This is a genomic window from Streptomyces sp. NPDC023838 (assembly GCF_040639555.1).
In the GTDB taxonomy this organism is placed as follows: Bacteria; Actinomycetota; Actinomycetes; order Streptomycetales; family Streptomycetaceae; genus Streptomyces.
In genome coordinates this window covers 339,625-397,295 of record NZ_JBFAAD010000001.1, presented here as the reverse complement: position 1 = coordinate 397,295, position 57,671 = coordinate 339,625, and the positions used below count along the sequence as shown (strand labels likewise).

Here is a 57,671-nt window from a genome sequence, read left to right as displayed (position 1 = left end):
CGACGGCGCTGTGCACCGAGGGGTGGGTGTGCAGCGCGCTCTCGATCTCGCCGAGCTCGACGCGGAAGCCGCGCACCTTCACCTGGTCGTCGATCCGGCCGACGAACTCCAGAGCGCCGTCCGGGAGTCGGCGCACCAGGTCGCCGGTGCGGTACAGCCGCGCCCCCGGGGCGTCGGAGAAGGGGTCGGCGGCGAACTTCTCCGCGGTCAGGTCGGGGTTGCCGAGGTAGCCGCGTGCCACGCCGGCGCCTCCCACGCACAGCTCGCCGACAACCCCGCACGGCACGAGGCGCAGTCCGGGGCCGGTGACGTGGGCGGTGGCCTGGCCGATGGGGCGGCCGATCGGGATCGGCGCGTCCTCGGCGAGGTCGCGCGGGATCTCGTGGCAGGTGGAGGCGATGCTGTTCTCGGTGGGGCCGTAGGCGTTGACGACGGTCAGGCGCGGGTGCGCCGCGTACAGCGTGCGCACGTCCCGGGCGGAGAACGCCTCGCCGCCCACGCCCAGATAAGCCAGCGGCAGCGTGCGGTGGCGGGAGGCCTCGGCGAACGCGGGCAGGAACGCGGCCGACAGCGCCATCATGGTGACCCCGGAGCGCTCCACCCGGTCCAGGAGCTGCCCGACGTCCTTGGAGTCGCCGTCGTGCAGCACCAGTCGGCCGCCGCCCAGCAGCGGGCCGAGCACCTCCTGCGAGCCGACGTCGAACGAGATCGACGAGTGGTGCAGCACCACGGTGCGCTCGTCGGTCGGGAAGTACTCCCGGTTGCGCACAAGGCGCACCACACCGCGCTGCTCGACGAGCACGCCCTTGGGCACGCCCGTGGAGCCCGAGGTGAAGATCACGTACGCCAAGTGGTCCGGGGTGAGGCCGAGTTCGGCGCGGGTGAGGTTGTGGTCGGGGCGGTCCGCGAGGACCTGGACACCGTCCGCCGCCCGCTCCCCCGTGTCCAGGTGCAGCACGTCCGTCCCGTCGAGCACCGCGGCCGGCAGATGGGACTGGCTGAGCACCAGGGTGACGCCGGAGCTCTCGATGAGGGTGCGGATGCGGGCCTCGGGGTAGCCGGGGTCGATCGGCACATAGGCGCCGCCCGCCTTCAGGATGCCGAGCAGACCGGCGACGAGCTCGGGCGAGCGCTCGGCGCACAGCCCCACCAGCGTGTCCGGGCCGACCCCCCGCTCGCGCAGCTCGTGGGCGACGCGGTTGGCGCGGGCGTTGAGCTCGGCATAGGTGAGCTCGGTGGCGCCGTGCTGGACGGCGACGGCGTCGGGCCGCAGCTCCACCTGCTCCTCGAACAGCTCGAAGAGACAGCTGTCCTGCGGATACGGGTGCGCGGTGTCGTTCCAGTCGGTGAGCAGCCGGCGGCGCTCGGGCGCGGGCAGGATGTCGACGGCGAGCGCCTCGGTGCTCGCGCCGCCGTCGGTGGCGAGCGCGGTGACGATGCCGGTCAGCGCCGCTTCGAGGTAGCCGATCAGCGCGTCGGGCGACAGCGAGGCGTCGACCTGGGCGTTGAGGGAGAGCTCGGTGCCGGTGTCGTCGATGGACAGGCCCACGGGATAGTTGGTGCGGTCGACCGAGCCGAGCCAGCGCACGCCCTGCGCGTCGGTGCCGGTGGGGCCGTCGTCGTCGCGGCCGGGCTCGAAGTGGCGGAAGTTGACCATCGAGCTGAAGAGCGGCACGTCGCCCTCGACCCCGCTGCACCGCTGGGCCGCGATCAGCGAGCTCTGCTCGTACGTGATGAGCTCCTTGAGCGCGGAGTCGACCTCGGCGACCAGCTCGCCCACGGTGCGCCCGGCCAGGCGCACCCGCAGCGGCAGGGTGTTGATGAAGTTGCCGAGCATCCGCTCCACGCCGGGCACGCCCTGGAGGCGGCCCGACAGGACGGTGCCGAAGACCACGTCGTCGCGGCCGCTGCACGCCGCCACCACCACGGACCAGGCCGCGTGGCAGAGGGCTGCCGGGCTGGTGCGCAGCCGCTGGGCCTCCGCGCGCAGGTCGCGGGTCAGGCCCGGTGCCAGCGAGCGGCGCAGATCGCGCACCCCGCGCCCGTCGCCGCGCACATCGGTCAGGCCGAAGGGCGCGGTCGACTCGGTGACGTCGCCGAGCCGGTCCCGGAAGAACGCCTCGGCGTCGTCCGAGGCCAGCCGGTGCAGGGTGTGGGCGACGAAGTCGCGGTAGGGCGCGGGCGGCGCGAGGCGGTCGACCCGTCCGGACATGTGGGTGACGAGCTCGTCGAGGATGAGGCGCAGCGAGGTCGCGTCCTCGATGAGGTGGTGTGCGCTCAGCAGAAGGAACCGCCGTGCGGAGTGCGGGTCCTGGGCGATCGCCAGCTTCAGCAGCGGGGCCCGGCCGAGCGTCATCCGCCCGGGCTGCTCCAGCAGGGCGCGCGCCTGCTCCTCGGCGTCGCGGTCCGGGTCGAGCGTGACGTGCTCGACGGGCAGCTGGGCGGTGCGGTGGACGACCTGGACGGGTTCGGGCAGCCCGGCCGTCAGTACGGCGGTGCGCATCACGTCGTGCCGGTCGATGAGCGACTGGAGCGCCGCGGCGAACGCGTCCCCGGCGGCCGCGTCCTCGGCGGCCAGCAGGATCGGGATGACATACGGGTCGTTGTCGGGATCCATCAGGTGATGGAAGAGGATGCCCTCCTGCGAGGGGACGAGCGGGTACACGTCCTGCACGTTGGGCGCCCCGCCGGGCACCGTCGCCACCACCGCGTCGAGCTGCGCCTGGGTGAGGTCCACCAGCGGCAGCATCGCGGGGGTGATCCGCTCGCAGGCCTCCGGTATGAGGTTGGGCGGGACGGTGAAGTCGGCGCGCGCCTCGGCGCCGTCGATCGCGGCCGCGAGCAGGGCCAGCGTGGGGGCGTTGAACACCGCCCGTACCGTGACGGCGAGGCCGTGCTCCTTGAGGCGGGCGATCAGGACGGTGATGAGCAGCGAGTGGCCGCCCAGCGCGAAGAAGTTGTCCTCGGCGCTGATCTTCTCCCCGTCGAAGCCGAGCAGCTCGGCCCAGACGTCCGCGAGCAGCCGCTCGGTGCCGGGGCGCGGGGCGACGTAGGCGCGCTGGGCGTAGGCGTCGATGCCGGGGGCGGGCAGGGTCTTGCGGTCGAGCTTGCCGTTGGCGGTGACGGGCAGCGCGTCCAGGACCACGAAGGCGCTGGGCACCATGTAGTCGGGCAGGGCGCGCTCCAGGTGCGCGGCGAACTCGGTCCGGTGGTCGGCCGGTTCGCCCTCCAGAACCGTGTACGCCACCAGTTGCGGGCTGCCGGGCTTGTCCTCGCGGACGACCACGACACAGGCGCGCACCGCGGGGTGCTGGGCGAGGCGGTGCTCGATCTCGCCGAGCTCGATGCGGTAGCCGCGCAGCTTGACCTGGTCGTCGATGCGCCCGAGGAACTCCAGGGTGCCGTCGGCGAGCCGCCGCACCAGGTCGCCCGTCTGGTACATCCGGGCGCCCGGGGCGTCGTCGAACGGGTTGGGCACGAACCGCTCGCGGGTCAGGTCCGGGTTGTTGAGGTAGCCGCGCGCGAGCCCGGCCCCGGCGATGTACAGCTGGCCCACGCATCCGATGCCCTGCGGCTCCAACGCGTCGTTCAGGACGTGCAGTTGGATGTTGTGGATGGGGCTGCCGATGGGGACCGTGCGCAGCGGCCGGTCGGCCGGGCAGGTCCAGTGGCTGACGTCGACGGCCGCCTCGGTGGGGCCGTAGAGATTGTGCAGCGGGGCGGGGTGCAGGGCGTAGTGCCGGGTGCAGAGATCGCCGGGCAGGGCCTCGCCGCTGCAGAACACCTGACGCACCGAGGCGCAGTCGGCCCAGCCCGCCTCCTCCACGACCGAGCGCAGCATCGACGGCACGAAGTGCAGGGTGGTGACGCCGGTGCGACGGATGAGGGAGACGAGGTAGGCGGGGTCCTTGTGGCCCTCGGGCTCGGCCACGACCAGTCGCGCGCCCGCCATCAGTGGCCAGAAGAACTCCCACACCGACACGTCGAAGCCGAACGGCGTCTTCTGCAGGACGACGTCGTCCTCGCCCAGGTCGTAGGTGTGCTGCATCCACTCGATGCGGTTCACCGCCGCGCGGTGCTCGATCATCACGCCCTTGGGGCGGCCGGTGGAGCCGGAGGTGTAGATGACGTACGCCAAGTGGCCCGCGTTGAGCCCGAGTTCGGCTGGGTCGAGGTTGTCCTCGCCGAGGGCGGTGAGCTCCTCGCCCGCGTGCGCGACCCGTCCCTCGGCGTCGACGGTGAGCAGATGCCTCACCCTGGACACCGTCTCGGTGTCCAGGTGCGGCTGGGTGAGGACGACCTCGACGCCGGAGCTCTCGACCACGTACGCGGTGCGCTCGGCGGGGTGGGTGGGCTCGATGGGCAGATAGGCGCCGCCCGCCTTCTGGATGCCGAGGATCGCGGCCACCATCTCCGCCGAGCGCTCCATGCGCAGGCCGACCACGGTGTCCGGGCCGACGCCGTGGCGCCGCAGGGCGTGCGCGATGCGGTTGGCGCGGGTGTTGAGCTCCGCGTAGCTGAGCTCGTCCGCGCCGAAGACGACGGCGGTGCGCTCGGGGTGGCGCGCCACCGCCGCCTCGAACAGCTCGTGCAGACAGCTCTCGTCGGAGAAGGGGTGGCGGGTGTCGTTCCACCCGGTGAGGACCTGGTGGCGCTCGGTCTCGTCGAGCGCGGAGAGCTGGGATATCCGTGCGCCGGGCTCCTCGGCGACGGCCGCGAGCAGCCGGGTGTAGTGGGCGATGAAACGCCGCACGGTCGCGCTCTCGTAGAGGGCGGTGGTGTACTCGACCGCGCCGACCAGCCCGTCCGGCGTCTCGCGCAGATCCAGGGTCAGGTCGAACTTGGTGATGTCGAAGTCGAACTCGATCAGCGAGACGTCGAGCGCGCCGAGCCGGACCTCGCGCTCGGACTGCGCCTCCTGGAGCACGAACATGGTCTGGAAGACCGGCGAGTGACTGAGGCTGCGCTCCAGGTTCAGCGCGTCCACGACCGCCTCGAACGGCACGTCCTGGTGGTCGTAGGCCTGCAGCGCGCTCTCTTTGACCCGCGCGAGCAGCTCGGGGAAGGACGGGTCGCCGGACAGGTCGGTGCGCATGACCAGGGTGTTGGCGAAGAACCCGATGAGGCCCTCGGCCTCCAGCCTGTTGCGATTCGCCACCGGGGTGCCGACCGCGATGTCGCTCTGGCCGGTGTACTGGTGCAGGGTCAGCGCGTAGACCGCGAGCAGCGTCATGTAGAGCGTGACGTCGTGCCGCTCGCTCACCTCGCGCAGCCGCCGCAGCAGCTCGGGCGGGCAGGTGAACCGCTCGTGCCTGCCCTGGTACGTCTTGATCTCGGGGCGGGGCAGGTCGGCGGGGAGGGTGAGCCGGGCGTCGACCCCGGCGAGCCGCTCCTTCCAGTAGCCGACCTGGCGCTCCTGCACCTCGTCGACCAGCCACTGGCGCTGCCAGTGCGCGTAGTCCGCGTACTGGATCGGCAGCTCCTCCAGCGGCGACTCGGCGCCCGCACAGTACGCCTCGTACAGCGCGACCAGGTCGCGGAAGAAGACGCCGAGCGACCAGCCGTCGGAGACGCTGTGGTGCATGGTGACCAGCAGGACGTGCGCCCGCTCGGACTCGCGCAGCAGGCGGACCCGGATCAGGGACTCGTGCGCCAGGTCGAAGGGCGCGACCGCCTCGCGCTCGCACACGCCGGCGAGCGCGTCCGGGTCGGCGAGTTCCTCGTAGGCGACGGCGAAGTCACTGCCGTCGCCGATTTCCTGGTACGGGACGCCGTCGCGCTCCACGAACCGGGTGCGCAGCACCTCGTGGCGGCGGACGATCTCGGCCAGCGCCCGCTGGAGCGCGGGGCGGTCGAGGGGGCCGCTGAGCCGCAGCGCCATCGGGATGTTGTAGTACGCGCTGGTCCCGTCCAGCTGGGCCAGGAACCACAGCCGCTGCTGGGCGAAGGAGAGCCGCACCGGCTCGGTCGCGGAGCGGGGGTGCCTGGGGATGGTGTCGAGCGCGGAGAGGTCCACGCCCTGCTTGCGCAGGAGCGCGATCAGGGCGCGCTGCCGCTTGGCGGGCAGCGACCTGATCTTCTTGATCAGGTCGGCGCTGTCTTCGTTCACAGTGGTCATCGTCCGGCCCCGGGTTCCTGGTTCTGGCTTTCCAGAGCGTCCAGCTCTTCGTCGCTCATGCTCTCGATCAGACCGAGGCTCTCGCGGATCCTATCCACGTCGAGCAGGCCCTCCTCCCCGCCCGCGGGCGCATGTCGCTCCAGCTCAGCGGCCATGCCGGCGAGCGTCGGGGCGTCGAAGACGACCTGGATGGGCAGGTCCGCGCCGCTCTGCTGCTTGAGCCGGTTCACCAGTCGGGTCACGAGCAGCGAGTTGCCGCCGAGGGCGAAGAAGTTGCTGTCCACGCCCAGCTGGTCCACGTCGGTGCGCAGCAGTTCGGCCCAGACCGCCGCGACGGCGCGCTCGGTCTCGGTGCGGGGTGCGACGAGACGCTCGCCCCGGCCGCGGGTGCTCTCGGGGTCGGGCAGCGCCCGGTGGTCGAGCTTGCCGTTCTGGGTGAGCGGCAGCGCTTCGAGCAGGACCTGGGCGGCCGGGACCATGTACTCGGGCAGGGCCTCGGCCAGGGCGGTGCGGATGTCGTCGAGCAGTGGGGTGCGCGCCGCCCAGCGCGGCGCGGTCTCCTGCTCGCCGGAGTCGGGCGCGCGGGCGCCCTCCTCGCGGATCGCGTACACGTTGTAGAGCGGGGTGCCCTGGAGCAGCCGGTTGTCCTGCTCGCTGACCACCCGGTAGCCGAGCGCCCGCAGCAGGGTCTCCACCTTCTCCAACTGGCCGTCCACGTCGTGGAGTTCCACCACCAGCTGGCGGATCTTGGGCCAGTCGCGCCAGTGGATGCCCTTGAGCACCTCGTACTCGGCGTTCTCCACGTCGATCTTCAGCAGGTCGACGCGGTCCAGGCCGTGCTCGGCGACGATCTCGGAGAAGGTGCGCAGCTGACAGGTGAACCGCTCGCTGTCCAGGCGCGCGTCGACCAGCTCGGCCACCAGCTCGTCACCGGCGACCGTGCCGTCCTCGGTCAGCTCCTCCTGGTTGCGCAGGTAGGAGCGGACCATCTCGTGCGCCTGCTCGGCGGTGGTGACGCTGCTGGAGATGACGGTGTTGTGGCGGTAGAAGGTGAACGTCTCCTCCTTGGCCTCGGCCGCCAGGCCGCACGCGAACACCTGGGCGTTCAGCCCGTGCAGCTCCACGTTGCGGCGCAGCGAGTCGAAGACCGGCGGGATCGGCTCGAAGGCGAGGATCCGCGCGCCGGGGCAGCGCACGCCCGCGAACAGGGTGAACATGCCGATGTTGGCGCCGACGTCGACGATGGTGTCGCCGTCGCGGATGGTGATGCCGTTGCGCAGGTATTCGAGGTTGGTGAAGATCTCCTCGTAGACGAAGTCCGTCTCGCTGCGGTTCTGCTGGAACACCGTCATGCCGTTGGGCAGTTGGTACGTACGCTCCAGCGCCTCGGGTTCGGTGCGCTCGATCCGCAGCAGCTCACGCACCGCGTGCGCGCGCTCGGCCGAGGGCACCACGTAGGACACCAGGCGCTGGTCGTGCTCGCCGTACTCGCGCACGACCACGCGCGCGTCCTCGACGCCCGGGTGGGCCAGCAGCTTCGCCTCGATCTCGCCGAGCTCGATGCGGAAGCCGCGCACCTTCACCTGGTCGTCGTTGCGGCCCAGGTACTCCAGGGTGCCGTCGGGCAGCACCCGGGCCAGGTCGCCGGTGCGGTACATCCGGGCACCGGGCTCGGGGCAGAACGGGTCGTCGAGGAAGCGTTCGGCGGTCAGTTCGGGCCGGTTGAGGTAGCCGCGGGCCACCCCGTCGCCGCCGACGTACAGCTCGCCGACCGCACCGACGGGGGCGGGCCGCCCGTGCCGGTCCAGGACATAGGTGCGCAGGTCGGGGATCCGCTCGCCGATCGGGCTGACGGCGAGCTCGGCGTCGGCCTCGGTGAGCGGCCGGTAGGTGACGTGCACGGTGGTCTCGGTGATCCCGTACATGTTGACCAGCCGGGTGCCCTTGTTGGCCGCGCGGCGCAGCCACGGCTTGAGGGCGGCCACGTCCAGCGCCTCCCCGCCGAAGACGACCGTGCGGAGCCGGTGCGCGGCCGGGCTGTCGCCCTGGGCCGCGATCAGCTGCCGGAAGGCGCTGGGCGTCTGGTTGAGGACGGTCACCCCCTCCGCGCACAGCAGGGCGTAGAAGTCCTTCGGGTTGCGGGTGGTGGTCTGCGGCACGATCACCAGACGGCCGCCGTGCAGCAGCGCGCCCCAGATCTCCCACACGGAGAAGTCGAAGGCGAACGAGTGGAACAGCGTCCACACGTCGTCACGGCCGAAGCCGAACCACGGCTCGGTGGCGGTGAACAGCCGGGTCGCGTTGCGGTGTTCGACCATCACGCCCTTGGGTGTGCCGGTCGAGCCCGAGGTGTAGATCACGTACGCCAGGTGAGAGGGCGTCAGGCCCGTGGTGGCGGCGGGTAGATCGGTGTCGGGGCGGTCGGCCCAGAGCGCCGCGTCGGCCCGTACGTCCACCACCGGCACCTCGGGGGCGCGCAGGCCCTCCGGCAGCGGGCCGTCGACCAGCAGGGCGCGCGGCGCGCTGTCGGTGAGCAGATGGCCGAGCCGGTCCACCGGCGATGCCGGGTCGAGCGGCACATAGGCGCCGCCCGCCTTGAGGACCGCGAGCAGGCTGATCACGATGTGCTCGCTGCGCGGCAGGCAGAGGGCGACCAGCACGTCCGGGCCGACACCCAGCTCGCGCAGATGGCGGGCGAGCCGGTTGGCGCGGGCGTTCAGCTCGCGGTAGGTGAGGCTCTCGGCGCCGTAGGAGAGGGCGACGGCGTCGGGGGTCGCGGCGGCGGCCGCCTCGAACCGCTCGTGCAGAGCGCGGTCCTCCGCGTACGAACGCGGGCGCCGGTTGTCGTCGACGAGCAGCCGCCGGCGCATCGCCTCGGGCAGGACGGAGATGTCGAGGGCGGCCACCGGCTCCTCGGCGTCCAGCGCGCCGAGCAGCCCGGTCATGGCGGTCTCCAGGTACGCGATGACCAGGGCGGCGTCCTGCGCCTGGTCGATCTGCGCGTCCACGGAGAACGAGTGCCCCAGGTCGTCGACCGAGAGCGCGACCGGGTAGTTGCTGCGCTCGATCACCCCGGCCAGCGACGTGACGCCCGCGCGCTCCAGCTCGTCCTCGTCGATGCGGTCGTCGGACTCCAGATGACGGAAGTTGAAGATCGCGTTGAAGAGCGGGGTGTCGCGGGGCACGTCGCTGTGGCGGTGGGCGACGGCGAGCGGGGTCTGCTCGTGGCGCACCAGCTCGCGCAGCGCACGGTCGGTCTCGGCCACCAGCTCGCGCACGTCGCGCCCGGTGAGGTCGAGCCGGACCGGCAGGGTGTTGATGAAGTTGCCGAGCATCCGCTCGATGCCCCGGGGGCCCTGGAGGCGCCCGGACATCACGGTTCCGAAGACCACGTCGTCGCGCCCGGCGCAGGCCGCGACGACCAGCGCCCAGCCCGCGTGGAAGAGCGTCGCCGGGCTGACGCGCAGCTCCTTGGCCCGGGTGCGGACCCGCTCGCCGAGCTCCGGATCGAGCGGCTTGCGCAGATCGGCGACCCGTCGCCCGTCGCCGTGCACGTCCTGCATGCCGAAGAGCACGGTCGGCTCGGTGACGTCGCCGAGCCGCTCGCCGAAGTACGCCGCCGGGTCCAGGGTCTTGGCCCGGTGGGAGGCGTGCGCGATGAAGTTGCGGTACGGCTCGGGGGCGGCCAGCTCGGCGGCGCGGCCCGTCATGTGCGCCACGAGCTCCTTGAACAGGAAGCCGAGCGAGGTGGCGTCGTCGATGACGTGGTGCAGGTTGAGCACCGCGGACCACTGCCCGCTGTGCGGGTCCCGGGCCGCGCGCAGCCGGATCAGCGGCGCCCGGTCCAGGCGCATCGCCTGCGAACCGGCCAGCAGCCGCTGGATCTCGTCCGCCGCGGAGCTGCCGGAGGGCACCGCGAACTCGTCCACGGTGAGCTCGGCGTGCCGGACGACGACCTGGACGGGCTGCGGGAGTCCGTCGGTGAGGATCGCGGTGCGCAGCGCGTCGTGGCGGGCGATCACCGCGCGCAGGGCGTCGGCGAAGCGGTCCAGGTGGTCGCGGCTGTCGAAGGAGAACACGCCGGACAGCACGTACGGGTCGCGGCCGCTCTCCTTGAGGTGGTGGAAGAGCATGCCCTCCTGGAGGGCGGCCAGCGGGTAGACGTCCTGGAGGTTGGCGGCGCCGCCGGGCACGGCCGCGACGACCGCCGCCAGCTCCTCCTCGGTCAGCTCCACCAGCGGCAGCATGTCGGGCGTGATCCGGGTGCTGCCCTCGGGGACGCGCGCGGCCGGGACCTCGAAGGTGTCCGTCGCGCCGCTGCCGTCGACGGACGCGGCGAGCTCCGCCAGGGTGGCCGCCGCGAAGACCGCGGGCAGGTCGCAGTGGAGCCCGGCGGCGGTCAGCCGCGCGGTGAGCTTGGGGATGAGCAGCGAATGCCCGCCCAGCGCGAAGAAGTTGTCCTCGACGCTGATCCGGTCCGCCGCGAACCCGAGCAGTTCGGCGCAGACCCCGACCAGGACCTCTTCGGCCGGGGTGCGCGGGGCGACGTAGGCGCGCACCGCGTACGCGCCGGCGTCGGGCGCGGGCAGCGCCTTGCGGTCGAGCTTGCCGTTGGCGGTGACGGGCAGCGCGTCCAGGACCACGAAGGCGCTGGGCACCATGTAGTCGGGCAGCGCGTCCTTGAGGTGGGCGAGCAGCTCGGCGTGGTGGTCGCGGCCGGGCGTCTCGTCGAAGCCCGGGTCGAGCACCACGTAGCCGACCAGGCGGGGGTCGCCGGGGCTGTCCTCGCGGGCCAGCACCGCGCAGGCGCGCACCTCGGGGTGGGCGCCGAGCCGGGCCTCGATCTCGTCGAGCTCGATGCGGAAGCCGCGCACCTTGACCTGGTTGTCGATGCGGCCGAGGAACTCCAGGGTGCCGTCCGCGAGGCGCCGTACGGAGTCGCCGGTGCGGTACATCCGGGCGCCGGCCGCCGTGGCGAACGGGTTCGGCACGAACCGGTCCCGGGTCAGGTCCGGGTTGTTGAGGTAGCCCCGGGCCAGACCGTCCCCGGCGATGTGCAGCTCTCCGGCGCAGCCGACCGCCGCCAACTGGCCGAAGCCGTCGAGCACATGGAGCTGGATGTTCTGGATCGGACGGCCGATCGGGACCGGGCGCGCCTCCTCGCCGGGCGGGCAGGTCCAGTGGCTGACGTCGATGGCGGCCTCGGTCGGGCCGTAGAGGTTGTGCAGCGGCGCGCGGTGCACCGCGTAGTGGCGGGGCGGCAGCTCGGGCGGCAGGGCCTCGCCGCTGCAGAACACCCGGCGCACCGACGCGCACCTCGCCCAGCCGTCGTTCTCCACCATCAGGCGCAGCATGGACGGCACGAAGTGCAGGGTCGTCACACCGGTGCGGCGGATCAGCGACACCAGGTAGTCGGGGTCCTTGTGGCCCTCGGGCTCGGCGACGACCAGCCGGGCGCCGTTGAGCAGCGGCCAGACGAACTCCCACACCGACACGTCGAAGCTGAACGGCGTCTTCTGCAGCACGACGTCGTCCACGTCGAGGCGGTACGCGTTCTGCATCCACTCGATGCGGTTCACGGCCGCCCGGTGCTCGACCATGACGCCCTTGGGGCGGCCGGTGGAGCCGGAGGTGTAGATGACGTACGCCAGGCTGCGCGCGGTGGCGGCACAGCGTCCCGCGACGGCTCGCCCGGAGCCGGCGCCCTCGACGCGGCCCTCGCGGTCCAGGTACAGCACCTCGCGGGCGGCGGACAGGCCGTCGCCCCTCACGTGCCGCTGCCCGAGCACCAGGTGTGTGCCCGAGTCCTCGATCATGTACGCGAGACGGTCGGCCGGGTAGCCCGGCTCCAGCGGCAGATAGGCGCCGCCCGCCTTCATGACCGCCCACAGGGCGACCACCATCTCGACGGACCGCTCCATGCAGACGCCGACCACGGTGTCCGCGGTGACGCCGCGCCCGCGCAGCTCGGCGGCGACCTCGTCGATGCGCGCGGCCAGCTCGGCATAGGTCAGGGAGCGCTCGCCGAACACCACGGCGGTGCGGTCGCCGTGGCGCGCCACGGCGGCGTCGAACAGCTCGGGCAGCGAGCTGTCGTCCGAGTAGGGGCGCCGGGTGTCGTTCCACTCCACGAGCAGCCGGTGCCGCTCCTCGTCCGACAGGTGCGAGGCGGCCGACAGCGGCCGCTCGGGGCCGTCGAGCAGCGAGTCCAGGAGCCGCTGGTAGTGGCCGAGGAAACGCTCGACGTCGGCGGTCTCGAAGCGCTGGGCGTCATACTTCAGGTGCAGGGCGTAGTCGTCGGCGTTCTCGAAGACCTCCAGGTGGAGCTTGAACTCCCCCTCCTGCGAGATCCCTTCGACGAACCGCATCGACCGCGCGAGCTCCAGGCCGAGCACGTCCTCCGCGACGTGCATCATGCGCTGGTTCTGGAAGACGTAGGAGACCTGGAAGACCGGCGAGGAGTCCGGGTCGGACTGGATGTTCAGGTCCTGCACCATGCGCGGGAACGGGTATCCGGCGTGATCCAGTCCATCGGCCAGGACCAGCGAGAGCTCGCGCACGTAGTCGCGGAACGGCACGTCCTCCCGCGGCCCGAACCGCACCGGCACCATATTGACGAAGTAGCCCACGGAGTCGGCGTACGCGAGGTCCGGGCGGCCCATCGACGGCACGCCGACGATCAGGTCCCGCTCGCCGCTGTAGCGGTGCAGCAGCAGTTCGTACACCGCGAGGAAGAGCACGGCGGGCCGCACTCCGCTCGCCGCGCACCAGCTGCGCACCCGCTCGCCCGCCGCTCCGGAGAGCGCCAGCGAGGCGGTCCGGCCGAGCACCGGCGCGCCGGGGGCGGGGGCGCGCTCGATACCGAGGCGGAGCACGGGCAGGTCGCCCGCCAGCGTCCGCTGCCAGAACGCGCGGTGGCGCGCGCCCTCGGGCCCGTCGAGGAAGGACTGCTCCCACCGGACGAACTCGTCGTACACGTCCGGCGCGGGCGAGCTCCAGTCGGCGCCGCGCCCCAGCGCCTCGTACGCAGATGCCAGGTCCCGCAGGAACAGCGGGGTGGAGGCGCCGTCGAAGACGAGGTGGTGGAAGACCAGCAGGACGACCGCCCCGGGGGCGTGCGTCTCGTAGACATACGCCCGCGCCAGCGGGTCCGACGCCAGGTCGAACGGGGTCTTCGCCGCCCGGCGCACCTCGGCGAGCAGCGCGTCCTCGGACAGGCCCGGCACCCGCTCGTGGCGGAAGTGGACCGGCCGGTCGGGGCGGGCGACGAGGTACGGCACGCCGTCCTGCTCCGTCACCGCGCTCGACAGCTGGCCGTGGGCCGCCACCACCAGGGCGAAGGCCCGGCGCAGCCGGTCGACGTCGAGGGGCGTGTCGGTGCGGAAGCAGACCGGGACGTTGTAGACGTCCGCGTCGGGCCGCAGCCGGTGCAGCAGCCACAGTCCCTTCTGGCCCTCGGAGAGGGGGCGCTCGGCCGCGTGCCGCTGGAGCTCTTCGTAGAAGGCGAGAACGTCGTCGGCGGAGAGGGTGCCCGCCTTGAAGCCCGCCAGTATCTGATCCTCGTTCACGCGCTCGGTGCTTCCTTCATGAGTGCCTTCAGATCTTCGAGGCTGACGTGCCCCTGCCGGAACTGCTCCAGCGCCCGGGCCTTGGCGGCACGGGGGTCTTCGGTGTCCGGACCCGGGCCGGGGGCCGGGGCGGTGGCGGGCTCGGCGGCGCCGGTCGCGGCGCGGAGCTCGGTGAGGCGGGCCGCGATGCGTTCGAGGGTGCCGCCCTCCAGGAGGTCGCGGGTGGACAGGCGCAGGCCGAGGTCGGCCTCGACCCGGCGCTGGAGCCGCGACCAGAGGATGGAGTCCACGCCGAAGCCGTGCAGGTCCTTGTCGGCGGGCAGTTCGCCCGCGTCCAGGCCCAGGGCTTCGGTGAAGAACCCCGCGAGGTAGCGGGTCAGGTCGTCGGGTGCCTGCGCGGCCTCGGACGGTCGCGGTGCCGGTGCGGCCTCGCGTGGCTGCGGCACATGGGGGGCCCGCACGGCCTCACCTTGCAGCGGTGGACTCGCCACCACCTGCTGCCCGGCCGGGGCCGGCTGCTGCCAGGTGCGACCGATCCAGTACCGCTTGCGCCGGAACGGCGTGGTCGGCAGGGTGATCCGCCTGCGGGGCCGACCCTCGTGCAGAGCCTGCCAGTCGACCTTGGCGCCGCCGACCCACAGCCCGGCGAGCCGGTCCAGGTCGCCGTCCGCGACCAGCGCGGCGACGAACGCCTCGCCGTGCGCGCCGGAGAGAAGCGCGGTCAACGGGTTGGCGCCGTCCTCGGCGCTGCCCGCGTGGACCTGGACTCCCAGGCCCTCGACGGCGTCCGCCTCGCCGAGGTGGCGGGCGAGTGCGGCGCGCAGCTCGGCCCGCGAGCCCACGACGGCCGCGAACCGCTCCGGCAGCGCCTCGCGCCCGGTCTGGAGGGTGTATGCGAGGTCCGCGAGGTCGATGGCGACCTCACGGTCGACGAAGTCGAGGAGCCGGCGGGCCGTGTCGCGCAGCCGCTCGGTGTCCTTGGCCGAGACCACGACGAGCTGCGGCCCACCGTCGCCCGCCGCCGGTTCGACGACCGTCGGCGGAGCCTCTTCGACGACCAGGCTGACGTAACTGCCGCCCGCACCGACGGAGTTGATGAGACCGCGGCGGACGCCCTGCCCCTCAGCCGGGCGCGGCTGCCACGGGGCCAGCCGCTCGGACAGGGCGAAGGGCGCGGCCTCGAAGTCGAGGTTGGGGTTGGGGGTGCCGCCCTCGACCAGCGGGGCGAGCTCACGGTGGCGCAGCTGGAGCACCACCTTGGTCAGCTGGGCGATGCCGGAGGCGGCCTCGGGGTGGCCGAGGTTGGACTTCACCGACCCGAGCACGACCGACTCGGGCACCGCGCCGAAGACCTCGCGCAGTGCGCTGAACTCGACGGCGTCGCTCAGCGCCGACCCGTTGGCCGCCGCCTCCACGTAGCCGATCGACTCGGGCGCCGCACCGGCCCGCTCCAACGCCCGCCGCATCACGGCGACCTGGGTGCGGTGGCTGGGCGTCATGAAGCCGTTGGCCCGGCCGCCGTGCAGCGAGGCGCTCCCCTTGACGACCGCGTGCACGGTGTCGCCGTCGCGCAGCGCGGCGGCCAGCGGCTTCAGGAGCACCGCGCCGACGGCCTCGGCGGGCAGGTACCCGTCGCCGTCGCGGAAGCTGCGGCTGCCCGGGTGACTGCCCAGGAGCTGCGCCTGGGAGAGCGCGAGGTACTTGTCCGGGTGGACGGTGAGGTTCACCCCGCCCGCGATCGCCAGCTCGCTCTCCCCGCGCAGCAGGTCCGCGCAGGCGAGGTGGATCGCCTGGGCCGAGGACGAGCACATGCTGTCCACGGCCAGGCTCGGGCCTTCGAGCCCGAAGAAGTACGAGACGCGGTTGGCGATCATGTTGTACGAGGTCGCCGAGGTCAGCGCCGCGCGCGGCACGTCCGCCTCGTCGGCCCGGTACATCTGGTACATCGAACCGACGTACACACCGACCCGGCGCCCGTAGCGCCGCTCGATGGCGTCCTGGGTGACCCCGGCCTCCTCAAGCAGCTCCCACACCGTCTCCAGGAAGAGCCGCTGCTGCGGGTCCATCGCCTCGGCCTCGCGGGGCGAGATGCCGAAGAACAGCGGGTCGAACCGGTCGATCCCGTCGAGGAAGCCGCCCCAGCGGCAGTAGGTGCGGCCGGGCGCGTCCCGGTCCGTGTCGAAGAGCGCGTCGTGGTCCCAGCGCTCGGCCGGCACCTCGGTGACGCTGTCCTTGCCGGACCGCAGGTTGCCCCAGAAAGCGTCCAGATCGGCGGCCTGCGGGTAGCGCCCGCTGATCCCGATGATCGCGACGTCCTGGTCGACGGGCGCGGCACCGGGGCGCGGGGACCGCTCGGCCACGGCCGCGACGGTCGCCACCGCACGCACGGGCTCGGCGGGCCTGGCGGCGCTCGGGGCCGGGCGCGGAGCGCTGGACTCACCGAACATCGTCCGCAGCACCCCCTCGTACTCGGCCACGAAGTGCTCCGCCAGCGCGCGGACCGTCTGGATCTCGAAGAACAGGGTCTTCGAGAGCGGGCCGAAGCTCTCCTCCAGGCGGGCGATCAGATCGGTCGCCACGACCGAGTCCATGCCGTACCGCTCCAGCGCCGTGTCGGCGTCGAGCCGCTCGACGCCCAGCTTGAGGGCACCGGCGAGCAGCTGCCGCAGGTAGCGGACAGTACGGTCCACGAGCGCGCGGTCGGTGCCCTGTACGGGCTGCTCCTGCTGCACCGGTTCCTCTTCCCCAGTAGTCATATGACGGCTCGTCAGCCTCGGCAGGAGTGCCTCGCGGTTGCCCGCGAGAACCACCAGGCGGCCCTCGTCCAGGCCGTTGTCGTGCGCGGCCGCGCCGACCCGCAGGGCGTGCAGGGCGGCGGCGGTGTCCAGGGGCGCGAGGTCCATCTGCCGGAGCTGTTCCCTGGTCGCGTCGTTGACCCGCATGCCACCGTCCTCCCAGAGCGGCCAGTTGACGGAGAGCGTCGTGCCGTGCCGCAGCCCGGCGCCGACGAGGCGGTTGCGGTGGGCCGCGTAGGCGTCCATGAAGGCGTTGGCGGCCGCGTAGTCGGCCTGCCCGGGGTTGCCGAAGGCGCCGCTGGTGGACGAGAAGCAGCAGAAGAGCTCCAGCGGGTGGCCCTTGCTCGCCTCGTCCAGGTTGACCAGGCCGGACACCTTGGGGGCCAGCACGCGGGCCAGCTCTTCGGGCGTCTTCCTGACGATGAAGTCGTCGCTCAGCACACCGGCGCTGTGCACGATGCCGGTGAGCGGCCCGTGGGTGGCCTCGACGTACGCCATCAGCCCGTCCACCGCCGCGCGGTCGGTGACGTCCACCCGCCGGTGGTCGACGCGCAGGCCGGCCGTCCGCAAGGCGTCGAGCGCGCGCGACTGCTCCTCGCCCAGCGGGGAGCGGCCGGTGAGGACGACCGTGGCGTGCTCGACGCCGTCGGCGATCTCACGCGCCGCGACGAGGCCGAGGGCCCCGGCGCCGCCGGTGATCAGATAGACGCCGCCGGTGCGCCACGGCGCCGCCGCCGGGCGCGCGGGCGCCACTTCGTCCAAGCGCCGCACGTACCGCCGCCCGTCCCGGTACCGCACCTCGGGCTCCGCCGCACGGCCCGCCTCGGCGAGCAGCCGGGCGGCGACGGCCGGGGCCGGGGCGCCGTCCAGGCAGTCGAGGTACTGGGTGCGCAGCCGGGGGTTCTCCAGCTGGGCGGTCTTCAGCAGTCCGGTGAGGCCGCCGAAGCACTCCGCGGCGCCGCCACTGCCCACCAGGACCACCTGGAGCAGCACGGGTCGGCGCGGACCGCGCGCCAGGAGCTCACGGGTCAGGGCGAACACCTGCCGGGTGACGTCCAGGTACTGGGCGTCCAGCGGCCCCTCGCCCGGCTCCACCACCGCGAAGGCGGTCGTCCCGGCGAGCGCGGCCGCGTACGCGTCCCGCCCGGCGGCGTCGAGCGAGCCGATCAGGACGACATGGTGCTCGGCGTACTCCTCGGGCGCGGCGGCGTCCGCTCCGGCAGCCTCTTCCCACACCGGCCTCAGTAGCAGCAGCTCGTCGTGGCGCGGCTGGGCCGTTGTGTCCCTCACGTCCTCGGCGTCGAGCCAGTAGCGCTCGCGGGCGAACGGGTAGCCCGGCAGGCTGATACGCCGCACCGGCGCGTGAGTCCCGTGCAGCCGCGCCCAGTCCACCGCGAGGCCACGCACCCAGCGGGCCAGGACCTCGTCGTGCTGCCCCTGCTCCCACCAGGCGCGGACGGTCTCGGCGGTCTCGCGCGGCACGTCGCCGTCGGGCCGTACGGTGCCGCGCAGCCGGGTTCCGGGCGCGGCGGGGTCGGTGACGAAGGCGTCCAGGTGCTGCTTGAGGGACTCGATCGAGGTCGCGGTGAAGGCGAGGCGCTCATCGAGCGCGACGCGCCCGGTCTGGAGCGTCCAGGCGACGGCGCCGAGGTCGGCATCGCCCAACTCCTCGGCGCGGACCCGCAGTTGGCGAGCCTGCTGGACGAGCTGCTGCTCGCTCATCGCGGACAGCACCACGGCCACCGGCGGGGTCCCGTCGGCGGGCACCTCGCGGTGCGCGGCCTCCGGCTCGTACTCGGCGAGGATCACATGGGCGTTGGAGCCGCCCGCGCCGAAACTCGACACCCCGGCCACGCGCGGCAGTTCGCGCTCCTCACCGTCGACGATCAGCGTGGGGCGGCGCCACGGCTCCAGCTGCTGCTGGACCCGGAAGGGCGTCCGCTCGAAGTCGATGTGCGGGTTGGGCACGGCCGAGTGCAGGCTCGGCACCAGCTCGCGGTGCTTGAGCTGGAGCAGCACCTTGGTGACCGCGGCGATGCCCGCCGCGCTCTCGCAGTGGCCGATGTTGGACTTGACCGAGCCGATCGCCAGGCTCTGCGGCAGCGCGCCGCCACCGGCCGTGCGGAACGCCTTGACCAGGCCCGCGATCTCGATCGGGTCGCCGAGCGCGGTGCCGGTGCCGTGGGCTTCGAGGTAGCTCAGCGCGGCCGGGGAGACCTCGGCCTCGGCCAGCGCCGCCGCGATGACCTCGCCCTGTGCCGCCGGGCTCGGCACCGAGAAGCCGTGGGTGCGGCCGCCGTGGTTGAGCGCGGTGCCCTTGATGACGGCGTGGATGTGGTCGCCGTCCGCGATCGCCCGGTCCAGCGGCTTCAGCAGGACCGCGCCGACGCCCTCGCCGGGCACATAGCCGTCGCCGCCCTCACCGAAGCTGCGGCAGCGGCCGTCGCTCGCCGTGAACCTGCCCTGACTGAGCATCAGGTACTTGTTGGGGTGGACGCTGACGTTCACGCCGCCCGCGACCGCCGATGCGCACTGACCGCTGCGGATCGCCTCGCAGGCGAGGTGGATCGCGGTCAGCGACGACGAGCACATGGTGTCCACGGCCATGCTCGGCCCGTGGAAGTCATAGAAGTACGAGACGCGGTTGGCGATGGACGAGGGGCTGCCCGACAGGGCGACGTGCTGACCGCGCGCCTGCGCCTGTGCGCCGTGGAGCTGGTACTCCTCGTACATCACACCGACGAACACCCCCACCTTGCCGGCCGGGGCCAGGGTCGCGCCGGTGTATCCGGCGTCCTCCAGGGTGTGGTGCACGCACTGGAGGAACAGGCGCTCCTGCGGATCGAGGTACTCGGCCTCGCGCGGCGAGATGTGGAAGAACAGCGGGTCGAACCGGTCGACGCCGTCGAGAAAGCCGCCCCACTTGCCACCCGGGTGCTCCCGGTGGTCCCAGCGGCTCCGCGGCACCTCGCGGATGCAGTCGCGTCCGGAGCGCAGGTTCTGCCAGAAGGCGTCGAGGTCCTCGGCCTCCGGGTAGCGCCCGCTCACGCCGACGATGGCGATGTCGGTGCGCGCACGCGGGGCGCGACGCTCGCCGCTGGATTCGCCGGTGGACTCCACCAAGGCGGCGGACGTGGTCACCGGCTCGGGGCCTGACGCGCCGAGGGCCGCCCGCACCTGCTCCGGGTACTCGGCCAGGAAGTGCTCGCTCAGCGCCCTGATGGTGCGCACCTCGAAGAACAGCGTCTTGGACAGCGGTCCGAACGGCCCTTCGAGGTGGCGGGTGAGCTCCATCGCCATCATGGAGTCCATGCCGTAGTGCTCCAGCGGGGTGTCCACGTCCAGCCGCTCGGCGGCGACTTCGAGCGCGGCCGCCAGCTGCTCGCGGATGTAGTCGAGCGCGCGGTCGGCGGTGGGCGCGTCGGCGGACGCGGTCACCGGCTCCACCGCCGCCTGCGGAACCGGCGCCGGCGCGGGCCGCCCCCCGGGGCCGCCCGGGAGCACCCGGGCGCTCAGCCCGGTCAGCTCCACGCACACCTCGCCCCGCTCGTCGAGGACGGTCACGTCGAGCTTGGCGGAGGGGGCGTCGGGGCGGCTGCCGTCCTGGTGGCGGACCCAGGCGTACGCCGTCGTCGGGGTCGCCCCCGCCGCCGTCAGGCCCTGGAGGGCGAAGGGCAGCGCGGGCCGCCCGGCCTGCCCCTCGCGCGCGGCGGCGGTGAGACCGAGGCCGATCGTGGCCTGGAGGGCGCCGTCGACGATGCTGGGGTGCAGCCGGTAGCGGTCCACGGGCTCGGCCGCCGCCGGAAGGCGCAGCTCGGCCAGGACCTGCGGCCGCCCTTCGCCGTCGGTGCCCACGCCGAGCCCCACGAGGGAGCGGTGGGCCGGGCCGTACTCCATGCCGACGTTCGCGTACAGGTCATACAGGTCGTCGGCCGTGAAGGCGGACTCGGCGCAGTGCGCGCGCAGCTCGGCCAGGAGCGGCGGACGGCTCTCGGCGCCGCCGGTCACGCTCGCACGGCCCTGGCTGCACAGGGTGCGCACGCCGTCGCGGTCGACGGCGTGGATGGCGTACTCGTACGCGCCCTCGGCCGTCGTGCGTACGGTGACGCGCAGGTCGAGACCGTCCGGTCCGCAGAGGGCGGGGCGCAGCCACACGACGTCGGCCAGCCGGACGCGGTCGCCCTGCGGGCCGATCAACCGGGCGAGCGCGGCGCGCGCCATCTCCAGGTGCGCGGCGCCGGGCAGCACCCGGCCGCCCTGGACACGGTGGTCGCGCAGGAACGGCTCGCTGCCGTCGAAGCGCGACTCGTACGCCTCGGCCCCGTCGGCTTCGCCGGACGCGGCCCGGTGCAGCAGCGGGTGCGGGTGGCCCGGTGCGGCCGGGCGGCGGGTGCGGCCCGCCCAGTACCGCTCGTCGGCGAAGGGGTAGGCCGGCAGGCCCAGGCGCTCCGGACGGGCGCCCGGACCGTACAGCCGCTGCCAGTCGACCGGGTGCCCGGTGACCCACTCCGCCAGTACGCGGCTGTCGTCCCGGGCGTCCAGCCAGGCGTGCGAGGCGGCGAGCCGTGCGGTGTCGCGCCCGGCGGCCTTCGGGGCGCGGCGGGGCGCGGAGCCCCGGTGCCAGCCGTCCGCATTCCCGCCCAGGAGGCGGGCGAGCCGGTCGCGCAGCTCCGCCACCGAGGTGACGGCTACGGCGAGCCGCTCCTCCATCGCATCGCGGCCGGTCTGCAACGTGTGGGCGAGTGCCGGGAGTTGAGCGTCCGTCACCTGATGCGACGTCACGTGGTCCAGCAGGTCCCGGGCCCGGCCGGTGAGCTGCTCGTCCGTACGGGCCGACAGCACCACCAGGGCCGGACGGCTCTCGGCCGCCTCCCGCCGGGGCTCGCCGCCCCGGTACTCCTCCAGCACGACATGGGCGTTTACCCCGCCGAACCCGAACGAGCTGACTCCCGCGCGGCGCGGCACGCTCGTGCCGTCCGCGTCCCGCAGCCGTCGCCACGGCGTCCGCTCGCGCACCACGTGGAAGGGGCCGTCCGCGAGGTCCAGATAGGGGTTGAGCTCCCCGCAGTGCAGGCTCTCCACCAGCTCGCCGTGCTTCATCTGGAGCAGCGTCTTGATCACCCCGGCCACGCCCGCGGCCAGTTCGAGGTGCCCGATGTTGCTCTTGACGGAGCCGATGCCGCACCGGGCGGGTTCGCCCAGTCCGTCCGGCGTCTCCTCGGCGAGCGCGGCGAAGGCGCTCTTGAGGCCGCCGAGCTCGACGGGGTCGCCCAGCTCGGTGCCGGTGCCGTGCGCCTCGACGTACGTCACGGTACGCGGGTCGATCCCGGCCTGGCGGTAGGCGGACTTGAGGAGTTCGGCCTGCGCCTGCGGATTGGGGGCGGTGAGCGAGTGAGCCCGGCCGCCGTGGTTCTCGGCGGTGGCGCGGATGACGCCGTGGATGCGGTCGCCGTCGCGCTCGGCCGTGGCGAGGGGCTTCAGGACGAGGATGCCCACGCCCTCGCCGCGCACATAGCCGTCGGCACCCGCCGCGAACGCCTTGCAGCGGCCGTCCTCGCTGAGCATTCCGGCCCGGCTGTAGCTGATGTGGAGGTCGGGGCTGACGATGGTGTTCACGCCGCCCACCAGGGCGAGTCCGCTCGCTCCCGAGCGCAGCAGCTCCACCGCGCGGTGCAGGGCGACCAGCGAGCTGGAGCAGGCGGTCTCGACCGGCTCGCTCGGGCCGTGCAGATCCAGCAGATAGCTGACCCGGTTGGGGCCGACGGAACCGGAGACCCCGGTGGCCGCGTACCCGTCCTCGCCCTGCTGCTCCTTCAGCACCAGGGAGCCGTAGCCGCTGGGCGCGGTGCCGACGAGCACGGCGGTGTCGGTGCCGGCCAGGCTCGACGGCGCGAGCCCGGCGTCCTCCAAGGCGTTCCACACATGGGTGAGCAGCAGCCGCTGCTGCGGGTCCATGGCGGTGGCCTCACGCGGCGAGATGCCGAAGAAGAGCGGGTCGAAGCGGTCGACGGCGTCGAGGAAGCCGCCCCAGCGCACGTGCCGCCTGTTCGCGGGCGTGGCCGGGTCGTCGTGCATCGCCCGCCAGTCCCAGCGGTCCTCGGGGATCTCGGTGATGCAGTCCTTGCCGTCGCGCAGGTTCTCCCAGAAGGCCGCGAGATCGGGCGCCTGGGGGAAGCTGCCGCTCATGCCGATGACGGCGATGGGCTCGGCGGGGCCGGTCTCAACCGTGTGGTGAGGAGCGGTGTGGTGAGGAGCGGTGTGGTGGGGAGCGGTGTCCTCGGACGGGACGATGGGTGCGGACGTCCGCACCGGCTCCGGCACCCTCCGCCGCTCGCCGTGGACGCGCGCCATCTCCGGCGCGTACGCGTCGACGAGGTGTGCCGCGAGGCTGCCGACGGTCCGGTACTCGAAGAAGACGGTGGGGGCCAGCGCCAGACCGTGCCGCTCGTTCAGACGGTTCGCCAACTCGGTCAAGCTGATCGAATCAAACCCGTACTCCCCCAACTCACCGTCCGCGTCGATCTCTTCGACGGGCACGTTGAGCTGGGCGGATATCTCGGCGACAAGGACGTCCTGGGTCGCGGCCAGAAGATCACCGGCGGGCGGGGAGGCCGGCGCGGCCGGAGCCGTGTGCCCCTGCCCCGCCAGGTGCTCCGCCAGGTGCTCCGCCAGGCGGCGTGGTGTCGCGTACTCGAAGAAGACGGTGGGGGCCAGCGCCAGCCCGTGCCGCTCGTTCAGACGGTTCGCCAACTCGGTCAAGCTGATCGAATCAAACCCGTACTCCCCCAACTCACCGTCCGCATCGATCTCTTCGACGGGGACCTTGAGCTGGGCGGATATCTCGGCGACGAGCAGTTCCTGCCACGCCTGCGGCGTCGGGCCGCTCAGCCGCTCCGGCTCTGACTGCGGCTCCGGCTCCGGCGCCGTGGCGATCAGCGCCGACAGCCGCGCCAGGAGCCGCTCGCGGTCGCCGGAGAGGACCAGCGTCCGTTCCCGGCCCGAGGCGATGGCCGCGTCCAGGGCGCGCAGGCCGTCACGGGTGGCCAGCGGGGCGACCCCGAGCCGCGCCAGCCGGTCGAGCCCGGCCGCGTCGAGACGCATCCCGCCGTCCGCCCACAGCGGCCAGCCGATGCTGACGGCGCGGCCGGACCGGCGGCCCTGTGCGGCCAGTTCGTTGCGGTGGGCGGTGTAGGCGTCGAGGAAGCCGTTGGCCGCGGCGTAGTCCGCCTGCCCGGGGTTGCCGAGCGCGGCCACCGTGGAGGAGAAGGAGAGCAGCAGGTCGAGCGGCTGGTCCCGGGTGGCCTCGTCGAGGTGGACGAGGCCGGCGACCTTGGGCGCGAGCACGGCCCGTACGTCGTCGTCCGTCTTCCCGGCGACCAGCCCGTCCCGCAGCACCCCGGCGCAGTGCACGATGCCGTGGATCGCACCATGGCGCGCGACCACCTCGCCGACGAGCGCGTCCACGGCGGCGCGGTCGGCGATGTCGGCCCGCTCGTACGTGACGGTCACACCCGGCCGGGCCAGGGCCGCGAGGGTACGGCGGGTGGCCGCGTCCGGTGCGGAGCGGCCGACGAGGACGAGCGCGCCCTCACCGATGCTTCCGGCGATCTCGCGAGCGAGGACGAGGCCGAGCCCGCCGAGACCACCGGTGATCAGATACACGCCACCGGCACGCCAAGGAGCGCTCAACCCGCCTTCCGTGGACGGCAGTTCAGCCAGGCGGCGCACGGAACGCACACCGTCGGCCTGGCGTACCTCCGGCTCGTTCGCGTCGCCCGCGCACGCGCGGACGAGCCGGGCCAGGGCGTCGGCCGACAGCGGGTCGGCGTACTCGACACACTGTGTGCGCAGCCGGGGGTGCTCCAGGCTCACCGTACGCAGCAGCCCGCTGACGCCCGCGAGCACGCGGGACTCCCCCGGTCCCGCCACGACCACTTGGAGCAGGCCCTCGCGCGCTCCGCCACGGCTCCGCACGTCCGCGAGGAGCGAGCGGGTCAGCCGCAGGTAGTCCGCGTCGAGGGTGTCGGCGCCGGTGGTGAGCGTCCGTACGGTGATGGCGCCCGGCAGCCGGTCGCGCACCGCGTCCGCGAGAGTGTCGTCGACGCCCTGTCCGACGAGCCAGACGGTGTGCTCGCCGGGGACGGCCGTGGCGCCGGACGGCCGCGCGGGCTCCCAGCGCGGCTCCAGCCACAGCAGCTCACCGGCCACGGGGGCGGCGGCGCGGGCCGGTTCGGCGGCGGGGCCCGCGAGCCAGTACGAGTCGGTCGCGAACGGGTATGTCGGCAGTGAGGTCCGGGCCGGGCGGCCCGCCTCGAAGAGGGCGTCGAACGGCGGGGTGCGGCCCTGTACGTACTCCTCGGCCAGCGACTCCAGGTGGCGCCGGTCCAGCTGGTCGGCCGTCCCCGTGGGCGCGGCCGGCCGGTTGCCCGTGGCGCGCTCCGGCTTGCGGTCGCCGGTGCGGACCGCCGGGTCGGCGCCGGTCTCCAGCCAGGTGCGCAGGGCGCGAGCCACGTCGCCGGGCGCGGTGGCGACCAGGGCGAGGCGGTGGCGGAAGTGCTTGCGGCCGAGCAGCAGCGTGTGGCTGAGCGCGCGCAGGCTCTGCGCCGGTTCGACGTCCAGGTGCGCGAGGAGCTGCCGTGCCTGCCGGTCGAGCTGGTCGGCGGTGCGCGCGGACAGGGCGATCAGCCGGGCGCCCGGCTCGTCGGCCCGCACGGCGACCGGCGGAGCCTCGGCGACCACGAGATGGGCGTTGGTGCCGCTGTAGCCGAACGAACTCACCGCCGCCATACGGGAGTTGGCGTCCCGCTCCGGCCAGTCGCGCACCTCGGTGTTGACGTAGAACGGGGTGTCGCTGAGGTCGATGTGCTCGTTGAGGCGGTCGTACTGGATCGTCGGCGGCAGTGTCCTGTGCTTGAGGGCGAGCACGGCCTTGAGGGTGCTGGCGACTCCGGCGGCGCAGGCGCTGTGGCCGATGTTGCTCTTGACCGAACCGATCGCGCAGTAGCCGCGCTCGTCGGTGTGCGCGCCGAAGCTCCCGACCAGGCCGTCGATCTCCACCGGGTCGCCGAGCGCGGTGCCCGTGCCGTGCGCCTCGACGAGCCGGATGTCCGCCGGGTCGATACCGAACCTGTCGTACACCCGCCGCTGGAGCTGGGTCTGCGCCTCGGCGTTGGGGGCGGTGATGCCGTTGGACTTGCCGTCCTGGTTGACGCCCCAGCCCTTGATGACGGCGTGGATGCGGTCGCCGTCGGCCTGCGCGTCGGCGAGCCGCTTGAGCAGCAGGACCCCGACGCCCTCCGCCGGGACGAACCCGTTGGCGCCCTCGTCGAAGGCGTGGCAGCGGCCGTCGGGGGAGAGCGCGCGCAGCTGGCTCATCGCCACGTGGACGCCGGGGCCGGGGATGACCCAGACACCGCCCGCCAGCGCCGTGTCACTGTCGCCGAGGACCAGGCTGTCGCACGCGGCGGCGATCGCCACCAGCGACGACGAGCACGAGGTGTCGATCGACAGGCAGGGGCCCTTGAGGTTCAGGGTGTACGAGATCCGGCTGGCCAGGATCGCGCTGTTGCTGCCGAGGTTCTGGTGGGCGCTCAGCTCGGTCTCGTCGAGCCGTCCGCCGTAGCCGTTGACCGAACAGCCGACGAAGACGCCGCACTGGGTACCGGAGAGCGCCTCGGGGTTGTACCCAGCCTCCTCGACGCACCGCCAGCTCTCCTGGAGCAGGACCCGCTGCTGCGGGTCCATGTACTCCGCCTCGCCGGGCGAGATGCCGAAGAACAGCGGGTCGAAGCGGTCGGCGTGCTCCAGCACGCCCATCCACTTGCTGTACGACTTGCCGGGCGTGCCGGGCCGCTCGTCGTAGAACGTCTCGACGGACCACCGCGAGCCGGGCACCTCGGAGACGCAGTCGCGCCCCTCGACGATGTTCCGCCAGAACTCGTCCAGGTTCTCCGCCTTGGGGAAGGCGCCGGACATCCCGACGACGGCGATGTCGACGAGGCCGACGGCCGGGCGGGGCGTGGATACGCGTACGGGTTCGGGCTGCGGTTCCGGCTCCGGCTCCGGCTGAAGCTCTTGCTGAGGCTGAGTGTGAGTCTGAAGCTCCGGCTGAGCCTGAGACTGAGGCTCGACGGTCGCCTCGACCACCGGTACGTCGACCGCCGCCGGCTCGGCCGGGAGCGCCGCCCGCTGCTCGTCCGCGAGGTACGCGGCGAGTGCGGCGACGGTCGGGTGGCCGTACACCGTGGTCGCCGAGAGCGACAGCTGCAGGCGGGTGTTGATGGACCGCGTCCAGGTGACGCCGGTGATGGAGTCCAGGCCCAGCTCGACGAACGGCGTCTCGTCGTCGAGGTCGGCCTCGTCCAGCTCCAGCTCCTTGGCGAGGCTCGCGCGCAGCCAGGAGGCGAGCGCGGCGCGCTCCTCGTCACCGGCACCGCGCTCGTGCGCGGCCTCGGGCTCCGGGGCGGGAGCGGGAGCGGGGGGAGGGGCGGGAGCGGGGGCAGGGGCAGGGGCGGCGGCCTCCTCGGCCGCCGACGGCGCACCCGCGCCGCCCAGGCATCCCACCAGGTGCTCGGCCAGTTCGGCGACCGTCGGGTGGCTGTAGACCTGCGTCGCGGAGAGCGACAGCTGGAAGTGCGTGTTCAGCTTGCGGGTCCAGGTGACGCCGGTGATGGAGTCCAGGCCCAGCTCGACGAACGGCGCGTCGTCGTCGATGTCCGGCTCCGCCAGCTCCAGCTCGTCGGCCAGGCTCTGCCGCAGGTACGAGGCCACCTGGGCAGCCGAAGACCGAGGGCTCGTGACACTCATCAGATCTCCCATGGCGCCCTCGATGAGGGCTGCCAGCTCGCCGAAAGTGGGGTGACCGCATACCTCGGCCACCGTGAGGGAAAGCCCGAAGGTCCGGTTGACCTCGCGCAGCCACACGACGCAGCTGATCGAGTCGAGCCCCAGCTCCACGAGGGCGACGCTGTCGGCGCTGGTGGCCAGATCGGTTCCCAGGACGCCGCTCAGCGTCTCTCGCAAGAACCGTTGCAGGTCACGCTTCATGGGGATCTTAGTACCTGTTTCCCGGTTCATCGCTCAGTGGCCCCGCTCGCTCCACGGCCGCCGACGAACCCCTTGACCAGACGTTCGAGAGAGGCGTTCAGCACCTCGGGCGCCTCCAGCATCACGAAGTGCCCGACGCCGTCCACGAACTCGACGTCCACGCCGTACTTCGCGGCCGAAGCCGTGTCCGTGGGCATCCACGACGTCGAGTTGACCAGGGTCACGGGCGCCCCGAACCGCTTGGGCAGCCGCTGGAGATACGTCAGCATCTCGCGGAAGGACTCCGAGACGATCGCCTCGCCGACGTGCGCGCGCGTGCGCTCCACCAGGGCGACGAGGTCCGCCCGCCGTGTGTCCAGGAAGAGTTCCTCGGCCCGTACGGGCGCGTCGACGAAGCTCTGCACGAACCGGTCCAGCTGCTTGGCGCTGAGCGGCTGCGGGTCGAAGGAGTGGAGCGTGTCCACGCCGACCATGCCCCGCACCCGGCCCCCGAGGAGCGGCTCGGCCGCCAGCATGACCGGCCCGCCGAGCGAGTGGCCGACCAGGACCACGTGCTCGGCGCCGACCCGGGCGACGACGTCGGCCACGTCCCGCGCGTACGCCTCGACGGTCCAGTGTCGCCGGTCGCGGCCGGAGCCGCCGTGGCCCGCGAGGTCGAGCGTGACGACGGTGTAGCGGTCGGCGAAGTACTGGGCCTGCTCCTCCCAGTACGTCATGTCGCAGCCCAGGCCGTGGATGAGGACCAGGGCCGTGGTGCCGGTGCCGCGCACCCGGTAGGCGATGTCGCCGACGCGGGCACTCTCGTCGCGCGACGCGACGGCGGCCGGAGCCGCCTCGGCGGCGTCGGTGGTGTCCGGCTTGCGCGCGATGATGCCGACGTGCTCCATGTCGGGGCCCGGCGCCCCGTACGAGCCCCGGTCCACCCCGACCGCGCCGAAGTACCCGGCCCGCTCGACCACGAACCCGGCCGCCTCGCACTCCCGCTGGAAGACCTCGGGGTCGAGGGCGTTGATCAGGCTCGGCCCACCGACGACGTGGGCCGCCTCGAAGTGGGCCGCCACGTCCTCGATGTAGCCGGGCCACGGGTCGCCCGCCCGCCTGCGTGCCTCGTAGTCGGCGGCCTTGGAGGCCCAGTAGCCGAAGTAGGGCGAGTCGGTGCTCAGGAAGACCTTGCCGCCCGGCTCCAGCCAGCGGAACATCTTGCGCAGGGTGACCCCGACGCCCTCGGGCGTGAGGAAGTGCATGACGCGGCTGGCGTGCACGGCGGTGAACCGCCCGTCCTCGAAGTCGACGTCCGGCAGCACCCCCTGACGCAGAGTCAGACGAGCGCGGGCGTCGTCGTTGACGCGCTGTTCCAGGATGTCGAGGTGCTTCTTCTCCATGTCGAGAGCGACCACGCGCGCGCCGCGCTCCAGCGCCGCGATGCTGGCGATGCCGTAGGCACAGCCGAGGTCGAGGACCTCGCCGCCGCACTCCCCCGCGTACTCGGCGAACTCCGAGGAGTACGGGATGAGGTGCTCGACCATCACACCGGTCCGGTTGAGGGTCGCCACCATGCCGCCGAAGTCGAGGTTGGCCGCCGACTTCAGGTCCTCCAGGATGTCGTGCTCCCGCGTCACCGGGCGCGCGGGCGCGGGCAACGGGGCCAGCGTCACGGTGTGCGGCCGCGCCTCGACCGGTTCGGCGAGCCGGTGCGGGAAGCCGGCCAGGTCGGCCAGCACTACGGGCTTCGCCGGGGCGGCGGGCTCGGCCGTACCCGAAGCCTGCACGGCGGGTGCAGCCGGAACTCGGTCGGCGGGCCACGCCGGAGACTGGACAGCGGCTTGCTCCGGGGCCGGAGTCGGAGACTGGACAGCGGCTCGCCCCGGTGCCGGAGTCGGAACCTGGGCAGAGGCCCGCTCCGGAGCCGGAGCCGGAGCCGTCTCCGCGACCACCGGTGCCTCCTCCCGCACCCAGTACCGGTTCCGGGCGAACGGGTACGTGGGAAGCCGCAGGCGCGCCGGGCGGCGGGCTGCCGTCTCCGCGTCCGGGGACGGGAGGTCGTGGCCGCGCACATAGCGCTCGGCAAGCGCGAACAGGGCCCGGCGGCGCTCGGCGGCGTCCAGGTCGGCGCCGAGTGCGGTCACCTGCCCGGCGTCCGCCGACCGCGCCGAGAAGTCGCGCGCGACCGTCCCCGCGAAGCACCCCGCCCCGGCCGAGCCGTCGCGCCAGCCGCGCCACAGTGCGGCGGCCTCGTCGAGGGTGTCGGCCACGACGGCGCAGCGGTGCCGGAAGTGGTGGCGGCCGTCGCCGAGCGTGCGGGCCAGGGCGGGCAGGTCGGCGTCGCGCAGCTCGCCGTCGGCGATCAGGTCGAGCAGCCGGTCCACGAGCTGGGCGAGCGCCGCCTCGGTCTTGGCGGAGAGCGGCAGCAGATGCCCCACCGCACCGGACGCGGCGGGGGGTGCCACGGCGCCGGGTACGTACTCCCGTACCACGACGTGCGCGTTCGTCCCGCTCATGCCGAAGGCGCTCACCGCGCCCGTCCTGGGCGCACCCGTTGGCGTCGCCCACTCCTTCGTCGCCTTGTTGACGTAGAAGGGGCTGTCGCTCCAGTCGATGTACTCGTTGTCCTGCTCGCAGTGCAGGCTCGCCGGGATGACGCCGCGGCGCACCGACTCGGACAGGCTCATCAGACCGACCAGGCCGGACGCCGCGAAGGTGTGGCCGAAGTTGGTCTTGGTCGAGGTCAGCGCGCAGAACCCGCGCTCCGCGACGCCCGCGTCCGTACGGAAGGCCGCGCGCAGGGCGTTGACCTCGACCGGGTCGCCGAGCTTGGTCCCGGTGCCGTGGGTGACGATGTGGCCGAGGTCCCTCGGGTCGATGCCGCCGCGCTCGTAGACCGAGGACAGCAGCTCGCGCTGGGACTCTCCGGCGGGCGCGGTGATGCCGTTGGTCCGGCCGTCGTAGTTGAGGCCGCTCGCGGCGATCACGCTGTGCACCGGGTCGCCGTTCGCCTCGGCGGCGGCGAGTGGCCGCAGCACCAGGGCCGTGACCGCCTCGCCGGGCACCATGCCGTCGGCGCGCTGGTCGAAGGTGAAGCACCGGCCCGCCTCGGACAGCATGCCCGCCCGGCTCATCGCGTCCAGCGACTGCGGGGTGAGCACGAAGTTGGCGGCCGCCACCACCGCGATGTCGCACTCCTTCTGCCGCAGACTCAGACAGGCCTGGTGCAGGGCCACCAGGCCCGAGGAGCAGGAGGTGTTGACGGCGAGGACCGGCCCCTTGAGGTCGAGGAAGTACGAGAGCCGGGCGGCCAGGACGCCGTCGTGGTTGGAGGTGACGTTGCCGCCCTCCTTCACCAGGAACTGGTAGTCGCCCTGCTCCACGCCGACGAACACACCGACGCGCTTGCCCTTGAGCTCCTCGGCACCGAGCGCCGCGTCCTCCAGCGCCTTCCAGGACTCCTGGAGGAGGTGGCGCTGGCGCGGGTCGATCGTCCGGGCCTCCTTGGGGGCGATCTCGAAGAAGGCGGCGTCGAACTCGTCCGCCCAGTCGATGCTGCCCATCCACCGGTAGCGCCCGCCGTCCGGTTCCGCCGGGACCGACGCCCCGAACCGCCCGGGCGGGAGCTCGCGGACCATGTCCTTGCCGTCAGCGAGCGCGTCCCAGAACTCGGCCACCGAGCGGCAGCCCGGGAAGATCCCGCTCATACCGATGATCGCGACGGGCTCGTCCCCGACGACGGACTCGTCCCCGACGGCGGGCTCGACCGCCACCACGGGCTCGACCGCCGCGACAGGCACGACCGCCCCCACGGGCTCGGCGGCCACCGCCGGAGCCTGCACCGCCATCCGGACGTCCTCTCCGGCCAAGTGCTCCACCAGCCGTTCGATCGACGGGTGGTCGTAAAGGACGGTGGGCAGCAGGCGCACCCCGACGCGGTCGGAGAGCTGGTGTGCGAGCTGGGTGAGGCGGATGGAGTCGAAGCCGAGGTCGACGAAGTTGCTGCGGTCGTCGATCCGGTGCGCCTCCGCCTTGAGAACGTGCTGGACCACGTCCCGTACCGCGTACGTCAGTTCACCGGTCTTCGGCGCCTCGGTGCGCACGGCGGGCACCGGCTGCTCGGGCCGCGCGGCCGGTCGTACCGTACGGGCTACGGTCGCCGACGCCTGCGCGGTGGGCCGCAGCACCATCGGCGCGACGAGGTCGGCCGCCAGCAGGCGCTCGAACGCGTCGAGCCCCGTCGCCGTCTCCAGCGGCCGCCGGCCGCTGGAGCGGAGGTAGGCGTCGATGAACTCCGGGTCGGCGGTCCGCTGCGCGGACGCGCCCATGCCGCCCTCCTCCCACAGGGGCCACTGGATCGCGAGCGTCCGGGGTGTCCGGTGTCGCATAGGCCGCTCGCCCAGAGCGCGCGCGTAGGCCGCCTGGAAGCGGTTGGCCACCGCGTAGTCGCCGCTGCCGAAGTCGCCGAGGACGGCGGCGGTGGAGGAGAAGTGGCAGACGAAGTCGGGGCGTTCGGTGTCCAGGCCGAGGGCGCGCTCCAGGGCGAGCGTGCCGTGCGCCTTCGCGCCGAGCACCGCGTCGATGGACGCGGTGGTCTTCGCCGCCAGGGTGACCGGCTCGGCCGCGCCCGCGAGGTGCAGGACGCCGTCGAAGGCGCGCAGCTCCTCGGGCAGGCTGGCCCGCAGTCCGGCCAGCGCGTTCGGGTCGCTCACATCGGCCCGGCGGCAGACGACCCGGCTGCCGGAGCGCCGTAGTCCCTCGGCCCAGGCCTCGTCGGCCGCGCCGATCTCCGAGCGGCCGAGCAGGACGAGGTGGGCACGGTACTCGCGCGCCAGATACTCGGCCAGGCGGCGGCCGAGGCCGCCGAAGGCGCCGGTCAGCAGATACGTTCCGCCGTCGCGCAGCACGCTCCGGGCGGGCCGAGCCGGGGCCTCGACGCGCTCGACCCGGCAGGTCCGGCGCACGCCGTCCGCCCGGTACAGCACGCTCGCCGGGTCCTCCTGGCGCTGCTCGGCGAAGAGCAGAGCCGCCCAGTGGGACGCGTCGATCGCACCCTCATGCAGGACGACGCGCAGGGCGGTGCCCGGCAGCACCTCGGCGAGCGAGCGCTCGTACCCGATCAGGGCGTCGAGGGTGGCCTGCTCCACGGCGTCGCGGAAGTGCCCGGCCACGAGCAGCTGCGGCACTTCGAGGCGGGCGGCGATCACGGCCCGGATCAACGACGCGACGTCGCGCAGCTCGCGCAGCAGCGACGACTGCTCGCCAGGACCCCCGTCGCGGTGTCCGGCCGGCCAGAGGTAGTGGATCGCGTCGACGCGCCCGTACTCGGCCGCGACCGCCCCGAGCGCCCGCTTCCAGCTGCGCTCGTCGTCGCGGTTCACGGGATACGGGGTCCCGGCGCCGACGAAGACCGGTTCGGCACCGCTCGCGCGCTCGCGCAGGGACCGCTCGTACGCGGCCCGGTCCGCCGCCCCGTCGAGGAAGCACAGGACGACCTGCGCCTCGGACGCGGGGGCGTCGGGGACAGGGGTGGCTGCCGTCGCCACCCAGCGCTCCTCGAAGAAGTGCAGGTCCAACGCGACGTCACTTTCCTTGCGGGACACGTCGGTCGAGATCGATTCCGGCGCCTCGGCCTGCTCGCCGCGCAGCCAGAAGTACTCCTCGGTGAACGGGTATGTGGGCAGGCTGATCCGGCGCGGAGGGTGTGCCTCGTCGGTGTGCGGCCAGTGCGCCTCGCCGCCGTCCACCCACTGCCGGGCGGTCTGTGCCAGGAAGCCGTCGGCGCCGTACACCCGCTGCTGCCCGCCCGAGGCGAAGTCGCCCAGGGCGTCGATGAGTTCACGCACGTCGCGCACCACGAACGCCACCCGCTCGCTCTGCTGGGTGCGGCCCACCTGGAGGGTGAAGGCGACGTCGGCGAGGCGGCGGGCGCTCGGGCCCGTGGCCTCCAGCTCGGCGAGCCGGCGGGCCAGGTCGTCCGCGTACCGGCGCAGGTTCTCCGGCCCGCGCGCCGACAGCGGCACCAGGCGCGGACCGGCGAGGACGGCGTCCTCGGCCCCGCGCGCGGGGGCCTCCTCCAGAACGGCGTGGACGTTGGTGCCGCCGATGCCGAACGAGCTGACGGCCGCGCGCATCGGCTCGGCCGAGGGGGCGTGCTCGACGAGCCGGTCCACCACGTAGAACGGCGAGAGGGCGAAGTCGATCTGCGGGTTGGGCACGCGGTGGTTGACGGTCGGCGGGATCATCCGGTTGCCGACGACCAGGGCCGTCTTGACGAGACCGGCGAGCCCGGCCGCCGCGTCCAGGTGGCCGAGGTTGGACTTGACCGAGCCGATGCCGCAGAAGCCGGTGCGGTCGGTGTGGCGGCGGTAGGCCTCCGATACGGCCATGACCTCGATGGGGTCGCCGAGCCGGGTGCCGGTGCCGTGCGCCTCCAGGTAGCGGATGCTCTCGGGGTGGACTCCGGCGCGGTCCAGGACCGCCGAGACCAGCTCGGCCTGCCCGGCCACGCTCGGCGCGTAGTAACCGGCCTTGCGGTCGCCGTCGTTGTTCATCCCGGCGCCGCGCAGCAGCGCGTAGATGTGGTCGCCGTCGCGGACGGCGGACCCGGCGTCCTTGAGCAGGACCACGACGACGCCCTCGCCGCCGACCATCCCGCTCGCCTCGGCGTCGAACGGCTTGCAGTGGCCGTCGGAGGAGAGGGTCATGCCCTCTTCGAAGAGGTACCCGACGGTGTTCTCGGCGTACATTCCGGCGCCGCCGACCAGCGCGTGGCGGGTCTGGCCGGACTGGATTCCCTGGACCGCGAGGGCCAGCCCGGCCAGCGAGGACGAGCAGTTGCTGTGCACGTACAGGCTCGGGCCGGTCAGGCCCAGCTTGTGCGAGACAGTGGTAGGGATGGTGCCGGGCTGGGCCTGGAGGAAGCTCACCAGCGACTCGGAGTCGCGCCGTGCGTTCCCGGCCGCCAGCGGTGCCTGGTAGAGGGCGTTGCTGGTCGACATGTAGACCGCGCTGTCGGTGATGTCACCGGGCAGCCGTCCGGCGTCCTCGACGGCCTTCCAGGAGTGCTGGAGCAGCAACCGCAGCTGAGGGTCCATCAGCTCCGCGTCACGCGGCGAGACCTGGAAGAAGTCGGCGTCGAACAGGCCCTTGCCGCGCATGCTCGCGCGCACCGGGACGTAGTCGGGGTGCGCGATGAGGCTCTCGTCGACGCCCAGCTCGCGCAGCTCGTCGGTGGAGCAGAGCTCGACGCTCTCCTCGCCCGCGAGCAGGTTGCGCCAGAACGCGTGGTGGTCCTCGGCGCCGGGCAGCCGGCAGGAGATGCCGATGACGGCGACGCTGCCGGTGAGATGGGCGGCGGGGGCCGGTGCGGGCTGCACGCTCTCCGCCTCGGCACGGGCTTGCGTGCCGCCGCTCGCCCGCAGGTGCTCGCTCATCCCCCGCGCGTTGACGCACTTGAAGGTCTCGGCCGCCGTGAAAGGCACTCCGTACCGCTTGGCGGCCCGGTCTGCGAGCACGGCCGCCAGGACCGAGCTGCCGCCCGCGTCCAGGAACGCGTCCGTCGGGCCGAGGTCGTCGACGCCGAGCACCTCGCGCCACAGGCCGAGCACATCGCCCTCGTGCGGCAGCGGGGAGCCGGGAGCCGCCTCGACGGGCCGGGGTATGTCCGCGCGGGTCCCGGCCAGCACCACCGGTCGCTCCTCCAGGGTCTTGCGGTCGACCTTGCCGTTGGGAGTGCACGGCAGCGCGTCGATGGGCAGGAGGAACGACGGGACCATGTACGGCGGGACCTTCCGGGCCAGGTGCCGGGTCAGCTCCTCGGCCGCCACCGGGCCCGCCGCAGGCACGTAGTACGCCACCAGCTGCCTGCTCTCCGCACGCGTACGGGCCACCACGACGCACTCGCGCACGGCCGGGTGACCGGCGAGGACGTGCTCGATCTCGCCGAGCTCGACCCGGAAGCCACGGATCTTCACCTGGGAGTCGATGCGGCCCAGGCACTCGATCCGGCCGTCGCTCAGCCGGCGCGCCAGATCGCCGGTGCGGTAGATGCGGGTGCCGGGCGCGAACGGGTTCTCGGGGAAGCGCTCGGCCGTCAGCTCCGGCTTGTTCAGATAGCCCCTGGCAAGCCCGGCGCCCGCGATGCACAGCTCACCGGGAACACCGGCGGGCGCGAGCCGGCCCAGGCCGTCCAGGATGTGGATCTGGGTGTTGTCGATGGGCGTGCCGATGGTGATGCGGCCGCCCGCCTCGATCCGCCCGGCCGTGGACCAGATGGTCGTCTCGGTCGGCCCGAACAGGTTCCACACCTCGCAGTCGAGCGCGGTCAGGCGCTCGCGCAGGGTCTCGGGCAGCGCCTCGCCGCCGCACAGCACACGGACGCGCTCGTCGTTGGTCCAGCCCGCGTGCAACAGCATCGTCCAGGTCGACGGGGTCGCCTGCATCACCGTGGGCCGCACCGCGCCCAGCAGCGCCTTGAGCCGGCCCGGGTCGCGCGCCGTATCGGCGTCGCAGAGGTGGACGCGTGCCCCGACGACCAGCGGGAGGTAGAGCTCCAGGGCGGCGATGTCGAAGCTGTGGGTGGTCACCGCGAGCAGCCGGTCGTCGGCCCGCAGGCCCGGCCGGTCGGCCATCGAGCAGAGGAAGTTGGTGAGGGCGCCGTGCGGCACCATCACCCCCTTGGGGTCGCCGGTGCTGCCCGAGGTGTAGATGACGTACGCGAGGTCGTCGGCGGTGACGCGGGCGCCGACCGGGCCGCCGGTGGGCCACGGCCGGTCCATCAGGACCGTGCTGGGCACCTCGGCGAGCTCGCGCAGCCGGGCGTGCAGCGCGCTGTGGGTGAGGACGGCCTGGGGGCGGGCGTCGCCGAGGATGTGGGCGAGCCGCTCCTGCGGGTAGTCGGGGTCGAGCGGGATGTAGGCGCCGCCCGCCTTCAGTGTCGCCAGCAGCGCGATCAGCAGCTCGGGCGAGCGCTCCAGGTACACCGCGACCAGGCTGCCGGGTCCGACACCGAGGTCCGCCAGATGGCTCGCGAGACGGCTGGAGCGCTCGTCGAGCTCGGCGTACGTGAGGGAGTCCTGCCCGGCGACGACCGCGGGGGCGTCCGGAGTGCGGGCCGCCTGCGCGGCGAAGAGCTCGTGCACGGGCCGCTCGGGGTGGTTGGCCTCGGTGGCGTTCCACTCGACGGTGAGGGTGTGGCGCTCCTCGGGCGAGAGCAGCGAGCACGCGTCGACGAGCTGCTCGGGGTCGGCCGGAATCGTCTCAAGGAGGTGGACGTACTGGCGCAGCAGCTGCTCGGCCGTCGCGGCGTCGAACAGGGCGGTGTCGTACTTCCAGTTGACGGTCCAGGAGCCGCCGGGCCCGGCGGGCTCGACGACTTCGAGGACGAGCTCGTACTCGCCCTCCTGGTGGATGCCCTCGACGTAGGAGAAGGCGGGGGCGCCGGCGGTGACGTCCTCGTGCCAGTCCTGGTACATGAACGCGTACCGGAAGACCGGCGCGCCACCGTCGCCCGTGGACAGACCGAGCCCGCGCACCAGGGCCGTGAACGGGTACTGCTGGGCGAGGCCGTTGACCAGGTTCCGCTGGACGTCCTTGCAGAGGTCGGCGAAGCGCGCCGCGCCGCTGACGCGGCTGCGGACCGGCAGCATGTCGACGAAGTGACCCACCGTGCGCTCGAAGCCGGTCGCGGGCCGGGTGCTCACCGGCATGCCCACGATCACGTCGTCCTGCTGGGTGTACTGGCGCAGCAGGACCTTGAACGCGGCGAGGTAGGCGGCGGACGCGTAGACGCGCCGGCCGCGGGCGAACTCCTGGATGCGCGCGCCGAGTCCGGCCGAAAGGCGCCGGGTCACGGTGGCCCCCGCGCCGGAGCCGGTGGTGTACGGCCGGTCGGCGGGCAGTGCCACCGAGGGCAGCGGCTGGGAGAGCCGCTCGCGCCAGTACGCCAGCCGATCGTCGGCCCCGGCACCGCTCAGCGCCTCGGCCTCGGCGGCCACGAACTCCTCGTAGGGGGCGCTCGGGCGCGGCGCGTCGGGGGTGCGGCCCTCGGTGAGCGCCGTGTACTGCGCGAGCAGGTCCTTGACCAGCAGCACTGCGGAGGCCCCGTCGAGGACGAGGTGGTGGGTGTTCAGGAGCACCCAGGCCGCCACGCCCGGGCCGTGGAAGACGTCGAGTCGGCAGAGCGGGCCGCGTTCCAGATCGAACGGCTTCTTGGCGTGCGCGCGGATCAGCGCGACCGCCTCGCTCTCGTCGGCCACGGACAGCTGATGCTCCGTCACCACCGGCTGTGTGTCCTGCTGTTGGGCGAGCATCAGAGTGCCGCCCGCCACCTCGACGGCCGCGCCGAGCACCTGGTGCCGGGCCCGGACCCGCGCGAACGCGGCCCGCAGGGCGCCGACGTCCACGCCGGTGGTCTTGAAGCAGAGCGGCACGTTGTACGCACCGGACTCCGGGGCCGCCTTCTGCAGCGTCCAGAGCCCCTGCTGCCCCTCGGAGAGCGGGTGGCGCACGGCGGGCGCCACCGGCTGCGGCGTCGCCGCGGCGACGCCCCGCCCGGTGAGGTGGGCCGCCAGCTCGTCGACGGTCGCGTGCTCGAAGAGCAGCGCGGACTCGAACCCCGGGTCGAGATCGCGCTGGATCTCCTTGGCCAGCCGCACCAGCCCCATCGAGGTGAGGCCGAGGGCGGGGAAGTCCACGTCGGCGCGGACCTCGGCGGGGTCCACGTCCAGCTGCGCGGCGACGGCGTCCAGGAGCAGCCCGCGCACGCCACCCTCCTCGGCGGGACGGGGTACGGGCGCGGGCGCGACGGCCTGAGCCGCTGCCGTCGCGGCCGGGGCGAGCCGCTCCCCGTACCAGTGCGTCTTCCTGGCGAACGGGTACGTGGGCAGGCTGACGCGCCGGGGCAGCGGCGCCCCGCCGTACAGCGCCTCCCACACGAGGGCCGTCCCGGACAGCCACTGCCGGGCCGCCTCGCGGGGGTCGCCGACCGGCGCGGGCGTCTGCCGTCCGGCCTCGCGGCCGCTCAGGTCGGCGTACTCGGCGCCCGGCGCCCGGCCCTCGCCGAGGAACGCCGCCAGCCGTGCCGCGAGCTCCGGCACCGACCGTACGACGAGGGCCAGCCGCACCGGCAGCTCGTCGCGCCCCACCTGCAAGGTGTACGCGAGGTCGCGCAGCGGCATGGCACGCCCGGCACGGTCGGCGTCGCCGACGAAGTCCGCCAGCCGCCGGGCCACGTCACGCAGCTGGTCCGGGGTCCGGGCGGAGAGCGGCACCAGGCAGGGCTCGTCGGTCAGTTGCGCAAGCGCCGGGGCCACGTCGCCGCCTCCAGGATGTTCCTCGATGATCAGATGTGCGTTGGAGCCGCCCGCGCCGAAGCAGGAGATCCCGGCGCGCCTCGGCAGCGGCCGCCCGTCGGCGTCGGCCGGCGCCCACGGCGCGAGCTCGCGCTGCACCGCGAACGGCGTCCGGTTGAAGACGATCCCGCCGTTCAGCTTCTCGGCGTTGATCGACGGCGCGAGCTGCCCGTGCGCGAGCTGCATGAGGACCTTGGTGAGACCGGCGACGCCGGACGCGCTCTCGGCGTGGCCGAGGTTGGACTTGAGCGAGCCGACCGCGCAGTACTGGCCCGCCCGTGCGGTGCCGAACGCGCGGCTGAGCGCGGAGATCTCGATGGAGTCCCCGAGCGCGGTCGCCGTGCCGTGCGCCTCCACGTAACTGACGGTGGCGGGCTCGACGCCCGCCTTCTCCAGGGCGCGGGCGACGACGTCACGCTGGGCCGTAAGGCTGGGCATGCTGTACCGGCTGGTCCGGCCGCCCGCGTTCACCGCGCTGCCCTTGATGACCGCGTAGACGTGGTCGCCGCATGCCAGCGCGTCCTCCAGCGGCCTGAGCACGACGGCGCCGACGCCCTCGGCGGCGAGGAAGCCGTCCGCGTGCTCGGAGAACGGCCGGCACCGGTCACCGGCGGACAGCAGCCCGTGCTCGGCGAGCACGTCGAAGTGGTCGGCGTTCAGAAGCAGGTTGACGCCACCGGCGACCGCGCAGTCGTTGTCACCGCTGTACAGGCTCTCCAGGGCGAGGTGGATCGCCGTGAGCGACGACGAGCACGCCGTGTCGAGGGCGATGCTCGGGCCCTGGAAGTCGAAGAGGTACGAGGTGCGGTTGGCGATCGAGGAGTGGGCGGTGCGCCCGTTGTACGTGGCGTTCATGGCGCCCGCGAACACCCCGACCCTGCCCTGCCGGTTGAGCGCCGCAGCCGTGTACCCGGCGTCCTGGAGGGCGCTGTGGACCGTCTCGATGAACAGCCGCTCCTGGGGGTCCATGGCGGCGGCCTCGTCGTCCGTGATACCGAAGTACTCGGCGTCGAAGGAAGCGACGTCCGCCAGGAACCCGCCCCGGGGGCGCTCCTTGCCGTCCTCCTCCCAGCGCAGCCACCAGCGGTCCAGGGGGTACTCGGTGGTGCAGTCGAGACCCTGCCGCACGTTCTCCCACAGCGCGGCGGGGTCGGCGGCCCCGGGGTAGCGGCCGCCGAGGCCGACGATGGCGATGTCGCGGAGACGGGGGGTCGGCGCGGGTACCTGGACCGGGGCGGGGGCCGGGGACACGGCCGGAGCCACGTCCTGGACCGGGGCCGGGGCCTGAGCCGGGAGCTGGACCGGGGCGGTGGTGTGCGGCGGTTCCTCGGCCCCCAGCACCTGGGCCAGCCGCGCGGGGTGCGTCCCGGTGAAGTACCCGGCGACCTCGCGGACCGTCGGGCAGTCGAAGAACAGCGTGCTGCTCAGCTCGTCGAAGTCACGGCCGAGCGCGTTGTTCAGCTGGATGACGAGGATCGAGTCGAGCCCGAGGTCGAAGAGGTCGGCGTCGGGGGCCAGGTCCCCGGGCGCCATCCGCAGCGTGTCGGCGACCAGCGCGGTGACGTACGCGATGGCGCGTTCCGTGAGGTCGGTGGACGGGGGCTCGGCCTGCGCCGCGTCAGCGCCGAAGAGCCTGAGCAGCTCCGGGCGGCGGGTGTCCAGGAAGTGGTCGGTCAGCTCGTCGAGGGTCCGCAGCTCGAAGAAGAGCGTGCTGGGGACGGACTCGAAGTCCCGTGCGACGGCGTTGTTCATGCCGGAGACCAGGATGGAGTCGAGACCGTAGTCGTGCAGGTTCCGTCCCGGGTCGAGCTGATCGTCCGTCAGGCGCAGGGCGTCGCGCAGGAGTTGCTCGAAGTAGGCGAGGGTCCGCGCGCGCAGGCCACTGTCCGGGACGGCGGCGGTGACGGAGGCGGTGACGGCCGGGCGCGGCGCCGGGAGGGCGTCGGTGCGCGGCGCGTCCGTACGGACCACCGCACCGCCGCCGTTCTCGGCGACGGTCAGCTGCTGGCCGAGCACATGCGCCCCCGCGTCCGGCTGCCCCACCCTGTCGAAGCCCTCGGCCCGCAGTACGTCCACCCAGCTCTCGGGCGTGAGCACCGGGCTGCCCGGGATGCGCAGGTCGGCGTCCCGGTACAGCCACCAGCCGTCGACCAGACCGAACGTCAGATGCGCCAGGAGCGTGTTGCGGCTCATCTCGTTCATGAAGAGCAGCCCGCCCGGCCGCATGGCCGCCTTCACGTTGCGCAGGGTCAGCGCGATGTCCGCGGTGGCGTGCAGCACGTTGGTGGCCACCACGACGTCGAACCCGCCGGGCTCGATGCCCTGCTCCCCGGGTGACTTCTCCGCATTGAAGATACGGGTCGTCAGATAGGGGTAGCGCGGCAGCAGCTGCTCCTCTGCGCGGAACAGGAACGCCTTGGAGAGGTCGGTGTAGCAGTACTCCGCGACCGCGTCGCCCAGCGGCTCCAGCGCCGCCAGCACCTTGGCGCTGGTCGCGCCGGTTCCGGCCCCGACCTCCAGGATGCGCGGGCGGCGGCCCGGGTGGGCTCGGCGCCAGCGGCGCACCGCGTCCACGACCAGCTCGCTCAGCCGGTCGTTGAAGTAGTCGGCGATCGGGTCACCCCGGTAGATGCCCTCCACGCGGGACATCGAGGAGCCCGGGAAGAGGATCTCGGTGGCGGGGCGCTCCCCGGCCAGGACCTGGCGCAGGGCGAGCAGACAGGACTCGACGAGGTCGACCTGGGCACGCTGGTGGGGGCCCGGCTGCCAGTCGGCGCGCTCCGCGTACCACTGGCGCCACAGTTCGGCCGGGTCCAGGTCCCGTGCGGCGGGCAGGGCGCGGCGTCCGCCGCGCACCTCGATGAGCCCGGCGGCGGTCAGCACGCGGTCGCTCTCCGCCAGCCAGCGGCCGTACTTGGCGGGGATCCGTCCTTCCAGGCCGTCCAGGCCGAGGTCGCGCAGCGTGGTGAAGAGCAGCCGCTCCGCCAGCTCGCACAGGCGCGGGTGCGGCAGGAACCGGCCGAGCCGCTCGACCTCGCCGTGCGGTGCGCGGTGCGCCGCCACGACCGCGTCGAGCACGGACGGCAGCCGGTCCGGCCCGTCCTCGGGCACGTCGGCGGACGCGCCCGGGCGCTCGTCGGGCACGAGCCCCCGCAGCGCCGCCTCGTCGAAGGTGCGCATCAGCGCGATCTGGCCGTGCTCACCGCCGAGGAAGTCCGCGAGGGTGCGCAGGGCTTCCTCGGGGTCGAGGGAGTCGATGCCCGCCGCCGCCATCCGCGCGCGGTAGAAGTCGTCGCTGACGACGCCCGCCACACCCCAGTAGCCCCAGTTGACCGACTTCACCACGGGGCGGGCGGCGCCCGGCGCGGTGGGCCACCGGTCCGCGAGGTCCAGGGCCAGCGCGTCCTTGAAGGTGCACCCGGCCGCGTAGTTGGCCTGGCCCGCGTCCCGTACGAAGCTCTCCACCGAGGAGAAGAAGAGGACGAAGTCCAGCGGCTCGGCGCCGAACACGCGGGTGAGGTGGACGCCCACGTCCACCTTGGCGGTCAGCGCCGCGCGGAACCGGTCCTCGTCCATGTTGGCCAGCGTCTTGTCCGCCAGCACGATCGCGGAGTGGACCACGCCGTCGATCCGGTCGTGGCGCTCCTTGATGCGCCGGTACGCGGCGGTCAGCGCCGCCTCGTCGCTCGCGTCCGCCTGGACGTAGAGGGGCTCTCCGGCGCCGACGGCCCGCGCCCGGGCCGCCAGTTCGGCGAGGGAGGCCGCGACCGCGCCTTCGAGGGGGCGGCGGCCGATCCAGACGATCGCCGCCCGGTGGTGCTCGACCATGTGGCGGCTCCACAGCTCACCGATACCGCCCGCGCCGCCCACGACGACATAGCGGCCGCCGGCCCGGTAGGGCGCGGGGGCGGGGGCGAGCGGGGCGACGGGCCGCAGCTCCTGGGCGAGCCAGCGGCCGTCGCGCAGGGCGAGTGTGGTTCCGGCCGGGGCGGTGGGCAAGGCGAGTCCGGCCGCGCGCAGCGCGTCGCCGGGCGCCGCGGCGGGCAGGTCGAGGAGGCGGACCGCCCAGCGGGTGTGCTCCTTGGCGGCGCTGCCCAGCAGCCCGTGCACACTGGCGTGGGTCGCCGCGACCACGTCGCCGGAGTGCGCGCGCTGGGTGGCGAAGGTGAGCGCCGTCCAGGTCAGCGACGTGGTGCCGAGGCCGAGCGACAGCAGCGCCCGCACCAGGCGGTACACCTCGACGGCGCCCCGCTCCTGGCCCGCGACGGGGTCGGGCCCGTCGTGCGGCGCCACCCAGACAAGGTGCGCGGGCGTCCGCCCGGTGCCGCGGATCAGCTCGGCGATCTCCGCCACCGAGGCCCCCGCGGGCAGCTCCACCAGCCGGTGTCCGGGCGCCAGCGCCCCGAGCTCGTCGCGCAGCCGCCGGTCGGCGTCGAAGACGAACACCTCTCCGGGCCGCGCGTCCGCCAACTCACCCACGGACGAAGGGAGTCCGGCACGCTTGGGCTCCCACACCGGGAGCAGGGTGCGCAGGGCCGAGGCCCGGCCGCCGTCCGTCTTCCCGTCGAGCGCACGGTAGGAGAGGCCGCGCAGCGCGGCGCAGACCCGTCCGTCCGCGTCGGTGAGGTCGATGTCGAGCACCTGGCCCGCGCCCTCGGCCCGCTCCCCGGGCGCCGGGCGCACCCAGGCGTACATCTCCTCCTCGCACTGCGCGAAGACGTCGAGCCGGTCGAGCGCGAACGGCACGGGTGTGGCCGACGCCTCCTTGGGCCGCGCCGCCGCGCCCGCCTCCGTGTCGAACCGGGGGTCCAGGCCGAGCGAGGCGTGGATCGCCGCGTCCAGGAAGCCCGGGTGCAGCGCGTACGACTCCAGGGAGCCGCGCGTCCCGCCCGGCAGCCGCAGTTCGGCCAGCACCTCGCGCCGCCCGTCGGGGGCGCCCCGGTGCAGGGTGCGCACCAGCCGGAAGCCGGGCCCGTAAGCGACTCCGGCGCGGGCGATGCAGGCGTAGCACTCCTCGCCCGACAGCGGGCGCAGCCGCAGGGCGGCGCGCAGCCGGTCGAGCGCGACCGTGGGCCGTTCGGTGGCGGGCGCGGCCGTCGCGCGTCCCTGGACGTGGAGCTGTCCGCCGTCCTGGGCCGAGCCGGTCAGCTCGAAGCGGGAGGAGCCCGGCGCCGCGTCCTCGGTCAGGGTGAACTCGACCGTGCGGCCCTCGCCGCCGACGGCCAGGGGCCGTACCCAGCTGACGTTCTTCAGCGTGACCCGCGGTCCGGCGGCGGGCAGCGCACGGCGCACGGCCGTGTACGCCATCTCCAGGCTCGCCACGGCCGGGAGCAGCCGCTTCCCGTCGACCACGTGGTCGCGGAGCACGAACTCCTCGCCGGTGAACCGGGTGCGGTAGCGGACCGCGCCGAGCCCGGACACGTTCTCGTGGAGCAGGGGGTGCGCCGGAGCGGGCCCGGACGCCTCGACGGCGCGGGCCGGCCACGGGTGGACGACCCGGCTGAACGGGTAGGCAGGCAGGCTGGTCCGGCGGCCCGCCGCGGTCCTGGCCAGCCGCCGCCACTCGACGTCGGCGCCCCGCACCCACGCCTGGGCGAGCTTCTTCAGCTTGCCCTTCTCCTGGCCCTTCTCCAGCCAGCGGGCGATCTTGGCGGCGGAGCCGTCGGTGGCGCCGCCACGGGGCGCCTCGCCCGTGAAGCGGCGGGCCGAGTCCCGGCCGTCGAGGAACAGCGCGAGCTCGTCGGCGAGTTCACCCAGGTCACGGACGACGAACGCCACCCGGTGGGCCATCGGCACCCGGCCCACCTGGAGCGTGTACGCCACATCGCGCAGGCGCAGCGTGGGCCTCGGGCCCTCCAGGGCCGCCCGCAGCTCGCGCGCGTAAACGGCCAGGTTGTCCCGGGTGCGCGCCGACAGCGGGACCAGCTGCGGGGAGCGGTCGTCGGCGGCGGGCGCGGCGGCCGCGTACTCCTCGAAGATCGCGTGCGCGTTGCTGCCGCCCAGGCCGATGGAGCTCTGCGCCGCCCGGCGCGGGCCCTCGCCCCGCGGCCACTCCCGCAGCCGGTCGACCACATGGAACGGCGACCGCTCCAGCTTCAACTGGGGGTTGGGGCTGGTGTAGTTGAGGGTCGGGGGGAGCTCTCCGTGGTAGAGGCTGAGCAGCACCTTGACGGTCCCGGCGAGCCCGGCCGCCGAGTCGAGGTGGCCGAGGTTGGACTTCACCGAGCCGATGCCGCAGTAACCGGTCTCGTCGGTGGCCTCGCGGTACGCCTCGGTCAGCGCGGCCAGCTCCACGGGGTCACCGAGCTTGGTGCCGGTGCCGTGCGCCTCCACGTATCCGATGGAGCGCGCGTCGACGCCGGTCCGCTCCAGGGCCCGGCGGATCACCCGGCTCTGGCCGTCGACGCTGGGGCTGTAGAAACCGGTGGCCTGGGCGCCGTCGCTGTTGGTCGCCACACCGCGCAGCAGGCCGTAGATGTGGTCGCCGTCCGCGACGGCGTCCTTGGCGCGGCGGATCAGCAGCGCGGCGACGCCCTCGCCGCCGACCATGCCGTCGGCGGCGGCGTCGAACGCCTTGACGCGGCCGTCGCCGGAGAAGTTGAGGCCGGGCTTGTGGACGTAGCCGCGTCCGTCCGTGCTGGCCGCCGAGGCCGCCGCGACCAGGGCGAAGTCACTCTCGCCGCTCTGCACCGCGCGGGCCGCGAGCGAGAGGGCGCTCAGCGAGGACGAGCAGTTCGAGTGGACGGCGAGGCTGGGTCCGCCGAAGCCGAGCTGGTACGAGATCATCGAGGCGACCGTGCCGCTCTGGCACATCACCCACGACAGGTACTGCTGCGGATCCTCGATCACGGGCGCCGCGTCCGGGGCGGGCGCTCCGTAGAAGTGGTTGCCGCTGGTGACGTAGACGCCGGTGTCCGGGATGTCGCGGTGGTCGTAGCCCGCGTCCTCGACGGCCTTCCAGGCGTGCAGGAGCAGTTGACGGAACTGCGGGTCCATCAGCGCGACGTGGTTCGGGGAGAGCCGGAAGAACTCGCCGTCGAAGACGTCCTTGTCCGCGAGGGCGGAGCGCAGCGGCACGTAGCCGGGCTCGCGCAGCACCCGCTCGGGCACCCCGGCCCCGCGCAGCTCCTCCTCGGTCCAGAACCGGGTGGTTCCGTCGCCGCGCCGCAGGTCCTCCCAGAACCGCCAGTGGTCGTCGGCGTCCCCGAAGCGGCAGGCGATGCCGACGATCGCCACGGCGTCGTCGGGCAGGTCCGCGGCGGCCTCGGGGGCGGCCGCAACCGTCTCCTCCTCGGCCCGCGCGGCCGGGACCACGGCCGGTGCGGTGTGCTCGCGCACGTACTCGGCGATGCTGCGCGCGCTGGCGTACTTGAACAGGTCGGCCGCCGCGAACGGCACGCCGAGGCGGTCGGCGATGCGCTCGGCGAGCACCACGGCCGCCAGCGAGTTGCCGCCCACCTCGAAGAAGGAGGCGGTGGGGCCGATGCCGCGGACCTGGAGGACGTCCTGCCAGCAGGCCAGGACGCGCGCCTCGATGTCCGCGAGCGGCACACCCTCGGGGGCGGCCTGAGCAGGCGCGGCCGGAGCGGGCGCGGCCGGAGCGGGCGCGGCCGGAGCGGGCGCGAGGGAGATCTCGCGCCGCATCAGCGCGTTGCGGTCCACTTTGCCGCTGCCGGTCAGCGGAACCTCGTCGATCGGCACGTAGAAGTCCGGGACCATGTACGACGGCAGCCTCTCGCGCAGGTGCTCCTTGAAGCCGGCCGCGTCCGCCGTGCGCCCCGGGCCGGGCCGGTAGTAGGCGACGAGCTGCTTGGCCGCGTCCTCGCCCCGCGCCACCACGACGCACTCGGCGACGGCCGCGTGGGCGCCCAAGTGGTATTCGATGTCGCCCAGTTCGACCCGGTTGCCCCGGATCTTGACCTGGAAGTCGAGCCGCCCGAGGTAGTCGATCTCGCCGTCCTCGTTCCAGCGCGCCAGGTCCCCGGTGCGGTAGAGCCGCGCGCCCGCGACCAGGGGGTGGGGCACGAACTTCTCGGCCGTGAGCTCGGGGCGGTTGACGTATCCCTCGGCGAGGCCGGTCCCGGCGATGCACAGCTCGCCCGGCTCGCCCTCGGCCACCGGCCGCAACCCCTCGTCCAGGATGAGGACTTCGGTGTTGGCGATCGGCCTGCCGATGGTGATGGGCCCGTCGGGGCGCACCAGGGTGCCGGTCGAGTAGACGGTGGTCTCGGTCGGCCCGTACAGGTTCCAGGCCTCGGTGCCGGTGCTCAGGAAGTGGTCCTTGAGCGTACGGGACAGAGCCTCGCCGCCGGTGAAGATCCGCACGCCCTCGGTGTTGCGCCAGCCCGAGTGGAACAGCATGCTCCAGGTCGCCGGGGTGGCCTGCATGACGGTGGGGCGCACCCGGCCGATGCGCTCCTTCAGCCGGTCGACGTCCTTGATCGTCGCGCTGTCGCAGACATAGCAGCGCCCGCCCGTGACCAGCGGCAGGAACAGCTCGACCTGCGCCATGTCGAAGCTGACGGTGGTGACCGCGAACAGCGTGTCGGTGCGGCCGAGTCCGGGCTCGACGGCCATCGAGCGCAGCAGGTTGGTGAAGCCCCGGTGCGCGATCATCACGCCCTTGGGCCTGCCGGTGCTGCCGGAGGTGTAGATGACGTACGCGAGTTCCGACTCGGTCACCCTCACGCCGGGCCGCTCGCCCCGGGCCGCGGCCGCCGCGAGTTCGTCCCGCTGCTCGTCGAGGACCACGAGGTCGCCCGGCGCGGCCGCCCGCGCCCCGGCCGGCCGCGCGTCGAGCAGAGCTCGGGCCCGTGCCTTCAGCCGGGCCTGGGTGACGACGAGGGAGGTGCCGCTGTCCCCCACGATGTCGGACAGCCGTGCGGCGGGCAGCTCCGGGTCCAGCGGAACGTAGGCGGCGCCCGCCTTGAGGATGCCGAGCAGCGCCACGACCATCGCGGCCGAACGGTCGAGGAAGACCGTCACCAGGTCGTTGGGGCGCACGCCCCGCGCCACCAGATGGGCCGCCAGCGCGTCGCTGCGGCGGCGCAGTTCGTCGTAGGTGAGGATCTCGTCCGCACCGGTCACCGCGACCGCGTGCGGGGTGCGGGCCGCGGCCGCGTCGACCAGGTCGTGCACACAGGGGCCGTCGGCCGCCGTGGGATCGGCGTCGGCCGCGAAGAGCGCGCGCAGGTCGTCCACGCGGATCCCCGGGTCAGTGGTGACGGCTTCCAGGACACGCCGGTAGCGCTCGCCCAGGCCCGCCACGAAGTCGGCGCCGAACAGCTCGGGATGGTACTTCCAGTGCAGCGCGTACCCGTCGCCCTTGCCCCACACCTCGACGGACAGCTCGTACTCGCCCTCCTGGTGCAGCTCCTCGACCAGCTCGTAGGGGCGGTCCGGCTCCGCGATGCCGTCGAGCACGTCCTGGAAGACGAACGCGGTCTGGAAGACCGGCGAGCGGCCGGACGGCTCCGCCCGGTCCAGTTCGCGGGCGAGCGCGGCGAACGGGTAGCTGTGCAGCATCCCGTCGACGACCTCGCGCTGCACCTGGGCCACCAGCTGCCCGAAGGTCGTGGCCTCGGCGAGCTCCACCCGGACGGGCATCATGTTGATCATGAGCCCCATGGCGTCGGCGAACTCGTCACCGCCCCGCTCGTTCACCGGCATCCCGACGACGACCTCGCGCTCGTCGGAGTAACCGGCGAGCGTGACGGCGTACGCGGCGAGCATGACCGTGGAGACGAAGACGCGCCGGGAGGTGGCCATCTCCTCGACCGCCTGGGCGAGTTCGCCGGACAGCTCGCTGAAGCGGGTGTCCCCGGCGAACCGGTCGACGACCTCGGCGTGCGGCCGGTCGGCGGGCAGGCTCAGCGCGGCGGACGAGCCCGCCAGCTTCTCCCGCCAGTAGCCGAGCAACTCCGCGCGCCGCCCCGGCAGCGTCGCGCGCTCCTCGCGCACGAACGCCTCGAAGTCCGCGCCCGCGCGGGCCGCGTCCGGCTCGCCCCCGGCCAGCAGCGTCTCGTACGTGTCGAACAGCGCCTGCACAAGCAGCCGGGCCGAGCTGCCGTCGAAGACGATGTGATGGACGCTGACGAGCACGATCGAGGTGTCCGCCGGGCGGGCGAAGACGCGGATCCGCAGCAGCGGCTCCCCCTCCATGGCGAACGGCCGCTTGTGCTCGGCCTCCACGGCCGCCAGCGCCCCGGCCTCCGGCAGCGCGCGCAGATCCACGCGCGCGTAGTCGAGCTCACGGCCCGGGTCGACCGACTGCACGGGCCGGTCGCCCTCGCGGCCGAGGACCGTGCTCAGCACCGGATGCCGCCGGACCACCGCACGGCAGGCCCGCTCGAACACCGCCTCGTCGAGCCCCAAGACCCGGAAGCAGAGCGGGACGTTGTAGGCGGCCATCCGCGGGTACGCCTTCTGAAGCGCCCAGAGACCGCGCTGGCCCTCGGAGAGCTCGTACGTCCGCGCGCCCGCCCGAAGTCGCCGCAGCAGGTCCCCGACCTCGCTGTCGGTGACCTTGCCCGCCCTGTAGTCGGCGATGAGGGCGCTGAGCTCGTGCTTCACTTCTGAGTTCTCTCTCCGTCGAGGAGCGCGATGGCGTCGTCGAGGTCCAGGTCGCCCTCACCGAGGCGCTCCAGCACCTCCAGGACCTCGGACTGCGGGGCGGTTTCGGGGGCGGGGCGCGTACGGCCCACGGGAACCAGACGGGCGACCCCTTCGGGGTACGCGTCCACCAGGTGCGCGGCCAGCTCGCCGACCGTGGCGTACTCGAACAGCGCGCTGGGCACGAAACCCGGGGCGACGGTCGCGCCCAGCTCGCGGGTCATCCGGACGATCCCCAGCGAGTTCAGGCCCAGCTCCAGGAGCCCGGCCTGCGGTGCGACCTGCTGGGCGCCGTGGCCCAACTGGTCGGCGAGCAGCCCGCGCAGGAACCCGAGCGCCCGCTCTTCGGCAGCGTCGGTGGTGTCGGCGCGGTGCGGCACCGGCTCGCCGTCGGCGAGGAAACGCCAGTGCGGGGCGGCGGGCCGAAGCTGCGGCTCCGGTTCCGGCCGTACGGGGGCCACGGGCTCCGGAGCCGGTGTGGGCCGGGTGTCCGCGGCCGCCGACACCCAGTGCCGGTCCTTGGCGAACGGGTACGTGGGCAGGTGGAGGCGGTGCGGTGGGACCTCGTGGAGCGCGCTCCAGTCGACCGCGTACCCCTCCAGCCACAGCTCGGCGATCTTGCGCCAGTTGCCCCGCGCGGCCCATCGGCCGACCAGCTGCTCGCGCACCTCGTCCTCGTCCAGCAGCCGTGTGCCGGACGGGCGCGCGTCGACGCGGCCCCGCCAGAAGTCCGCGGAGGCGGCGCCGTCACCGGTGAGGAAGCGGCCGAGGCCGTCCTTCACCTCGTCGAGGCTGCGGGCGCGCAGCACCAGCCGCTCCTCCAGGGCGACCCGGCCGCTCTGGAGGGTGTGGGCGAGGGCGGACAGGTCGAGGTCGTCGTGCGCGTCCAGGAAGCGCAGCAGCTTCCGCGCGTACGCGCGCAGCCGGTCCTCGTCCTTGGCGGACAGCGGGACCAGCACCCCGCCGGGGGCGTCCGGCAGCCGTGCCGCCCGCGGCGCGGGCGCCTCCTCCAGGACGACGTGCGCGTTGGCACCGGTCGCGCCGAACGCGCTGACCCCGGCCCGGCGCGGCGCCCCGTCCTCACTCGCCCACTCCTCCAGCTCCGTCTGGAGCCGGAACGGCGAGTCGGTCAGGTCCAGGTACGGGTTGACGCGCTCCGCCGGCACCAGCGGGGTGAGCGTGCGGTGGTGGAGCTGGAGCACGGCCTTGGTCAGCGCGCTGATCCCGGCCGCCGACTCGGCGTGCCCGATGGCCGACTTGACCGAGCCGAGCGCACAGAAGCCCGTACGGTCGGTGCGCGCCCGGAAGGCCCGCTCCAGAGCCTCCACCTCCATCAGGTCGCCGATCTCGGTACCGGTGCCGTGCGCCTCCACGTATCCGAGCGACGCGGGGTCGACCCCGGCCCGGTCCAGGCAGTCGGCGACGACGGCCTGCTGCGCGGTGGCCGAGGGCACCCGGAAACCGGGGGTGCGGCCGGAGTGGCTGACCGCGCTGCCCTTGATCACCGCGTACACCGCGTCGCCGTCCTCGAGGGCCCGGGTCAGCGGCTTGAGCAGCACCGCGCCGACGCCCTCGGCCGACACATAGCCGTCTCCCCCGGCCCCGAACGACCGCGCGGGCGCCTCCTGGGCGAGCAGACCGAGCAGGCCGTACGTGCGGTACTTGCCGGGGTGCAGGGAGAGGTTGACCCCGCCGGCGAGCGCGGCGTCGCACTCGCCCCGGCGCAGCGCCTCCACCGCCAGGTGCACGGCGCTGAGCGAGGACGCGCAGACCGTGTCGACGGCCAGGGACGGGCCGTGGAAGTCGCAGAAGTGCGAGACGCGGTGGGCGATGGTGGCCGCGTTGAGGGCCTGCGGAACGCGTTGCCCCTGGCGTACGGCCTCCTCCTGGAGCAGGGCGTAGTCCCGGTGCATGACGCCGACGTACACGCCCACCGCACGCCCTCGTTCCCCGTCCCGGGCGGCGGCCAGGGCGTCCGGGGTGTACCCGGCGTCCTCGACGGCCTCCCAGCACACCTCGAGGAAGAGCCGTTCCTGCGGGTCGAGTTGGGCGGCCTCCTCCGCCGGGATGCCGAAGAAGGCGGCGTCGAAGCAGTCGACGTCGTCGACGAACCCGCCCCAGCGGGACAGGCCCGCGTGCGCGTCCTGCGGCCACCGGCTCCCGGGCACCTCGCCGACGCAGTCCCGGCCCGCCTTGAGGTTCTCCCAGAACTCGGCGACGTCGGCGGCCTTCGGGTAGCGCCCGGCGATGCCGACGATGGCGATGTCCTGGCTGTCGGGCAGGTGCGGCCGCTCGGCCTGCGGAGCCTGCGGCCGGTGGGCGATCGGGCGCTCGCGCGGAACCGGCATCCGTACGGGCCGCTCGGCAAGGGCCGTTCCAGCCGCGCTCAGGTGGTCCGCCAGCGCCCCGACCGTCGCGTGCTCGAAGAGCAGTGTCGGCGACAGTCGCGTGTCCAGGGCCTGCTCCAGGCGGCCGGCGACCTGGAGCAACTTGGCCGAGTCCAGGCCCATTTCGTAGTAGCTGAGGGTCGTGGAAACCTCACCGGCGGGTACGCCCAGCTGCTCGGCGATGACGGACGCGACCACCGCACCGACGGCCTCGGCGGAGGCCGACGGCGTCACGGGCGCTGTTTGCGATGCCACGGGGGCGACCGGCGCCTCCACGCGGCGGTCCGGGTCGATCAGGCCCGCGTGCCGTACCAACTTGCTGCTGAAGTCGGCCAGTTCGCCGGTCTTGTGGCCCTCCGCGTCGAAGAACTCCAGGGTGAAGCCGAGCAGTTCCTCGCTCTGGCGGACCGAGGACCGCCGGACGCGGGTACGGCAGGCGTCGCCGAAGGCTGCGGACGCGCGGAACGAGCCGTAGTGGAGCGGCAGGAAGAGCTTGGGGTCGCCGCCCTCCGCGTACGCCAGGGCGCCGCTCGCGCCGACGGCGCTGCCGTCGATGAGCGTGGGGTGGAAGAGCTCCCCGCCCGCTCCCCCGGCCACGCCGAGCCGCACCCAGATGTCCTCGGCGCCGACGGATACCGTGCCCTCGGCCTTCATGGGGCCGGAGTGGGCCACTTCCCGGGCCCGGTAGGCGCCGTACACCTCGTCGAGGCCGGTCACCCGCGCCCCGGGTTCAGCGTCGGCGGGAGCGCGCTCGGCGAAGGAGACCGCGCTGGTGAGGCGGCGCATCTCGGCGGTGATGTACCGCTCCGCGTCGGCTCCGGTGACCTCGATGCGCCAGCCGTTCGCGGAGTGCTCGACGGCCTCGACACGGATGTCGAGGGCACCGCCGTCGTCCACGCTCAGCGGCCGGTAGATCGACAGGTCGCGCAGCTCCAGCGTGTCGTACGCGAACCCCGACTCGGCGAAGCACCGGTACAGCAGGTCGATCCAGGCCAGGCCAGGCAGCAGACGGCGGCCGTAGACGCGGTGGTGGTCCATGACCGGGTCACCGGCCGTGACGCGCCGGGTCCACACCAGTGTCCCGGCGGCTTCGACAGGCGTGACCCGCACGCCCGTACGCACATCGGTCCTGTTCAGCTCCGGCAGTGCGACCGGACCGCGCGTGGCCGGACCGGCGGGCGCGGGGCGGTGCTTGAGGACGACGTGTCCGTTGGTGCCGCCGTCGGCGAAGCTGCTCAGCGCCGCGTACGGCAGGGCCGCGTCCGCCGCCTGCCGGGGGAAGGCGAGGTTGGCCGCGTCGAGGGAGAAGTGCTCCATGGGCTCCTGGCCCGAGCGGAACGGCACCATCCGCTGGTGGTGGACCATCAGCGCGACCTTGATGAAGGCGGCGATGCCCTCCGCGCAGAGCGGATGCCCGATGTTGGGCTTCATGGAGCCCAGGTGCAGCGGCTCGGCGGCCGGGTCGCCGTCGCGGTAGACCGCCTGGACGGCCTTCAGTTCGAGGAGGTCGGTCAGCTGCGAGCCCGAGCCGTTGACCTCCAGGTAGCGCACGTCCCGCGGCGCGCGGTCCGCCTGCCGCAGCGCGTCGCGCATGACCTGCTTCTGGGCCTGGAGGTTGGGGGTGGCGGGTCCGGCCGTACGGCCGTCGTTGTTGATGGCGATGCCGTCGACCACGGCGTACACCGTGTCACCGTCCCGCTCCGCCAGCTCCAGCGGCTTCAGCACGACGACACCGCAGCCCTCGCCGAGGACCACTCCGGCGGCGCGGCGGTCGAAGACGTGGAACTCGCCCCGCTCCTGCAACAGGCCCCGGCGGCGGAAGAGTTCGTGGTCCTCGGAGTCCGTGAGCAGGCTGACGCCCGCCACCACCGCGAGGTCCACCGACCCGGCCGCCAGCGCGTCGGTGGCGAGCTTCATCGCCACCAGCGAGGAGGAGCAGGCCGTGTCCAGGACCATGGCCGGGCCGCGCCAGTTGAAGAACTGGGAGATGTTCGCGGCAAGGTAGTTCTGCCCGACCGTCATGATCGGGTTGCGTGCCTCGGCCACCAGGTCGTTGTCGGCCCGGCCCCGGCCACGTGCGCCGACGTATACGCCGGTGTTGCTGCCGTCGAGCTCGCCGAAGCGGTAGCCCGCGTGGTGGACCGCCTTGAGGCTCTCCTCGAGCAGCACCAGCGCCTGCGGGTCCATCGCCCGGACGTCCTCGGCGTGGAGCATGAAGTACCCGGGGTCGAAGCCGTGGACGTCGTCGACGAGTCCGGCGGTGAAGTCGGTCGCCCGCCCCCAGCGGTCCTCGGGGACCGTACGGATGGCGGAGCGGCCCTGCGCGAGCAGGTCCCAGTACGCGTCGAGGTCGGGTGCGCCGGGCAGTCGGCAGGCCATGCCGATGACGGCGACGGGGCCGGCGGTGGCACGGGCGGGCGCGGTCGGCGCCGTGCTCACGGCCTCGGCCTCGGCCACCACGGGGACGGTGACGGCCGGGGCGGGTGCGGCGACGGCCGGGACCGGCGCGGGCGTCTCCTGCGCGAGCGGCGCGGACGGCGCGGACGGCGCGGGGGCGAACTCGGCCGCGACCTCGGCGCCGTGCGCGCTGAGCAGCCACCCCGTCAGCTCGTGCAGGGTGGGGTGCTCCAGGAGCGTGGACGGTTCGAGCGGCACGCCGAGGCGCTGCTTGATCCGCTGGAGTATCTGGGCGAGCAGGATGGAGTCCGCGCCGTAGTCCGCGTACGAGGTGCGCTCGTCCAGCACACCGGGCTTCAGCTTGAGTTCGGCCTCGAAGGTCTCGCTCAGGAACGCCATCAGACGCGGACCGGCGTCGCCGCCGTGGGCGGACTCGGATACGGACGCGGGCGCGGAGGCGGGGGCCATGGCGTCGGCCGCCGGAGCCGTCTGCGCCGCCGGGCGCCGCTTCGGCCGCAGCAGCGTGGCCGCGTCGAAACGCGCGGGGTCGATGTGCACCGGCATGACCACCGGGGCGTAGCGCGAGGTGAGGACCTGATCCAGGAGGTCCAGCCCCTCACGGTCGGTGATGCTGAGCAGTCCGGTGTCGGTGTACGCCTGGTTCTTGACCTCGCCGAAGCCGGTCTCGCGCCAGCTGGGCCACTGGACGCTGGTGATCGGCAGGGCGTGGGCGTGCGCCTGGGCGAAGTAGTCCAGGAACGCGTTGCCCATGGCGTAGTCGCTCTGGCCCGCGCCGAGCGCGGGGACGGCGGCGGAGACCGACGAGAAGAGCACCACGAACCGGAGCGCCGTGGCGTCCAGGGCCGCCAGCAGGTTGCGGGTGCCCTCGATCTTCGGCGAGACCACACGGGCGATGCCCTCGACGGGCTTGCGGACGAACGCCGGGTTCTCGGTGTCGACAAGACCGGCCGCGTGGATGACACCGGCGATGCGGCCCATCGTCGTCTCGATCGCCTCGATGCCGGCCGCGACCTCGTCGGCGCGGTCGAGCGGCAGCGCCAGGACGCGCACCTGAACGCCCCGGGCCTCCAGGTCGAGCACGGCGCGGATCTTCGCGCGGGCCGCCGGGGCGCATGCCTCGAGGTCGCTCCACAGATGGCGCGGGGGCAGCGGGTCCTTGCCGGTCAGCACCAGGCGGCGCACTCCGCGCCGCTCCACGAGATGCCGGGCGCAGAGCAGGCCGAGGCCCCGGGTGCCGCCGGTCACCAGCAGCACCTCGTCCTCGGCGAGGTCCGCCCGTCCGGTGGTCGCGCGCGGGGCGAGACCGTCGAGGGCGGGCGCGTGCCGGACGCCGTCGCGGTGGCAGATCTCCGACTCGGCGCCGGGTCCGTCGAGTTCGCGCCGGACGACGGCGGCGAGCTCGGCGGCTCCCCGGGTCGCCGGGTCGAGGTCGAGGTGGCGCGAGGTGAGGCCGCCGTACTCGCTCTGGAGCATCCGGTACAGCCCGACCCGCGCCGCTCCCGCCAGGTCCTCCCGGGTCCGGGTGCGCCCGAACGATTCGAGGCCCTGGGTCACGTACAGCAGATCGATGTCCCGCGACGACTTCGCCGCGAGGACGCTCTGGAGCAGCGCCAGGGACCGGCCCGACGGCTCGCGCTCGGTGATGCCGGTGAGGTCGACGAAGGCGGTGGCGCGCTCGATCCGCCCGGCGAGCCGCTGCTCGGCGCCGGGGCCCGACTCCACCAGCGTCGCCTCGTCGCACAACTCGGCCAGCGCCGAGGCGAGGGGCGCGGTCTCGGCGTCGTGCAGGACGAGGGCGCTCACCCGGCGCGGGGCGAGACCGTCGAGCGGGGCCGGAAGCCACCGCTTGGCGAGGAAGCGCACGTCGGCGCGCGGGGAGGCGATCAGACCCTGGCCGACACCGTCGGCGTCGCTCGCGGCCGACTCCGGCACCCAGTGGCGGTCGCGGGCGAACGGGTACGTCGGCGCGCTCACCCTGCGCGGCGCGTCCGCGCCGCTGTACAGCTTCTGCCAGTCCAACGAAGCACCCCGTACCCAGAGTTCCGCGATCCGGGGGAGATCTCCGCGCTCGGCGAGCCGGTCGGTGGTCCGCGCGAGCTCGTCGGCCGGGATCAGTGACAGGGCTTCGCGTCCGCCCTTTACGCTGCCGTTGACCAGGTCCGCGACCTCGCCCTCGGCCGCCAGGTACCGCTCAAGGCGGTCGGCGAGCGAGGCGAACGAGTCGGCGACGACGGCGAGCCGGACCTCCATCGCCTCGCGGCCGGTCTGCAGCGTGTACGCCAGATCGGCGGGCGTCACCGCGTCGGGGCCGTCCGCCGACTCCCGTACGAAGCGCAGCAGCCGGGCCGCGTAGGCGCGCAGCCGCTCCTCGTTCTTGGCCGACAGCGGGAACAGCAGCGGCAGCCCGGCGGCGTTGCCACCAAGGCGGCGGGCGTCACTGGCGGCGCTACCCACGTACTCCTCCACCAACAGATGAGCATTGGAGCCGCCCGCGCCGAACGAGGAGATCCCGGCGAGCCGGGGACGGACCTCGCCGTCGACGACCGGGCGCTCCCACGCACGCAGTTCCTGGTTGACGACGAACGGCGTACCGCTGAAGTCGATGTTGGGGTTGAGGGTGCGCGAGTGCAGGGAGGGCGCGATCTGGCCGTGCCGCAGCTGCAGCAGCACCTTGGTGAGCCCGGCGATCCCGGCGGCGCTCTCGCAGTGGCCGATGTTCGACTTGGCCGAGCCGAGGTAGCAGTACTGGGTGTCGGTGGACCCGGTCGCCGCACCGAACGCCTGGCTGAGACCGGTGATCTCGATGGGGTCGCCGAGCTTGGTGCCGGTGCCGTGGGCCTCGACGTAGCTGATGGCGCGCGGGTCGACCCCCGCCTCGTCGAGCGCGTCGCTGATCGCGGCTTCCTGCGCCCGGGGGTTGGGGACGGTGTAGCCGTTGGTGCGGCCGCCGTGCGAGACGCCGCTGCCCTTGATGACGCCGTAGATGTGGTCGCCGTCACGCTCGGCGTCGCGCAGGGGCTTCAGGAGCACGACTCCGACGCCCTCGCCGGGGATGTAGCCGTCGCCGCCAATGCCGAAGCTCTCGCAGTGGCCCTTGCTGGAGATGAACTGGCCCGCGCTCAGGCTCAGATACTTGTTGGGGTGGACGGTGACGTTGACGCCGCCCGCGAACGCCAGCTTGGTCCGGCCCTGGCGCAGGTCCCGGCAGGCCAGCTCGATCGCGGTGAGCGAGCTGGAGCACATGGTGTCCACGGTCATGCTCGGGCCGTGCAGGTTCATCACGAACGAGACGCGGTTGGCGACGCTCGCGTAGCTGCTGCCCAGCGCGTTCGGGTTGCCGCGCGGGGCGCCCCCGCCCTGGAAGAGCAGCTGGTACTGCCCCCACATCACGC

The 57,671-nt window shown here is 73.5% G+C and carries 5 protein-coding genes (2 of these 5 only partly in view); all 5 read right to left on the bottom strand.

Annotated elements, in window-relative coordinates; genetic code table 11:
* Tightly spaced (at most 26 nt apart), the 5 genes in view from AB0G17_RS01525 to AB0G17_RS01505 form a layout consistent with a single transcriptional unit that may run on beyond the window.
* Positions 1-6,118: the 5' portion of an amino acid adenylation domain-containing protein gene (locus tag AB0G17_RS01525; protein ID WP_361374312.1), read on the bottom strand. 3,062 nt of this gene lie to the left of the window's left edge; 6,118 of the gene's 9,180 nt are visible here — the first part of the coding sequence; its start codon is at positions 6,116-6,118; the stop codon falls past the left edge of the window.
* A complete protein-coding gene (locus AB0G17_RS01520) occupies positions 6,115-13,686 on the bottom strand; it encodes an amino acid adenylation domain-containing protein (protein WP_361374310.1) in 7,572 nt (2,523 codons plus the stop codon). The genes AB0G17_RS01525 and AB0G17_RS01520 overlap by 4 nt, the downstream gene beginning before the upstream one ends.
* Positions 13,683-27,527, bottom strand: a complete 13,845-nt coding sequence (locus AB0G17_RS01515; RefSeq protein WP_361374308.1) for an SDR family NAD(P)-dependent oxidoreductase — start codon at positions 27,525-27,527, stop codon at positions 13,683-13,685. The genes AB0G17_RS01520 and AB0G17_RS01515 overlap by 4 nt, the downstream gene beginning before the upstream one ends.
* Before the next feature lie 26 nt (positions 27,528-27,553).
* Positions 27,554-49,435, bottom strand: a complete 21,882-nt coding sequence (locus AB0G17_RS01510; protein WP_361374306.1) for an amino acid adenylation domain-containing protein — start codon at positions 49,433-49,435, stop codon at positions 27,554-27,556.
* Positions 49,432-57,671: the 3' portion of an SDR family NAD(P)-dependent oxidoreductase gene (locus tag AB0G17_RS01505; RefSeq protein WP_361374304.1), read on the bottom strand. The gene runs 5,665 nt beyond the window's last position; the window shows 8,240 of its 13,905 coding nt (coding positions 5,666-13,905); its start codon lies off the right edge, out of view; its stop codon occupies positions 49,432-49,434. The genes AB0G17_RS01510 and AB0G17_RS01505 overlap by 4 nt, the downstream gene beginning before the upstream one ends.

What these genes read in the sequence shown, in the direction of transcription:
- AB0G17_RS01515 (WP_361374308.1), bottom strand. Translation starts at nt 27,527, where the DNA reads ATGAAGCGTGACCTGCAACGGTTCTTGCGAGAGACGCTGAGCGGCGTC.